This window comes from Defluviimonas salinarum (genome assembly GCF_026013545.1).
GTDB lineage: Bacteria > Pseudomonadota > Alphaproteobacteria > Rhodobacterales > Rhodobacteraceae > Albidovulum > Albidovulum salinarum.
Genome location: NZ_JAPDOG010000027.1, coordinates 1 through 52668, shown reverse-complemented (window position 1 = coordinate 52668; position 52668 = coordinate 1). Strand labels below are relative to the sequence as shown.

Genomic DNA, 52668 nt, shown 5'->3' with positions numbered 1-52668 from the left:
TATTCGCATAGTGTCAACGCGACGGATACGGCATCGCCGCGGGGCGGCGATCGGTATGTTTCCTGGCCCTATCCCTCCCCGACCTGAAGGACGGGGTCTCCCGGGCGTTTTGATGATCAGGAGCAGTAGGGCGTGTAACCGTAGACCTCCAGCTGCATCCGGCCCATGTCGCAGCGATAGACCTTGAAGCTCGAGCGGGAGATCTCGTGCTTGTTGACGTGCAAGGTCAATGTGTAGGTGCCGTCAGGATATTCCGTGGCTTGATAGCCGGGCTGACCGGGGAAGATCCCCTTCGTGTCATAAGTTACCTTGTTCAGGATGCAGCCTTCGAGCGGGCATTCGAGGCGCTGACAATTCTGCGCAGAGCAATGCGGGAAGGTAACGGCGAACCGGAGGCGATCGGATGGTTTAAGAGTCCCGCCAAAGGAGGCCTGGATCACGATCCGATCGCCGCGGTGAAAAAAGGCATTGCGTGGAGTCTGGTCGGACTCGGTAAATGCCCATGTCGAACCCTGCATTTCCGCGAGGCGGTTCGCCTCGCTCGAGCGGGCAATCCACCAAGTGGCGATCTGGACGACGACGAACAGGGCGGCCAGCAATAAGCCGATGCCGATGATGCGATCCCCAACGGAGGCATTCCTGTAAGGCGTGTAGCCGCCGGCGCTGGAAGGGCCTTTGGCGGCGGGTTTCCGGGCGCGTTTCTCGCGGGTTGTGCCGCTGCGTTTCTGCGGTGGCGGATGGGTGTCCGTCCTGCCATACTTCAGGCGATCCTCGCGGCCCGCCTTGGCCCCCTTCCAGTAAGTCTCGTCGCCGCCGATCCTGAAAAACTCTCCAAACGCGTTCTTGATGTGATCCGGATTGCGATAATCCTCATATCCCGCAACGTACCGCTTATCCTTTTTTTCGTCGCTCATGCCATTTCTCCAACCGGGTATGCCCGGCAAGGCGGGCGAGGTTGTCCGCAAGTGTGACATGTCGACGGAGATTTGCACGAGGAGAATGGGTGTCGGGTCCGCCGCGCGCCTTCGGCCTCGCCCGGTCAGGGTGATGGCGCTGAGGCCTCCTCGGCGGGCCGCACCTCGGCAATCCGGTGGACGCGCTCACGCTCGCGCTCGGCGATCCAGGCGCGCGCCTCCTCGAGCTCGTCGCGGATCTCCCTCTCGATGTCGCGGTCGCGGATCTTGCCAAAGAGAGACGTCAGCGTGTTGGCATAGTCCTCGTCGTGCCAGTCATGGACGCAATGGACGGCCTCGTGGACCGCGACGGCGATCATCTCCTTCATGCTGCCCGGATCGGAGAGCCGGAAGCGCATGCGCCCGCCCTCGTCGACCGGGTTCAGGAGCAGCCCGTGACGGACCTCGCCGAAGGACTTGTGCATGCCACCCCTGCATTTCTGATCGAAGAGGAAGCCCGTCGCCCAACGCTCGCCCTCAAGGGCGGGATAGCTCTCGACGAGGATCTCGAGCGCGTGGCGGCAGGCGGCGGTCCAGGCCGCATGCAGAAGCTCGGCATTGCGCCCCTCGGCGCCCGCCGCGGCCCAGGTTTCGCCCATGTAGCGCGACGAGGCCGCGCGCTGCGCGGCGTTCGGGTTGTCGACGAAGGTGAGTACCGAGAGGCGCAACGCGTCCGTCGTGATCCAGCCATCCGCCGTCGTCCGGGTCTGGAGGATCCGCTCACGGCGCTCGCCTGCACGCTCGCGGATCTCCGAGAGATCGCGGGGTTCCGCCACCTCGGCGCGCGCCTCATCACGGGCGCGCGCGACGGGCACCGGCGCTTGGCCGGACAGGGGCGTGTCGGCCTGGCGCCGGTGCCGATGCCGGATCACCGAGCCCTCCGTGCCGCCGCCACCCCTGGCGAACTTCAGGACGGGCTCGGCGCCGCGCTCGCGGAAGGTCGAGGTCCGGTCGGCCGCGATCCGGTTGAAGACCTTCTGCAGCTCCTGGCGAAACTCGCCGCGGATGCTGTCGCGCGAAGCGGTCAGCACCTCGCGGGCCCGGGCCGGATCGAGATCCACGGTCACCTGGACGGATGCGGAGATATGTTCGTCATACATCGCCATCCCGTTGACGCGGACGACGGCCTTTCTCTTCTGCGCCGTCACTCCCTCGGAGACATGAAGGACACCCCAGAGGCCGGTCTCATCCGCGAGTTCGCCGAAGCGCCGTCCCTTGCGCGACCAGCCGCGGAACCGCCGCCGCCCGGTTTGCGGGTCACGCGGCGCAAGATCGTCGTCGAAGTGGCTCAGCGGCTCCCCCTCCGGCGTCGCCTCCGCGAGGTCGAGCGAGATCGCGGCGCGAAGCGAGGATTGCTTCAGGACGCGCCGCAATCCGCGGTAGAGATTGCCGGGGTGGGGGTCGCTGACCCCGATCGTGATCGCGGTACCGCGCACATGTGCTCCAGCTTCCCGGATCTCGTAGCTCGCACCCTCGCCGATAACGGTGATATCGGCGGTGCGGATCCGGTAATGATCCTGGGAAAAGCAGGTGAGGATCCGCGCGCGGCCAAATCCGCCCACTGTCGCCTCGCCGCCGCCCTTGGTCGAGGCGCCGAGCCGCATGTAGACCTCCTCGACGGTCTCGCGTGTCATCCCGCAGCCGTTGTCGACGATATCGACGATGAGGCGGCCCCCCTCGTTGAAACGGGTACGTATGAGGATGGAGTTCGCGCCGGCATCCAAGGAATTGGAGATCAGTTCTCGCCAGAAGGCGGAGCGCCAGTCCCCATAGATGCTGTTTCGCTCGGAAACGAAGAAGCTCGACGGCACGGCGACGGTTTTCATGTGTGTCTCCTGTGGGCCAGGGCACGGTAGATCGGCCAGGCGAAAATCCGAAATAATCATCGCTCAATGCGCTGAATCAATGCGCTTGACGCTACGGAATGTTGGAGAGCGGGAGATAATCTGTAATCTTCTCTTTTTTGAGTTCAATTTTTCGCATATGTTCTGCATATCTTACTCAGCCCCCGGACGGGGCTGGGCTCCATGCCTTGCGGGCAAAAGCCCGCTTGACCAGTAACAACCGCAACCGGCGTCGCCTGTTGCCTCGGCAAGTCGCGAGTTCGCGAAGGAGTGAAAATGAAATACGGAAAGATCATTGCCGCAGGCATGGCGGTCCTGCTCGGCAGTATCGCCATGGCCGCCGCGAACACGCCGGCCGGCACGCTGATTACCAACACCGTCGACATCAGCTACACCTCCGGCGGCAACACGATCAGCATTCCCACCGCCGCCAGTTCGACCATCGTGGTCGACCGCGAGATCGATCTCTCGATCGCCGGTCTCGATGCTGGCGCGATCGTCTATGCCGAGAAATCGGCCGATGACGCGGTTCTCGTCTACCAGCTGACCAACGAGGGTAACGCCGCCTCCGGCTACGATCTCAACGTGGCTGTGTCGGGTTCTCTCGCCCTCACGCTCGATCCGGCTGGCGGTGGCGCGGAAGGGACCTGGCATGTCGTTCTCTCGGACAACCCGGTTCCCGGCGCTGGCACCGAGGTGGTCTACGATCCGACCGGGACCGTGAACATCGGCGATCTCGCGATCGACGGTATCCGTTACGTTCATATCCATGCGAATATCGGATCATCGGCCGCCAGCGCCGAGTTCAAGGATTTCGATATTACCGCCGTCGCCCTCGATGCGGGGACGAACACCCCGACGGTCGAGCTGACCGGCCAGGGCCTGTCGGGCATGGATATCGTCTTCAACGATCCGGGGTTTGATGGCACCGAGACCGCCACCGAGACGCTGAGCATCCTCGCGCCGGGACTGACCTCCTCGAAGACGGCGGTCGTGATCTCCGAGAACCGCAACGGCAGCTTCAACTGCGCCTCCGGCTCGGCGGAAGCGGGGGCGGAATACGTCATCCCGGGCTCTTGTGTCGAATACACCATCACGGTGACCAACTCCGCTTCGGCGACGCTCGCCGCCGCGAACCTGGCCATCGCCGACACGATGCCGACCGACATGCTCTACAGGTCGCTGGATAAGGGCGGCTTCGACTCGGCGAGCTACTCGGCGGGGACCGACACGGTCCAGGGACAGATCCTTTCGCTGGCGCCGGGTTCGAGCGTCTCGATGACGATCCGCGCCGAGGTGCGCAACCCCTGATGACAAACGGGATCCCGGGCACACGTCCGGGATCCCGCGCCCGCTCTCCAGCGCGGTTCGCGCGCAGCGACAAGGTCGCGCGCCGGACCACCCCAGACCTACGGATAGACCTGCAGATTCCTGCCTGATCTCCAGGATGCGATGGAGCGTCCTTCCGAGACGCGCGAACGTATTGGCATGAGTACCGATTTTCGCATTTTCCGGATTTCTATCTTCGCGAAAGGAGAGTATCGTGATGCGATCGGACGTCCCCGGGATTGGGTGGCCTAACGTGCGTGAAAAAAGGACAGCAAGAATGAAGAAACTGACAACTCTCGTCATCACGGCCATGCTAGTGACCGTCGGCGGCGTGGCGCTTGCGCAGGAGGGGTCCCAGGATCCGGCTCCCGAAGCCGGGGGCGGCGAAGCGATCCCGGCGGACGTTGTGGCCATCGAGGCGGTCGAGCCGGTCGAGATCGCGGAAGTCGACGCGGAAGCCGGGCCGTTGACGGCGGCGATGCGGAGCTTCGTCGAGCGGCCGGCCGTTGATGAGAGCGGCCTGCCCGTCCTCGATGACGAGGGTCTGCCGGTGCTCGTGCTCGTCCCGACCGAGGAGGCCGCCGTGGTTCCGGGAGATCGGGCCGTCTACCGCCTCAGCATCGCCAATGGCGGCGATGAGGCGGTGACCGACATGGTGTTCGATCTGGCAATCCCGGCCGATGTCCTCCTCGATCCCCTGAGCTTCTCTTCGGGGCTTGAGACCGCCCTGCAGGTAATGGATCCCGAGGCTCCCGGCACCTGGATCGATCTCCTGGAAGAGACCGAGGACGGGCTCGCACCCGCGGTTGATCCGGCCACCATCACCGCGGTCAAGGCGCGGATCGCGGAGATCCCGGCCGGTTCAGAGACCACCATCGAATATGCGGTGACCATCCGCTGACATCGTTCCCGGCGGCTGCGCCGGGTGCCCTGGACCGGATGGCGGACACCGCCTTCCGGTCCTGATCCGGGGAAAGGTATTGCGATGAGTCATATCGGGAAGACACTGGCGGCTTCGGCTTTCCTGCTGTGCGCGCCAGCTTGGGCGGATCCGGCATCCGGCGGCCCGGCGCCCGGCACCGTCGTGACCAATACGATCAACCTCGACTATATCTCTGGCGACCGCCATGTATCGGTACCGGATGCCGCAAGCACCTCCTTCACGGTCGACCGCAAGATCGATCTCTCGGTCGAGGGCCGCGATGCGGGCGGGTCCGTCTTCGCGCAAGCGGGGCAGGGCGACGCGGTCCTGGTCTTCTCCGTCACCAATTCTGGCAATGATGTTTCCGGCTACGACCTCGACCTCGCCGCCGCGGGCGGCCTGGCGCTGACCTACGATGCGTCCGGGCAGGGCGGGGAGGGCACCTACCACGTCACGATCGCGCCCGTGGCCGGAGCCGCGGTCCGGACGGATATTTCCACGACCTCGGCCGAACTGACGCTCGCTCCTGGCGAGACCGGGCTGGTCTTCGTCCATGTCAGCATTCCGGTCTCGGCCCCGGACGGAAGCGAGAGCCACTTCACCCTGACGGCCCGGGCCTGGGACATCCCGGCCGGCGCGGCAGAGACCGAGACCCGAGGAAACGGCCTCGACGGGACCGACACGATCTTCGCCGATCCCGGCCTCGACGGGATCGAGACAGCCTCCGAGAGCCTCGTCATCCAGGCTACCCGTATGACGGCGTCGAAGACCATGTCGGTGATCTCCGAGAACCTCACCCACACCTTCGACTGCCTGAACGGCGCGGCGCAGCCGGGCGATCTGTCCCCTGTCCCGCGGTCCTGCGTGGAATACCGGATCACGGTCGCGAATGGCGCCTCGGCGTCCGTGCCGGCCACCGCCATCGTGGTCGAGGACATCCTTCCCGACACGATGCATTACGTCACCCACGCCAAGGGCGGTTTTGACGAGGTGACCTATGTTGGCGGCATCGTGACAGGCACCCTCTCCCGGCTGGATCCCGGCCGGACGGCGAGCTTCACCATCCGCGCATTCGTCGGCGGCAACTGATCGAGAATGCCGCCCGAAATCGGGCGGCAATAATGCGAAAAAGCGACGAGTCATTGAAAATGATTGGACTTGGTGAACGCAGCCGGAAAACAGCGGGGGCCTTCATGCGCGGGCTCGCCGGCGCCTTGGGTCTCGCGGTTTCCCTTGCCGCGGGTGCGGCCTCCGGAGGGACCTCCGGCGTCCTTCCCGGACAGATCATCACCAACTCGATCTCCGTGACGTCCGACGGCAGCGGGAGTGTCACTGCGGCCACGCACAGCTTCACTGTCGCGCACAGTTTCACGGTCGCGCAGCCCCGTGCTGGCGACGGCATCCTGCGCGCCTTCGAGGTCGCGACCGAATTCACCGCCGGCGAAGTTGTCACCCAGGTCTTCACCCGCTCGGACTATTCCTCGACCAGCAAGCCCGGTGGGCGGATGATCGCCATGAGACCGCCGAAAGACACATCGACCCTGACCGGATATCTCGGCCAGATCGATCTGTCGCGCCCTGTCCCGCTCGTCGAAACCGCCCAGATCCGTCAGGGTGTCCCTATCTTCTTCTCGCTCGACGATCCGGCGCAGAATATCCGCTCCGGCGAGATCGACACGGTCGACATCACCGTCTCCGACGGCACCACCGGCGATGTCGAGGTGTTGCGCCTTTACGAGACCGGGCCGGATACGGGCGTCTTCACCGGCTGGGTCGAGACCGTGGCGGAGGGTGCGGTCGCCGGGAATGGCGCGATCGCGACCACCGCGTTCTCGTCGATCGTCGCCTTCCACGGCGATGCGGGCGGCCCGGTGGCCGGTCTTCGGACCGAGATCGCCGTCGGCCCCTTCGACCCGTCCGGAATGGTCTTCAACTCGCTCACCGGCGCGCCGGTGGACGGTGTCGCCGTGACCCTCGTCGACATTGCGACCGGCCTTCCCGCCAAGGTCTTCGGTGACGACACCCATTCGCCTTTCCCGGCCACTATCCTGACCGGCCGCGAGGTCGCCGACAGTTCGGGCCGCAGCTACCGGATGCAGCCTGGCGAATACCGCTTCCCGTTCGTCAACCCCGGCTCCTACCGTCTCGAGGTCGATCTTCCGGAAGGTTTCAGCGCCCCGACACGGCGCAGCGACACCGAGATCGCTGCTTTGCCCGGCGGCCCCTTCGTCATCGGCGCCGGATCCCGCCTCGAGCCCTTCGCGGTCAAGTCAGGGCCGCGGCTGCGGATCGACATTCCGGTCGACCGCAGGGCGTCCGGCTCGGTGGTTCGCGCGGCCTCTGTCGACCGGGTCGAGGCTGGCGATCTCTTCCTTTACATGGTCACCATCACCGCCCCAGAGACATCCCTCATCGATATTTCCGATCTCCTGCCGCCGGGCATCCGTTACGTTCCGGGAACCCTTACGGTCGATGGCGTGCCGGCGGAGCCGGCGGTTTCGGCCGATGGCCGGACCTTCGATCTCACCGCGTTCCGGGTATCGCCCGGCCAGGTGATCGAGATCTCCTACACCGCGCGTGTCGGCCTCGATGCCGGGACAAGCGGGGTACTCATGAGCAGCACCACGGTCTCGGAAACCGGCACCGGCCAGCTGCGCATGGAGGCGCGGCACGCGCTCCGCGCCAGCCAGCCCCTTGGCACGGACGAGATCGCGCTTATCGGAGAGGTCGTTGCCGGTGACTGCGGCAGCGAGCCGCAGCGCCGCGACCTGTCCGGGATCAGGATCCTTCTGGAGAGCGGCGATTACGCGATCACCGACGCGGACGGCCGATTCTCGTTCCGTGGCATCGCGAGCCGCCCGCATGTCGCCCAGATGGATGTGAACACGCTGCCGCGCAACGCGCGCCCGGTCCTGTGCGCCCCCAACACCCGCAGCGCCGGGTCCGCGATCTCGCGTTTCGTCGATGTCGCGCCGGGCATGCTGGCGCGTGTCGAGTTCAACATCGCCTTCGACGACGCGCTGACCGAAAGCCAGGACGCCGCGGAAGCCCTCGAGGAGGGCTTCACGCCGCGTGATCCGGCCCTGGAGTTCGACCAGCAATGGCTGGACCGGACGGGTGCCGGCAAGGGTGCGCGGATCCTGACGCCCGCGCCCGCCATGCTGCCCGCCAGCAAGTCGATCGACATCTTTTACCTGCGGCCGCGCTCGGCGAAGGCTGAGGTTTTCCTGAACGGCGAAGCGGTACCCGCCTTCCGCTCCGAGCCCCCGCTCGAAGCCGCTGACGGTTCGATGATGATGGACCGTCTGCGCGCGGTGCGCATCGAAGACGGCCGCAACGAGGTCCGCGTCGTGATTACCGCCAAGGACGGAGAGGTCCTGCTCGACGAGACGCGCGAGGTGCTCTACGCGACGACACCGGCTGCGGCGGAGCTGGTCGCTCAAGGATCCGTCCTGGAGAGCGACGGCCGCACCAGCCCGGTGATCAGGATGCGCCTGACCGACCGGGAGGGGATTCCGCTGCGTCCCGGCACCGTGGTGCAGATCCAGACCGACGCGCCCTTCGCCTTCATGCCGTCGACCACCTTGCGCCGTTCGGCCCCCGATCGCGAGCGCCGCCCTTCGCAGAGCGCGAGCGTGACGGTCCGCGAAAGCGGCGAGATCCGCATTGTCATGGCGCCGGTCTACGAGACCTGGCATGCGCCGATCCGCATTCTCGCCGAGGACGGCACGATCGAGAAGAGGGTCCGGATCTCGGCGGCCAGCCGCCCCTGGGTGCTCGTCGGGCTCGCCGAAGGAACCCTGGCAGAGAAGACCATCCGTCAGCACCTGCGCCCCTCCGGCGACATCGACAACGATCTCGCCGGCCGTGTCGCGCTCTTTGCGGAAGGGGTGGTGAAAGGCGAGTGGCTCCTGACGCTCCGGGTCGACACAGCCAGGGATGGCACCGGCAGCTTCTCCGGCATCGACCCCGACGAGGATTACATCGTATACGGCGACCGTTCGGTCCAGGACGACGCCTCGCCGAGCCGTTTCCCGCTCTACCTGCGCCTGCGCAAGGAGGGGGCCGAGTTCCTCGTCGGCGATTTCGAGGCTGATCTCGGAAGTCGCAACATCCCGCTCAGCCGCGAGCTCACCGGCGCGCGGGCCACGTTCGAGAACGACACCTGGCGCGTCATGGCCTTCGTCGCCGATGCCGGTCAGCGGTTCGTCGAGGACCGGATTGCGCTCGACGGAACCATGGGGCCTTATGTGCTTTCGCGCTCTGACATCGTCTTCGGCTCCGAGACGGTGCGCATCGTCGACCTGTCGCGGATCGATCTCTCCGAGGAGATCCGGTCCGAAACCCTCACGCGCGGCCGCGACTACACGATCAGCACGACAACGGGCCGCATCTTCCTGCGTAAACCGCTGGCGGCCCTCACCCCGGACAGGGACCGGCGCATCCTCGTCGTAGAATACGAGACCGACGAGAAGGTCGCCGGCGGCGTCCTGGCCGGGATCCGTGCCGAGAGCCAGGTCTCCGAACGCGCACGGTTTGGCGTCACCGGCCTTCATGCCACCCGGGTGGACGGCAACGCCATGCGCGTGAGCGTCATCGGTGCCGATCTCACTTACCAGGCAACCGAGAATCTCGAACTGCGCGCCGAGACCATTCGCGTCGAGAAGCGCGGTGGCGGGGCGACGACCCGCGGCGCCCGGAGCGAGATCCGGGCCGACTACGACGACGGCGAGAGCGTGGCCGCCGCCTACCTGCGCAGCCAGCGCGGCAATACTGCCCTGGACGCGTCGCGTGACGATGCAAGTTTCGAGACCGTCGGCGCCGAGGCCAGCGTTGCACTGATCGCGGATCCCCGTCCGGCCGGGGAGACTACGGGCGAAGACCGGACCGGGCTCTTCCTCGATGGCGCCTATACGGGCGAGCGCGACCGTTCGGACGGACGAACCGTCCATGACGGCGAACTCGCCCTGGTGCGCAAGCGGGAGCGCCGCGAGGCCGGTGGCGGCTTCTCCTTCCGGCTGGATGATCGGCCCGACGAGCGCCTCGAGGCGGTCTATGGGTTGGTCCAGGGCTCCAGGACCACCGCGGACGAGCGGCTGACCTACGGGATCAAGCTCGAGTCCTCGGTCTTCACGCGCGGCGTCTCGCCCCATGACCGGGTGACGCTCTCCGCCGACTACGCCCTCAGCGAGACGCTTGACCTGCAGACGGGCTGGGAGGGCACGCGTCCGCGCGAGGGCGGGGACGCCTCGGGGACGCTCTCGGCGGGCCTGACCTGGGCTCTCGGCGAGACCACGACCTACCGGGCCGGGCTCGCCCATGCGGCGCATGGAAATCGTTCTGGCAACGCGCTTTTCGCAGGCGCCGATACCGGCATCGACCTGTCTGAAAAGACGCGCCTCAGCCTTGGCGCCGACATCCAGAAGGATCTCGGTGCCGCGGATGTTCCCCTTGGTCTTAATTCCGGAAACCCGTTCATCGCCGAGAGCTTCGCGGCCGTGCGGGCGGGTCTTCGCCATACCGAGAAGACCTGGTCCGCCGGGATCGAGGCCGACCGCAGGTTCGAGGAGGGGAGCCGCTCGCGTACGCTTCGGCTCAGCGCCGATGGCGAGATCGGCGAGGCCTGGTCGGTGGGTGGTGAGGGGATCTACAGCGAGGAGACTGGCCGTCCGGGCGAGGAGCGCGAGCTTTCCTTGCACTTCGCGGCGGCACATCGGCGCCGCGAGGACGATCCGGTCACCCTGATCCGGCTCGAAGCGGACCGCCGGCGGCTGCCCTTCGGCGAAAACCTCAAGATCTACGGCCTGGTTCATCGCTGGACCCGCCTTTCCGACAGCGACACGCTGACCCTGCGCCTGGCACTCAAGCGGGTCGCGCTCGATGCCGGCGGCACGCGCAGCTCCGACACGCTTGGGCTTGCCGGAATCGAATGGCGTCACGACATCACCGACAAGCTCGATTTCGGGCTGCATGGCGCCCTTATGGGGTCGGTCACGAGCGGCGAGCAGCTTTCGAGCCTTGGCGTCTCGGTCGGGTTCACCCCGTTCAAGAACGGCTGGGTGAGCGTCGGCTACAACGTCCGCGGCTTCCGGGAAGAGGACTTCTCGGAGACCGGGTACACCGATGCGGGCGCGTTCATCCAGTTCCGGATGAAGTTCGACCAGAACACGGTCCGCAATCTCTTCCGCTGATCCGGTGCCGCGATTGCGGCCGGAGGTCTCAGACGATCTCCAGCCTGCGCGCAAGGACGATCTCGCAGGCGCCATCGCCGATGTCGTCGCGCCGCCTGGAGCTCGACCACGACCAGGCGGCGCCGCGCACGTCGACGAGATGTCCGGAGATTTCGATGACGTCGCCGCGCTGGACCTGGCCGAGTGCGACGGCGACGCCGCCGTCGGCCGGAATGATGTGCATGTTCGAAGAATTGCGGATGATATCGGTGGTCGTCACGGCGGCGCGAGGCGGCTGCCAGCGATACCAGCGGCCGCTCTGGGTGATCGTCACCTTGTCGATCAGGACCGGATTGGACATCATCCCCCAGCCGAGCGCCAGGTCGGTTGGGCTGAGATCGGACTCCCTGCCTCCGCTGTAGTCCTTGCGGGACAATACGACAGCCTTGATATCGAAGCTTGCGATCTGCCGGAGTTCGTAGCCGTTAATCAGGATCGGTTCCTGTTCTCGCAAAGCCAGTCCCTGGACCGGATCGTCGGGCGCAAGGAAGACATCCCTGCCGGCCATGGCCTCGAGCGAAGTCGGCCGGCGCCCCCGGATGATGCCGCTTGCCGCGCCCATTGCCGCAATCCCGAGCGCTGTCAGACCCAGCGCCAGCGCAATCCCTCGTCTTGTTGCCGGCATCCGGTCGCCTCTGTTTACCTCGCGTCCGATCCTATCCCGGCAGGGGTGCGCCATCCACATAACTATGCTTCAACACTTCATTTTTCGCAGGCCCCGGCGTGGGGATGCGCGTAAAATTACGTCCAGTCGACGAGGATTGCGCATATGGGGAAGACCCGCCTGGACATCTATCTTGCCGTCGTATCGATAGGCGAGATCTTTCGGCACAACACGATCCGTGAAATCCGGAAAACCCACAACCATGTCCTGGTCGGGGTTCTCCTCAACGTGGTCCAGACGGTCCTCTTGGTGGGAGGGTTCTTCGCAATGAACCACGTGATGGGCTCGCCCGCGGCGATCCGCGGCGACCTTCTCATCTATCTCATCACCGGCGTCTTCCTTTTCTCGATCCATGTAAGGGCGATGAGCGCGGTGCTGGCCGCGGACGGCCCGACGGCGCCGCTGATGAGCCATGGTCCGATGTCCACCACGCTGGCGATCGCCTCGGCCGCATTCGGCGCGCTCTACACCCAGGTCTATTCGATGCTGATCGTGCTCGGTCTCTACCATGTCCTGTGGGAGCCGATCGAGATCTACCGCCCGGCCGGGTTCGCCGGCACAGTCCTGCTCGCCTGGCTCTCCGGCGTCGCGATCGGCATCGCGCTCGCGGCGGTCAAGCCGCGGTTCCCGAGCCTGGCCTCTCTCGCCGCCCAGGTTTACAGCCGCGCCAGCATGATCGGCTCCGGGCAGATGTTCGTGGCCAACATGATGCCGGCGTATCTCCTGGTCTGGTTCGAGTGGAACCCGCTCTTTCACGTGATCGACCAGGCGAGGGGGTACGCCTTTCTCAACTACAATCCGCGGCTCACCAGCCTGGGGTTCCCCGTTCTCGCCACCCTGGCCTGCCTCATTCTCGGCCTGCTCGCCGAGGGTCACATGCGCCGGCATGTCTCGTTGAGCTGGTTTGCGCGGCGCTGATCGTCCGGCTGCGGCGGGCAAGGCCGGAAGGCGGCGCTGTTCGGCTCAGGCGGTCCGGCAATCGCCGCCCTGGAGGCGGGCCCATTCCCGTTCGAGGCGCGCCGCGGAGAGATCGAACCAGCGCTCGTCGATCTCGATGCCGATCGCCCTGCGGCCGGTACGCATCGCCGCGACGAGTGTCGTCGCCGAGCCGGAGAAGGGATCGAGGACGAGATCGCCGGGATGTGAGGAGTTCCGGATGTAGTGCTCGAAGAGCTCGACCGGTTTCTGGGTGCGGTGAAAGCGGTCGGCCGGCCTGGGGCAGGAGAAAAGCTGCTTGCTGCCGGGTTCGTTGATGGTCTGTGCGCGCCCTTTCCAGAGATAGAGCGTGAACTCCAGGTCCTTCATGTACCACCGATTGCGGGTCGGGGCGCCTTTCTTCCAGCTGAGCAGGTTGTGCAACTTCCAGCCCGCGCCGGTGAACGCGGCATGGGCGGCAAAGACGTTCTTGTCGTTCGCCATGATGTAGGCGTCCGCATCGGGCTTGCAGGCGGCGAAGAGCGGCCCGCCCATTTCGCGCCAGGGCACCGATCGCATGAGCTTGCCGGAATTGTCGTAATTCGCCTGAGAGAAGATCCCCGACATGACCTGCGTGGCGCGGCCGCCGGAGGTGAGGTCGTAGGGCGGATCGGTCGCCAGGAGATCGGCCATGCCGCAGAGATCCGGGAGTATCCCGAGCGCATCGCCAAGGATGAGGCGGCAGGGGCCGATCGTCACTTCAGTCGGCATGCGCCATTCTCCAAGAGTGTTCCGGTATCCACAGGATAGAGGTGGCCGGGGCTCGCAGAAATGCGAAAACAGATTGTGCCTGTCGGTTTTCCACATAGATTCGCCATAACTCCGACGGGGCTCAATCATGGATTTCGCAAAGGACCAATCAGATGTTTTACAAGGATGAACGGCTGGCACTCTTCATCGACGGATCCGGTCTCCACTCGGCGGCGCGCTCGCTCGGCTTCGAGATCGATTACAAGAACCTGAGGGCGGAATTCGGCCGCCGCGGGCGTCTGGTCAGGTCGGCGTACTATGCCTGCGTCAACGAGGCCGAGGAGTTCGTGCCGATCAAGCCCTTGATGGACTGGCTTGGCTACAACGGATATGCGGTGACCTGCAAGCCGGTGCGCGAGTTCATCGAGCCTGGCGGACGCAAGAAGATCAAGGGCAGCATCGGTATCGAGCTGACGGTCGACGCCATGACCATGGCGCCGCATATCGACCACGCGGTGATCTTCAGCGGCGATGGCGACTACCGGCCGCTGGTCGAGGCGCTGCAGCGCCAGGGTGTGCGGGTGAGCATCGTCTGCACGATGAAGTCAAATCCGCCGATGATTTCCGACGAGTTGCGGCGCCAGGCTGACAACTTCATCGATGTCGACGATCTGCGCGAGGCCATCTGCCGTTCGCCGCGGGTACAGGAGTAAGGGTGGGGCCGATGTCGAAGCCTGTATTCAAGGACCTCCTGAGGCTCTCCGGCCGGCGCAACCGCAAGAGCTTCCTCCTCGCCCACCTGGCGATTTCCCTTGGCGGCGGCATCGCCGCCACCGTGGCCATGCATCTCGCGGTCTCGATCGAGACCGCGGGCGGGAAGCCGATCAGCGGGGATGTCGTCGGACCTGCGATGATCGCCATCTTCCTGGTCGCGGCTCCGCTGGTTGCCGTCAATACCGTGATCCTGGCGCAGAGGATCCGCGACATCGGCTATTCCGGCTGGTTCGCTCTTGCCGGCCTGGCGCCCTGGGTGAGCATTCCGGTCTACCTCCTGGCCCTGGTCCTGCCCGGCACCAGGGGCGCGAACCGCTATGGGCCAGACCCACTCGGCCGTCCCGCCGCGGGCGCCGCGCCGCAGCCGGCCTGATACCGTCCCTGCCTGGAAGGTCGGGCGAAATCCGGAATACTCAGTCTTGCTGAATGTCGTGATTTCGCAGATTCTTTGCTGAGGTCACCTGCCGTGCTTGATGGTTGGTATTCCGCCATTCTCTTCACGAAAGGAGAGTATCATGGATGCGAAAAAGAAACGCAAAATTTTGAAGGTCAGAAAGCGCGGCTTCGGGATCATGGAGACGATCCTCGCGCTGTCGATCGCAATTGGCATGGTGACCGGCGGCATCGTCTATTACCAGTCGGCCGACCGGGCCCAGGTCACGCATGACATCTACTCGTCCTTCCACTTCGTCCGCTCGATTGTCGAGAGCGAGATCTCGCAAGGCCGCGTGATCGAGATCGGGGACTTCAACAAGGTCTTCGACATCCCGGCCCTGCCCGGCTTCGACAAGAACGCCAATGGATCCTTCTCGCACCGCTGGGGCGACGCGGTCATCCTTCGGCATCTCGGCAACAACGTGGTGCAGTTCTCGATCTCGAGCGTGGAGTCGCGGAACTGCCGCTCCATCGTCACCCAGGCCCGCAACGATTATCGCACCCTGGGCTACCGCAGTTATTCATTTGTGGATGGCCAGGTCTTCATAAGCGGCGAGAGCCAGGAAGATTTCGATGCCATGCTGGCGGCCTGCCGTGATAATACCTGGGTCGATGTCGGCTGGATCTATGGTCAGGCTCCGGAAACGGTGGTGTCGACCTCCGGCTTCACGCCTGTCGGCTATACCCCTGAAAGTACGCCAGAGGACCCACCGACGGTTCCCTATATCCCCACAACGCCGGTCACCGATCCCGGAACGACCGCCCCCTACAATCCGGGCACGACAACTCCTTCCGATCCCGCAACAACAACGGGGAATGGCAGGTCTCCGTGCAACGGCCCGGGCAACGGCAACGGCAATGGTCCCGCCTGGGGGTACTGGGAGAACGGTCCCGGATCGACTTGCATCAAGAACGAAACGACCGGCGGCACGACGACCGACCCCACGGTGCCCGTCACCGCGCCCGGAAACGGCAACGGCAACGGTACGACAACCGGCGGCACGACGACCGACCCCACCGCGCCCGGAAACGGCAATGGCAACGGCAACGGTACGACGACCGGCGGCACGACGACCGACCCCACCGCGCCCGGCAACGGTACGACGACCGGCGGCACCGGCACGACCGGCGGCAACGATATCGTCTTCCCGCCTGAGCTGCTGCCGCCGACGCTCGCCATGTCTCCATACTGGCCGAACCCGGTTGTCACCGGCCAGTTCGCCGTCACGCAGAACTCCACGTTCTCGACGAGCGGGACGGGTTCTCCCGTGGCGTTGAACAAGAGCAACAAGCTCGCGGCTTCGGGGACCTTCGGCAAGACCTCTTACCTCAGGTTCACGCCACCGACCTGTGGCGCGAAGGCGAAGGTCTATCTCGAACTCGAGAACGGCATGCGGTACGTGATCGACATCACGCGGCCGGCCTGGGACGCCTCGATGGGCGCCAAACCCTCTGACTGCTGACGCAGCAGGCAAAAGGCAAAGGCCCGCCGCGAGCTTCGCGGCGGGCCTTTTCTTTCTCTAATCAAGGGTGAACGGCGCGATATCCCCTTGCGGTCAAACGCGGAATCGGAAACCTTGCCGCCATGGGGCTTTCGAAATTCGTGAAGGGAGCGATCAGGATGAAGCGTCTCTACCTCGTGGCCGTGATCGCCTGCCTCGCCGCGGGTCAGGCTCTCGCCCTGCCGGTTCCGCCCGCCGGCGAGGCGACCGCTGCCGAACATAGCGGCGGCTGCCGCAAGGACTCGCCTCCGGGCCAATGCTGCCATGCCGGGTCGCAGCCCTACCATTGCCATTGAGCCGGGTGCGGAGGTGGTGGACGCATGAAGCCTGACCGGAAATCCCTGGCCGCGGCGATCCTCGCTGCCGGCATCGCGCTGGCCGCAGGCGGTCTGACCCCGGATGCCGCGCCGGCCGCCCGCGCCGAGACGGTCTCCGGGACCGCGAGCGTGATCGACGGCGACACGATCGAGATCCACGGGGCCCGGATCCGGCTCCACGCGATCGACGCGATCGAGAAGGACCAGCGATGCCGACGGCCGGACGGCAGCGCGTGGCGCTGCGGCCGTGACGCCGCCTTCGCGCTCGCGGACCGGATCGGGCGCGCGCCGGTCACCTGCGATATCCGCGACATCGACCGCTACGGCCGGCTCGTCGGCATCTGCTTTGGGAACGGCGAGGACCTCAATGCCTGGATGGTCCGGAACGGCTGGGCGCTCGCCTATCGCCGCTACGGGACGGACTATGTCGGCGAGGAGGCGGAGGCCAGCGCGGCGCGGCGCGGGATCTGGGCGGCGGAGTTCATGGCGCCCTGGGACTGGCGAAGGCGATAGGGAGGGCCCGGACGGGCGACGTCCGGCTTTTCCGGCGGCTCCGCATCCTGGCTGGAGCAGCGGGCGGATCTGGCTCGATGATCAAAATAGTAGACTGGATAACAATTTTCGCATTGACGGGAAATCCGGCATATCCTAATCTGATCCTGCATCCAGAGAGGCATCGTCCTCGCCAACCTGCCCGGACCCGGCAAGGTGGCCAGCCCTGAAAAGGGAGATGCGGGCGAGATGGCCGGACCCGGAAGGGCAGGTCGCCAATCAAGGGGTCGCATTGATGGGGTCCATCCCCCAAACGGGTTGCGTGTCGGTCCACTCTGGGCGCCCTAACGTCTAAGGGGAGGGGTTCGATCCCCCTGCAGCTCACCACACATTCCGGCCTCCGGGCCAACGACGAGGACGACATGAAACGCATCCAGTAGATCCCTGACGTGACACCCGCCACCGACCCGGAGGACTTGCGCCTCTACGCGGTCCTGCGTGGCGATCTGCTCATGTCGGAAGGCAAGGCCAACGCCCAGGCGGGGCATGCCTATATCGATGCGCTTCTCCTCTCCCTTCACTCCGATGATCCGGCCTGGCGCGACCGGGCAGCGGCCTATGCCGCACTGAAGCCCGGCACCAAGGTCTGCCTCGACGGCGGGTCCGAAGAAGACCTGCTGCGCCTTGCCGCCGATCTCGGGGCGAGAGGCATCCCCCATTCCCTCATCGTCGACCGCGACCATGTCGAGCTGCCGGATTTCGACGGCGGCCCGGTTCTGACCGCGATCGGCATCGCCCCCCTGGCCCGCGGCCAGGCCCCGCGGCTCCTGCGCCGGCTTGCGCTCTGGAGGGGCGGCAAGCGCGCCCGCGCGCCGACGGCCTCCGAGGCGGCCTGAACGACACTCCCGAACCAACCAGACCTGTCCAGCTTATGAAAGGAACGGACATCATGACCCCCAAAGCAGCCCTCTCCACCCTCCCGGAAACCGTCGACTTCGGCGTGCTTCAGCAGGTCCACAAGGATCTCAACTCCTGGGACAAGGAGGACCCCGGCCTCCTGATCCTCTGGCACCGCAAGGGCGAGACCCCGGAGGAGGTCTTCGCGGACGGCCTCCATCTCGACTCGCGCGAGGACTACATCGCCTTCCGCGACCGCCTGAAGGCCCATATCCGCGCCTATGCCGCCGAGCAGAAGCGCTACGCGGCCGCGATGCGCCAGCGAGGCGGCGATTCCGGCGCCCAGTGGCGCCACGGCATGGGCGCGGTCACCATCACCCGGCTGATCGAGATCCGCCGCGCCGGCAAGACCTGGTCGCGGGCGCGGGCGGAAGCGGCGCGCCAGGCCGCGGCGGCCTGATGCGCTCAGCCGGGAGCGGCGAAGGCCGCTCCCGGTGCCGTTCGGGCACCGCGGCGGGACGGATAGATATTCCTCCGGACAGTTTCTCGGATCCCGGATATCCTGATCCCGACCTAGAAAAACGGAGATCCAAATGTCGGATATCACCACCGACGAGGCGTCCTGCATCATCGAGGTCGCCGCGCTCTGCGATTTCGACGAGATGGATGCGGACGACCTTGATGCTGCCGGCAATTGTGCGGTCGACGGCGCCTACCGGCTTCGCCTAACCGATGCCGGGGAGGCCGCAGATCCGAAGGATCTCGCGCTCGACATCTTCCACCACATCGTGCCAATCGCCTGCCTCGAGGATTTCGACATCCTCATCCGGCTGGAGAAGCCCTCGGATTCCGGCACCGGTTGGCTCCGGCGCGATCTCGGCCGCCAGTCGGCCGCCGTGCTCGAGGCGCCATACGGCGCGGAGTCGCTGATGGCCGAGCCGTCCGACGACGGCCCCACGGCCTGAATGATGTTCTGATTTTCGCGCAACATTCATAGGATAAGGTCCTCAGCCAGGGGAGCGCGAAATGGCCAGCATCAAGAAGACGACCGACGAGGCCATCCGGGATGCCTCCGCCGGCCGCGTCAACGACCTCCTGGACCAGATCGAGCGGGAGACCGGGGTCGAGGTGCTCTACGCCGTCGAATCCGGCTCCCGCGCCTGGGGGTTCGAGAGCCCGAACTCGGACTACGATGTCCGGTTCATCTACCGAGAACCGCCCGCGCAGGCTTTCCGCCTCTTTCCCGGGCGTGACGTGATCGAGAAGACCGTGGCTTTCGGCGTGGATGGGTCAGGCGTTCCGGTCGACATGGTCGGCTGGTCGCTCGCCAAGGCCCTGGCTCTCGGGCTCTCCTCCAACCCGCAGCTCGCGGAATGGTCCGGAACGGCCGCGCTCTACCGGGCCGATCCGCGGTTCCACGAGGAGCTCCGGACGATCGCCGGCCAGTCCGCGCCGCGGGTCCTCGCCCATCATTACCGCGGGCTCGCCAAGCGGGTCATGAAGGAATATCTCCAGCAGCCCGGAAGTCCGCTTGGAAAGAAGTATCTCTACGCGGTGCGCTCGACACTCGCCGCCGAGTGGATGGTCCGGAATCCGCAGGTCGGCGTCTCGCCGCCGGTGCGCCTTGAGGACCTCCGGCGAGATGTCCCGACCGAGCAGCGTATCACGATCGCGATCGACGAGCTGCTTGCATGGAAACTTGCAGACCGCTGGCGCCGGCGCTTCCCGGTTCTCGATGATTGGCTCGAGCGCGTGAATGACGACCTCGCCACCGCGATCGCGAAGATCCCCGAGCACCAGGTCGATCCGCAACTCGTCGAGGGCATCTGGCAGCGGTGCTATCCGGAGATGTTCGGCGCGCCGGACAAGGATCCGGATGTCGCTGGCGAACGCCTTGCGGCAATGTCACCCTGATCCGGGGAGGAGGATGGCCAATGGACCAGGCGGCAAGACCAGATGACCGGCGCTACGCGGTGATGACCGACAGCCACAGGGTCTTCGACGGGAGCGTCCTGGCGCGCAAGGCGCCGGACTGCTCGAAAGCGGATGGCTTCTGGACCGAAGATGCCCCCGACGAGGTCTGGATCATGGACCGCGCCACGGCGGAGGACATCCGCTCCCGGCTCCACCTGAACAATCCGCGCATCGTACGCGCCGAGAAGGCGATCGGCCTGATCACGGCGCAGCGCGATGCGCTCAGGGCCGCCGCGGCGCCTGTCGCCGCCCAGGATGCGCCGGACGGCGACCCGCGCGACGATCCCGCACCCTGAGGGATCGGGACCTTCGGCTCGCCACGCCTCGCGTCAGGTGGTCATTTGACCTGTGCCGGAGTGGTCAAGAAACCCGGAAATGGTCATTTATTCTCGGGTTCTACAGCCGCCACCCAATGGGTCCGGGACGCGCCCTGCCGGCCGAAGTCTCCACAACCGGAGTCTCCCGGCTACGTTTCTGTAGACTTGATCCTGCTTATGGCTACCAGATGTTGGTCTGGGAAAAACTTTTACCGCATATGTAGTTCAGGCTTCCGGGGCCGCGATCAGAATCCCATCAAATTCAGGACACCAAAGCCAGCCAGCAGCGTGACGAGCAAGAACGCACCCAGATAGAGTGTGTCCATTCTCTCACGCATGCGTCTGACATCGCCGGCAATCCGATCGGTCACGGATAAGGCGCCGGCCCGCTCTCCCCGCAGATCTGCGTCAAGAGTATCGCCCGCGCCGACCTCCACCTGATCCGATCCGCGGCGGTCTGGAGCCAACGCCGACCAATCCAGCCGCATTTCGTCGAGCCGCGCCTTGGCAAAGCCCGTCCGGCCACTGCGTTCATCCGTACAGAGCATCCCGTAGTTCCTGGTCTCATCGAAATCTGCAAAAGCAGCTTCATACGCAAACTGGTAAAGATCCGCGAAGATCACGAGATGTGACGAGGCGAGCCTTCCGCAGGCCCGCACCCTCAACGCCAAAGCGTCGAAGCTGCTCCTGTCGAGGAAGAGGCGCGCCATCACCGACGATTTTTCCATGTATTCATTTGCAGAATAGTATTCGATCCGACCCATTTCGTCCTGAAGCCAGCCCTCCGTGGGGCGTTGTTCTTTCGACAGAATAAACGACCACCGATCGAAGTGGCTCGCCTTTATCAGGGACTCCTTGTCGGCTGGATAGATCCTGATCTCGATGGCGTCGAAGGTCTCGTTCTTCTTTTCCCCCACCGCAAATGCATGAAGACAGGAACCCTGAAGAAGCCCATACCCCCTGAAGTGCTCCGTCAAGACGTAGCCGGTTTTACTGTCCGGCTCGTTGTCGTCCTTGAACACCCATGAGGTTGTTTCAACGAGCGACAGGCTTTCAAGCGAAACGTGTAACGTATGCGGCTCTTTTTCGATCTCGCCTTCGCGGTGCTTGCCCTCGAAGTCATAGGCATAGATCAAAGTCGTTGCGTTTTTCTCTTTCCAGTTAGACGTGTCTGAAAAACATACCACGGTGTCGCCCAATCATTTTTTCGACGCCACATTGAGTCACTGCCTGCGCTTCGTCAAACACCTTTTCGAGGTCAGGCGCCTGGAAGTCATTGTGGTCCAGGTTCCCGGGGCCACGTCCGGCACCGGCGCTTCGCGTTTTCGGCGCCTAAGGCGAGACTGGTGGAAATGGCGAAACGGGATCCCATCATGCTTGACTTCCAGCCCTTACAGAATGTCATCAACTCCGATGCAAGTCTGATCGTGAACACGGTCAACACGGTGGGGGTCATGGGCAAGGGCGTGGCGCTCGACATGAGGAACGCCTTCCCCGCGATCATGGAACCCTACCAGGAGGCCTGCCGCTCCGGCCGCCTGGCGCCAGGCACGTTCCAGCTCGTGCCGCTCGAGGATGGCCGCGCCGTCCTCAACCTCGCGACCAAGGAGCACTGGCGAGATCCCTCGCGCTACGAGTGGGTCGGGGCGGGGCTCGTCTATCTCAACCGCTACCTTGTCGAGAGGCCTGGCCGGTTTGGCTCGGTCTGCATGCCGATGCCGGGCTGCGGCAATGGCGGGCTCGAGGCGAGCCGCGTCCTGCAGATGATCCGGACCTACCTGCGCCCCGCGCTCGAGGCCGGTCTCGATCTGAGGATCTGCGGCTCAGACCACAGGCCGATCGCGGATCCGGTCTACTACGCGGGGGTCGGCGCCCGCGACACGCCGGGGTCGGCGAAGAACCCGGGGCGGGTTCTCGACCTGATGAGCGAGATCGGTTTCCTGATGGCGGAGGCGGGGTTCCGGCTGCGTTCGGGCGGTGCCAGGGGGGCCGACACCGCGTTCTGGGAAGGCGCGCGCCTGTCCGACGCCCCGATGGAGATCTTCACGCCGAGAAAGCGCGACGACATTCCCGGGGCTATCCTGCACCTGAGCGAGGTCCACAAGCGCATGGCCAGGAACTTCCACCCCACGCCCGAGGCGCTCTCTCCAAATCCGGACAATCGCGACGACCGGCGTCACGTGACGCTGGCTTTGATGGCCCGCAACGGCAACCAGGTCTTCGGAACCGATTTCACGAACCCCTCGAACCTCGTGATCTGCTGGACGGAGGGCGGCAAGGGCGGCGGCGGGACCGGCCAGGCGATCCGCCTCGCAACGAGCGCCGGAATCCCTGTCATCGATCTGGGAAAACCAGAACTCTCCGGGATCGGCGCCTCGGAGGTGGTCGACCTTGCCATCGAGCGGATCACCCGCTTTCGCCAGGCTCGCGGGCTTCCAGAGATCACGCCGCGCCGCGAGTGCGCGCCCGAACCCTGCTGAACCCATGTCACAGTCTGGTGCCCTCAATTTCGTTTCTGGCTTCCTTGCCGGGATCTGGGCGTGCCGGAGGCGAGCTCGATAAACCCCGCGATCATGGTTCGCCCCATATTATCGGGCAGGATAAACCGGCCGGGCCGGACATCCCGCGGTCGCGCCGCCAGCCGTCCGAGACCGACCCCCTTTCCTCAGGCCGGTGGCATGCCGGCCTGGCCACACCGACGGCTGGAAAATGTTTATCGAGCCCGGGCGGGATGAAGGGAGGCGTCGAATCAAGTTGACGTTCTTTTGCTTTTCCGGCATCCGCCCGCATGAATTCACCTTAGGGGCGAGTGGTCTTCCGAAGCCTGAAAGGCGCGCATGGATCAGGATATATGGAATGCTTTCCTGTCGCTTTGCCATGGGCGGCTTGTGGTTTTCGAGCTGTTGCCGAGGGTCCGGCCGCAGCCGGCGCTCAGGCGTTTTGAGGAGATTCTCGACGACGTGCGGAACGGCCGGCCAGGACTGCCGGTGCCTATTTCGCTGGATGAGATCCAGGATGTGAGCGGCGCCCATATCTCCGGGAAGAGCCACATATGCGACGTGATCACGCCCAAGGGCGCCCGGCTGGTCAGGCGTCTGGTGGAGGCCGGGGATTTCCCGAGGCTCGGCCGGGTGCGACCCGTAGACCTGACCGCGCTAGACGCCTACATCGCCTCCGAGGCGACGATGCTGAAACAAGCCAGGATCAAGGCGCGGGAAGTCCAGAATGCACGCGCGGATGCGGCTCTTGCCCAGCTGACACTCGAGGAGCGCGCCACCCACCTCGCCCAATGCCCGGAGGATGCGACCCGGGAGGACCTGTTCGCCGCGCTCCTGGACCAGGTCTTCATCAGGCGCTTCGGTCATGGCAAGGGCGGCTCCATCGATCTTGCCGGTCACGAATGCCACAAGCGTGTCGACCACTACGCGGCCGGTGGCGGCGGAACCCAAACGGTCACGATCCGGCTCAGCTGGTCCAAGCGGAAGGCCGTTGCGCCGCAAGAGCCGCCGCCGGAGATCGTCAGGGACGATTGTCTGGCCGGCGATCAGAGCGTCGGCCGGGCATGATCCGCCGGGGGGGCGGTCGGACGGCACGATCCCCATGTCGCACATGATCTCGGCCCGCATCTGGGCGATGAGGGCGGCGTTCATCGAGGGGTGTGCGCCCTCGCCGCGGCCGAGCCGCTCCGGACAGGCCGCGAACCGGTCGCCGATCGTCTTCATGCGGTCGAAGACATCGAAGGCGGCCGCGATCTGCGCCGGGCTCATGTCGTGTTTTTTCAATGCTGCTCTCCTTTTCCGGACACGTAGGTCTCAAAAAAGGATTTCGCAAATCAATCCGTCACGATGGCGGGCTCCTCCCTCATCCGGACGCGCGAGCCCGGACGCGGAAGCGGGATCTCGGAGGCGTCGCGCAGGCCGAGCGCGGTGAGGACATCCCAGAGCGGCAGGTTGACGCCCGAGAGGCAGGACATCTGCATTCCGCCCGACATGCGCGGATTGATCTCGAGGATGATCTCCTCGCCATCGGCCTCCCGGGTCTGCAGGTTGCACTGGCCGCTCAGGCCGAAATGGTGCGCCAGGATCCGGGCGATCTCGATCGAGGCGCCTTCGGTCTCGAGGCGCTGGGTTGCGCCCTCCTTCACTCGCGCCACGGCCGCGACAAGCGTGCCGTTGCAAGCAAGGAAGTCCACGCTGCGCTCCGGCCCGGGCAGGTAGCGCATCAGCATCATGTCGCGATCCTGGCGGGAAGCGGCGAGCACCGCGCGGTAGAGGCCGAACGAGATCTCGAGATTGTCGAGCACCATCATGCGGTCCATGTCGCAGACCTCGTCCTTCAGGATCCTGAAGCCCGATCCGAAGATGCCGACGGCCGGCTTGACGCAAAGCCCGTCCGGCGCACGCCCCTCGGAGCGCATCCTCTCGACCGCCTCGTCGAACTCGACGAGCGTCCGGAAGGTCTCGAAGTCGGGGGACGGCACGCCGATCTTCTCCATCTCGATGCCGAAGAGGTCCTTGCGGTCGAGAATCCGCAGCACCTCCGGCGCAGCGGCGGCATGGAGCGCAATCCCGGCCTCGAAGAAACGATCACGGATTGCCCAGAGTGCTCCGGGCCGCCTTTGCGGGATGACAAGGTCGATCTCGCGCTCGATGGCGGTCTGCAGGCACCATTCGGCATAGGCGGCGTCCGACACGGAGACCGGCTCGAGGATGAACTCGTCGGCGGCGGCGCTGACGGCGTTCGCAGGGTCGACATGGGAACCGAGGAGGCGGATGGCGCCGCCGAGCGGGTCCTGGCGGATGAGGCGCATCGCATGAGCCGTGTTGGACAGCCCCTTCGTGTACCAGACTTTCATTATTCTTTTCCGTGTGCCGATTGTTCTTCCGGATTTCTAGCACCCCACGAACACCCTCACAATATGCGAAAAAACAATATTTACCCTGCGTCGCATCGGATAACATCCGGGCAGGCAGGAACACCAACAAGGATGCAGAAATGCAGGAAATCTCGGCTCAAGAGCAACTTTTCATCGAATTGACGAACCGGGCCAGGCTCGATCCTCTCGGCGAGGCGGCGCGTTTCGGGATCGGCCTCAACGACGGCCTGGCGGCGGGAACCATTTCCGGCGAGGCGCTTCAGGTCCTGGCGGTCAACGACATCCTGAACAAGTCGGCCCTCGGCCATTCGACCTGGATGCTCGATAACGACGTGTTCAGCCACACCGGTGCGGGCGGCACCGGCTCGCACCAGCGGATCGTCAATGCCGGATACGCGCTTTCGGGCGCCTGGGCGACCGGCGAGAATCTCGCCTTTACCGGCACCACGGGCTCTCTCGATCTCGAGACGGCGATCGTGGCGCATCATGAGGGGCTATTCCGCAGCGCCAGCCATCGCGTCAACACGATGAACGGCTTCTTCCGCGAGTTCGGCGTCGCCCAGGTCGAGGGGGTGTTCACCCAGAACGCGGTCGACTTCAACACCTCGATGACGACGGTGAATTTCGGCCGTTCCGGCACTTCGGTGTTCCTGACCGGCGTGACCTATGATGACGCGAACGGGGACGGGTTCTACAGCATCGGCGAGGGGCGGTCGGGCATATCCTTCTCGGTCGGCGGCTCTTCCGCGGCGAGCCAGGCGGCCGGCGGCTATGGGCTTGCGCTGGCCGGCGGCGCGGCGGTTCCGGTCCGGGTCACAGCGGGGGCCCGGATGATGGACGTGTCGCTCGACATGTCGGCCGGCAACGTGAAGCTCGACGTGGTCGGCGGCACCCTTCTCAGGTCCTCCGCAAGCATGACCCTCGGCGCGGGCGCGGTCGATGCCGAGCTGCTCGGATCGGCGGATCTCGACCTTTCCGGAAATGACGCGCGCAACACGCTGACCGGCAACAAGGGCGCCAACCTGCTTTCTGGCGGCGGCGGCAGCGACTGGCTCTACGGCCTTGGCGGCGACGACACGATCCAGGGTGGCGGCGGCAACGACCTCATCACCGGAGATGCGGGCCATGACCGCCTTTTCGGCGATTCCGGCAATGACCGGGTCTTCGGGGGGTCCGGCGACGACCTTCTCATGGGTGGGGATGGCGACGACCTCCTCAATGGCGGCGCCGGCACCGACAGCGCGGTCTATTACGGTAGCGCCGATCTCACCGTCTCGCTCTCCGTCACCGGGGTCCAGAATACCGGCCAGGGCCTCGACGAGCTGGTCTCGATCGAGAACCTTGGTGGCGCTGCGGGCAACGACCGCCTCACGGGATCGGAGGAGATCAACGTGATCTGGGGCAATGCCGGCAACGACATCATCGACGGCCTCGGCGGCAGCGACAGGCTCCATGGCGGCACCGGCCATGACCGCATCAACGGTGGCGCCGGCAACGACTTCATCTTCGGCGAGGATGGTGACGACGTCATCATGGGCGGTATCGGCAATGACTTCATCGACGGCGGTGCCGGCGAGGACACCGCGACCTATAGCGGCTCCTCCGGCGTCACCGTCTCCCTGGCGATCTCTGGATACCAGAACACCGGGCAGGGCAACGACCGCCTCACCTCGATCGAGAACCTCGGCGGCACCTCGGGCAACGACGTTCTGACCGGCAATGCCGGGGCCAACAAGATCTGGGCCAACAGCGGCAACGACACGATCGACGGCGGCGGCGGCAACGACCTCCTGGTCGGCGGCGCTGGCGCTGACACGTTCATCTTCCGGACCGCCTGCGATTCCGACCAGGTCCGGGACTTCGCGCTGGCCCAGGGCGATCGCCTCAGCCTTGACGACGCACTCTGGGGCGGCGGCAAGACCGCGGCCGAGGTGGTCTCGACCTATGCGAGCGTCACCGCGGAGGGCGTGCTCTTCGACTTCGGCGGCGGCGACACGATCCTGCTCTCCGGCCTCGGCATGACCGCCGGGCTCGATGCCGGTATCGGCATCTTCTGAGGCGCGAAAGGGCGCCTTCGGGCGCCCCTTCAGCCCGGCTCGCAAGCCGTCTGCGGCAGGCGGCCTGGCCGAAACCCGAGAAGATCGGCCTCGTCGAGCCGGGACTTCAGGGCCGCGGCGATCTCGGTGGATTGACTCTCCAGCGCCGCGCGCCCCTCGTCCGTCGCGCACCAAAGATCGAAGTTCCGAAGCACCTGCATGAAGTGGTCGAAGGCGAATTCGGCCGGGGGGCTGATGCGTTCCGCGCGCAGGCGGGCGGTCGCGATGCGGCTTGCGCGCTCAGGCCGTTCCGGCTGGGCCGCGACAACCATCTCGACAGCGGGACGGATATCGAGATCGTCCGCCGTAACGAGCATTCCGCGCTCGGAGGGGCTGTCGCGCCCGATCATGGTCTCCCATGCCAGGCGCCGGCGTTCCCACTCCGATGCGGTAACGCTGCGGGGGCGATCGGTGTTGTTCCAGTAGTCGAAAGGTCTGCCGCCGAAATGTTCGCGCCAGGCATCGATCCAGGCGGGTTGCTCGCCATAAGCCTTGGCGTACCACTCCGCTTCGTGCCGGAAGAGGACGAAGCTGAAATCGAAGTCGACCTCAGGATCGCGGATCCGGTCAACCCGAACCCGCTCCCGGCGCTCTTCAACCTCGTTATGGACGCGGGCGAGGACATGGCCCGCGTCCTCGCCGCGCAGCCAGGCATCGTCGAAGATGCCGGTTGCCTTGCGGGCGAGAAGCGCGGCGCAATCCGCGATGGCCCGCTCCCGGACGACCCGCTGCCAAGAGCGGACCTGACCCATAAGGACGTCGACGTCGCGGGCGCCGAGGGCGAGCGTATTGATGATCGCGGTGCTCATCCGGGGTTTCCTGAAAAAAATCCATTATGCGATTGCGCATGGCAGCGGTGCCATCAGAACGGATGACCGAAGAGCAGCGCGGCGGCGCGCAGAAGACCGAAGATGACGCCACCGACGACCGCCAGGGAGAGAAGACCCGCGGCAACGCCGGCCGTGGCCCAGGCGATGTCGCGCTCGAGGATTCCGATCGCGATCAGGCAAATCGCGAAGGAGGGAAGCATCGCGCTGAAGGGAAGCGGCACGAGGACCGTGATCGCCAGGGCGGCAAGCAGGAGCCTGAAGACCCTGAACGGGGCGCCGGAGAAGAGATGCGCGCCGCGCGGCCGCACCATGCGTTCGGCGCGCCTCAGATGGGGCAGGGCGCGGGCCAGGAGACGGGCATAGGTCGCGTGCGAGACCGACCAGCGCAGGATCGGCGCGGGCAGCCACGGGCCGTGGCCGAAGGCGAGCCGGAAGGTGAGGATCACGAGCGGGACGGCGAGAAGCGCCGAACTTCCCGGTGGCATCGGGATCAGGTTCACCGCGGCGAAGATCAGGAGCAGCGCGCCATGGGCCTGGGTCCCGAGCGAGAGCACAAGATCGCCGATCGATACCCTGGCCCGGTCAGGCTCGGCGGCTATCGCCTCGAGCATACCGGACAACCGGCGCTGGTCATCTGCCGAATACCGCATCGCTATTCCTCCTGAACGAGGAGAAATATAAGCGCGAAAATTCGAAAGCATATGTGCTATCTGCGGCGACAGAGGACCGGAACATGTTAATGGAGCGGCTCTCCCGCGCCGCCCTACATCGGACTGTGGTCCGTTTCCGGTTCGGGGCCGGTCTCCGGGTCGCCTGGTGCGGGCAGGGGCCTCCAGTCCATGAACTCGAACCCTATAGCGTCGGGCGAGGGGTTGGCATTGGAGGCGGCGAGGATCTCGTAGAGCGCCTCTTCGGCCGAGCCCGGGTGCCAGTCCCGGTCGCCCCAGTTGTTCTCATAGGCATCCCTGGCCGCGCGCGTGAGCCGCGCCTCGTCGGTGACCTCGACGCCGACGCGGGCGACGATCCTGTCGCCGTTCCGGCCAAGCGCCACGAAGGCGACGTGATTGCCCTGCTCGAAGGCGAAAGGGTCTTCCGGCACGAGGAAGCGCTCCTGGAACGTCTCCGCGTCGATCTCCTCGATCGCGACGACGTCGAAATGTTTCTTGAAGGCCGTTTCGTCCGTGACCCGGATGTCGAACTCGAAGAGGACGCGGCGCGGCGCGCCGGTGAGATCGGCGAGGTGGCCGCGCCGGAACGGCGTGGTGTCGCCCTGGTCGCAAAGATGGGCGCGGAATCCTCCCGCGGCATCGCTCACGAGATGCAGGAAATCGACATCGTCGCCCGCCTCGCGGAACCGGTGAACGACACTGTCACCGAGCGGCAGGTCAGCATGGTGGGTGAGGTCGGCGCGGCCGGTGAGGATCGCCGCGGCGCGGGCAAGGTCGATTGCGGGCATGGCGGTCTCCTTCAGAGGCTCGGGCTGTCGGCGTCGAGCGCGCGCTTCTCTTCCTCGATCGAGGCGGCGAGGTCGGAGCGCAGCACGTCGATCCGGCCATGGCTCTCAGCCATCTCGTATCCGAGAGGCAGGATCTCGGCGAAGATAGTCTCGTCATTGATCCCGATCCGGACCGAGGCCTCGCCGACCGAGAGCCAGCAGCCCTCCGGCGCCTCGTAGTCGGCGTCCTCGAGCGGTTTCGGCGTCTCGCGGATCACGAGCTGCTCGTCGGAGAGCGCGCCGGGCCTTACCGCCTCGATCGTGACCTTTCCGGTGGGGAGGACGTAGTCGAAATGGTCCGCGACATTCACCGACATGGAGCCGATCCAGTCGTGGTCCGGGTCGAACGCGAGGGCGCCGTGCGGGCCTTCGAGATAGAGCGGCAGCCCCGGCTGGGGATCGGCGTTCCGGTCGAAGAGCAGGTAGTCCATGCCGTTCGCGCGCGCGAAGCGCAGGCAGTGGAGAAGGTCGGGCGGCAACAGCCCCTCGTCCTCGGCAACGTCGGCGTGGGCGGCGCCGATGAAGAATCCCTCCTCGCGCGCCATGATGCCGAGCCGGTTGCCGTTCCCGGCCGCGGCGCACATGAAGATGCGCGACGGTTCGGAAAGATGACCGGTCGAGAGGTCGAGGACGTTGATCTTGTTGAGGGGCATCTGGAAGTCCTTGGGATTGGTTTTCGCCATCATTCCCGATGGCGACGAAAATCCGAAGGCCGATGCCATGATCGGTCCCGCGCTCCGCCCTCCGCAAGGTCAGGGGGCCGGAGCCGCGTCTTCCGGCTGCGCCCAGTCGAAGAGCCGGGCCTCGAGATCCTCGAGCGTGAGATCGTCCGGGTCGCCGGTGATCCAGCCCTGGTTCTCGATCGTGAGCAGGAAGCGCCCGTCGTCGAGCTTCTCGATATAGAAGGCGTCATCATAGACGAGGAAGACCGTTTCGGGGTCGCCCTCCCAGGCGAGGTCCTTGACAAGCCCGCCGAAGTTCTGCGCGGACATCTCGCGCCGCGTCGCGCGGAACTCATCGATCGTCTGACTGACTTCCTGCATTCGTCCTCTCCTTGCCGCTTTCCGGCATATTGGCCTGCGGCGCCGAAAATGCCAGGCGGCATTTTCGGCCGGCAGCGTCTCAGGCGAGAAGCGCGATGAGGCCGATGAAGACGACCGCGGCGATGATGTAGCCGAGGGCGGAGGCGCCGCTCGAGGGCGCGTCACCGACGGGCGCCCGGCCGTTCGTCCGACCCCCGGATTGCCCGGATGGCCGGTCGAGCCGGGTCCGGTAGGAAAGACCGGTCCCGGGAATGCCGACATTGCCGTGGATGCCCTTCTTGCCGACGGTCACGCTCGCGCCGCGCGGGCCGAGGGAGGTGCTGACGCCGTTCTTGGAGAAGTTGAGCCGGACGCCCGGAAGGATCTTCACGCGCTTGGAGAACCGAAAACCCATAACATCCTCGCAAAAGTTATTCGCGGCAATCATGCCCCGGCTGACCCTCGCAAGTAAAGCGCGAGTTGCATGCCCGGCTGCGAAACCGGAGCGATACGGCCCGCTATACCGCAGGAGGCCTTCTTGTCGAAGCCGGCCCGCGCCAGCCTCTCCTCCGATTCCTCGCCGCAGCCTGCCGGCCAGGGCTGGTATCCTGCGGATCGAGGAGGTCGACGTGGCGACAAGGGGCCGCCCCGGAGGGCGGCCCCCATGCCTCATTCCTCGCGGCCCGCCTCAAGCGCCCGGCGCTCGGAAGGACGGATCTCGCCCCAGTGCCGGCGCGGGTTGCCGCACACCAGGCACGAGCAGGTGCAAAGATGGTCGGCATTTTTCGCCTGGGCGTCGTGCGGATAGACGCGGCGCGCCTTCTTCTTCATGCGCGCGAGATCGGCCCGCCGGCGGGCGCGGGACATGCTCTTCTCCATGACCCACCTCACCAGTAGCGCGCGGATTGGCGGCACTCGACCGGCCAGACGATCGCGTCGGGATCGTCATGAAGGACGGCGAGATGGCAAAGATGCTCCACCTCCCGGCGGAGCCGGCGCTTGAAATTGACGAGGTTGTACCAGGCCGGCGGGTTGCCGAGGCCGTAGCGGCTCGACCGCCGCTTTTCGAAACGCGCCCTCTTCTCGCGGCTGACACGGGTGTCGCCGGAATTGACGCGGGACTTCTTGCGCTTGTGATGCGCCATGACGGATCTCCTTCTTGAGGCTAGATTGTCGTCATGGCGTCCTCCATCGGCTGGTTTTCGTTGTCAGAAAATCGCATGAGAAACGGAATTTAGCAAGTGCGAATGTGACCGGCTCCGCGCGATCAGGACGGCGAAGGACCCTCCTCGGGCTCGGCGATCTCGCGCCCCATGTGGTTGGGCCGCATCACCAGGCCCTCCTGTCTCGCGATGGCCTCGATTTCGGCGCCGTATTCCGGCCAGGCGTTCCTGTTCTGATGGCCGGTGACATGGCAGTCGGTGCCGAGCCCTGTCGCCTCGATCTGCATTCCGGATCCTTCCGGCATCGCCGCGAAGAGCGCGGGGGCGGTGAGCCGGCCCTTCAGGTTGCGGCCCGCGAGGATCATCCAGCGATGCGGCATGTCTTCCGGGAACCTGCGTCTCTGGTTCTCCCAGAACATGGCGACGGCCGTCCGGGAGAGCGTCTCCGCGATCTCCGCCTGCGCGCTGTCGCGGATCTCGTGCCAGGAACCGCTCGCCGTGACGAGAAGTGGCGCCCCGAGCACATCGAGCATGTGCTCCTCGATGTTGCGCCGATGGTCGGAGCCGAGGATCCGGCGGAGGTCAGCCTCATCGAGGCCGCCGATCACCTCGGGCAGATCGCGATCGGCGGGATGATACATCCGGGTTCCGGCGCCGTCGCTGCCGGCCAGGATCACGCGGCCGTCGCCGGCCTGCCAGGCGATCGGGTCCCGCGCGGCCATCCGGCCGCCCGGAATTTCCATCGCGGCGCGGATCTTCTCCCGGTCGGTCGTGGCTCTCATGTCGCGAGGCGCGACAAGCCGGGCCGGATCCTCGCCGGACTGCTCGGCCAGGGCGTGCTCGTCGCGGATCCGCGTGACGATGCCGCGCTCGAGGTCGAAATCGGCGAGGATACGGATCTCGGCCGCCGGCACGCTTCGGACCGCGACGGTCGGGTAGTCCTGCACCATCCGGCCCGCGGCGCAGCGGGTGCGGTCGATGAAGTCGCGCAGGTTGACGGCATCGTAGGCATTGCCCTCGAACCAGGCCGTGACGCGGCCATGCGTGTCGACGACCGGGTTGCGGTCCGCGTCGGCAGCGCAGACGATGGCGCTGCCGGGCAGGATGTCCTGGCCGGCGCGGCCGGGGATGGCGAGAATGAGGGCGCGGGACGGATCTGCGGTCATGAAGGTCTCCTTTTCCCAGCCATCCTGGAGGATGCCTGCGAAAATCGCGGCATCAATTCGCCAGAGCCACAACGATGCGGCAGCTCGTTCCGGTCATCCGGCGGCGAAAATCCGCGAGCCGCGGAACCTCACCGCAGGAACCGGGCAGCCATGGCTATCGCGGCAGTTGTTGAATGCACGCCGGGATGCCGTCGTCGACGCATAGCCGTGCGACCCGAAGCGCCGTGTCGGTCTGGCTCTTCGTGAGCTCTGCCGCGATTTCATCACGCTGCCTCGCCGCAAAGTCGCCATCGTCGAGCGTCGAGGCGTAGTTGTATAGAATATGCGCGATCGTTTTGGGGCCGGGGCCGGACCCGAATTTTTCTTCGCCATAGAGCCCGGCGACCATCGTGGCGGCATCGTAGTCTTGCGCGGCGCTCAGGTACGAAAGCGCCCAATATTCCGCGCGGGCGCGTTCCTGATCGTTCTCCGGAGGTCTGATGCCGGAATATCGAATGGCAAGGAACCTCTTGGTCTTTATGCTTCCGGACTCGGCTCGGGCCTCGTAAATACGGTATGCCATGTCCTCATAGAATTTCATCTGTTCCATCGATTCCGGCATTCCGATCCCACGAATGGCGTATCTGGACAAATCCTCGGCCGCTTCCGCATCGCCGGCATTGGCGGCGCCAAGGGCGAGCTCCACCCCCTTCAGTTCCAGTTCCTGCGCGTATACCGGGTCCTTGAGCGCCCCACCTGTTCCATTGCGGTAATCAGCTGCGAGTTTGATCATAGCGGGGTAATACCCGGCATCCGAAGCGGCCTTCAGCAAGTTGTGGGCGTCCCGAAGACTGTAGCGAGAGCCCAGGGCCTCATTGATCGCCTTGTTGGGCTTTGACCCGTATGTCGTGGTGATCAGATAGCTCAGGTGGTTTTGCGCGGCGGGATGGCCGGACTTTGCCGCATATTCGAGATGCTGAATGGCAACCTTATGTCCGAGCCGCATGATCAGGGATAATTCGTAAAGGCGGTAATTTGCCTCAACCACATCATTTTCCGTGGCGCCGACCTTGTCGGGGGTATAGGCCACCAACAGAAAGCACGTCGTCGCCTCGGCGTTCTGCCAGCGGTCCAGCGTCGCAAAACACTTCTGCATCTCTGGCGAGAAGTCCTCGCCATTTGCCAGAGACGGAATCGACAAGCCGATAATCAATACAAGGATTCGAAACATGGCTCCTCCTGCCAGTACACTCGTTACAGGGCATTCGTCTCAATCGGCCTGATTGGATCTGTCGAAGTGACATCTCGGAATGACCGGCCGCGGACGTGGTTGCTCTCCGGTATTTCTTTGGTTTTCATCTCTGATGGACAGCCTGACTTGGGGTTTGGGTGCTGGCAACGATTCTTGACACCCGCGTGACCCCTGTTAGAAGGCTGCGGAGGACGGCCCGCACCAAGGCCAACCAGCGCCCAACTCTCCGACAGCCTCTTTTGGCCGTCATTCAGACGAACAGGGATACCGGATCATGCGTGCAGCGGATGTTGATCTCGGGAAATTCTCGCTCGCAGAACTCGTTGAGCTCGAGAAATCCGTGCAGTGGCGGATCACCATGATGCGAACGGCGGGCCGCGACGATGCGCTGCGCGCGCTCGACAGGGTCGCCAGGGAACACGGCTTTTCGGGTCTGAAAGCGCTCTTCCCGGATGTCCGCATGCCGCACCGGCCTCGCAAGCGGGGTCGGTGATCCGACCGGCCGGCCCGGTCCAAACCGGGAGCGCGATTTTTTTATGCGCCGCACGACGGGGCTTGCCAATTCGGCCGTTTTCCTTTCTTTGGCGCGAAATCCGATATTATCAGGAGCCGAGCGTCATGCGTGCTGTCGATGTGAACCTGGAGAAATTCTCGCTCTCCGAGCTTCTCGATCTCGAGAAGTCTGTTCGGGGGCGGATTTCGGTTATGCGGACCAGCGGGCGCGACGACGCGCTGCGCACGCTCGACGCGCTCGCGAAGGAGCACGGGTTTTCCGGGCTGAAGGATCTCATCCCCGAGGCTGTCGTCCCGCGCAGGCCGTACAAGCGGCGGAAATAACCGGCCCTCCTGGCCGCCCGGTCCAGGCCGAAGCCGCGGGCCCATCCTCATGTTCCGCTTGACAGAATCCGAATCCCGTCATTGACTGCCCTTGACGGCTTCAAGTTGTGTTTTTGATAAAGACTATACCCTGACGCTTTTGCGTGGAGGTGCTGCGTGCCAGTGCGTACCGGCTTTGCCTTGATCCTTTTTGCGGCCTCATTCGCCCTTGCCGGGCCTTCCGCCGCCCAAAATGCACCGTTGCGCTGCTCCGACGTCGAGAACTGCGAGCTTCGTGTCGACCATGTATCCAGCCAAGCCAGTGATCCATTCCGGCACGGTCTGGGCCCGATCGGCGAAGACCATCCCCGCTGGGATATATGGGGCGGACCGATCGCGAAATACCGATCGGTTCGAGACTGCCTCCCGCCTGAAGCCGGCGCCGCAGATCCGCCCCGCGTCCTGGCGTTCGACTGGAGCGCGCCGGATAGCTTACATGCCATGAATGTGTGCCTGTTCCGAATTGTCGCGAGTCTGAAGGATTACGACGAGGTCAGGAACTGGTTCGCAGCATACGGGTTCCGGGTCAGTAAGGTGGGTCACGTATGGGCTGACACGGATGACCCTTATTTCAAGGACCGGCCGCTTTGGATCATGTCCGCCTCGATGCCGGCCGGGAAGTTCTACGCGCTTCGCCCGAACTGGCTCCACGCGACCTTTGGCGTCAGTACGGCGTACAGCGCCTCAATTTCAGTGCAATGGGACGGCTCGGGTCGGCTCGTGGTCACCGATTTCGTGATGAATGTCGTGTGAAGCGTTACCGTTTGGAGTGATAGATCATGACGCACATGCGTGCTTGGCCGTCCCGCTTCCTTATCTACGTCTCCTGTCTTCTTGCTGCCGGCGACGCCTCGGCACAGATCTCGAAAGACACGAAACTGGCAACGTGCGATCGAAAAGAGTCGTGCGAAATCCATTATGATCACCTGTCCAGCCAGGACACGGAACCATTCAGGTTCGGGGGCAAGGTAATCAACAAGGATAGCCCGAGGTGGCGGGAATTCCGCCGGTCCATCCAAAAATACCAAAGCGTCGAAGACTGCCCCGGCTTGCAGGCGCAGGAAGGAAACGACCCGGCATGGCTGTCTTTCGACTGGCGCGCGGTCGGGTCGACGGCAGACTTGCAAGTCTGCCTGTTCCGAATTGCCGCAAGCCTCGATGGGCCCAGCGAGATTTCCAAATGGCTCTCGGTGTTCGGCTTCGAAAACCTGGAACTCCTGCCGCTTTTTGCTGATGGCCATAAACCTCTCGATGACAGAAGACCGGTCATCATTCTTTCATCAAGCATTAAGGCTGCGCGCTATCTTGAGCTACGGCCAAACCTTATACACACGCTCTTCGGCATAAGCCTCCTACAGGGCGCAGGGGTAATCATGTCTTGGGATGAAGCCGGCAGTCTGGCTGGCGCCAATATTTCTATTACCGTGGAGTAGATCATGGGAACGCTTTACCTTGCCGCCAATTATATCGACGTCATGGGCTCGATTGGCCTCCACTACGGCCATCTTCAGATCGTTTACGATCCTGGCAATGGCGGTGCTCCTTTGGAAATCGAGGTGCAAGCGCCGTATTCTGCTGACACATGGCAGGAATTTCCCACGTTTTCCTTTGCACCCATACGAAACCACACCCTTTCGGAAAATACTCCGAATTATCTGGATTCGGCAAAAACCGAGTCGGTTATCCTTGCCACCGGTGAGCAGGCAGATACTCTCTGGAGCGAACTCCAGGAAATCCACAACCTATTCATGGATGCGAATACTGACTATCTCTACGGCCTCGGTCAGAACAGCAATTCATATGCAGCATCGCTACTCTGGATGGTCGGCATAGATATCAACAGTTATCTGGCAGATGTAACGCCACCGGCAGTTTCTGGACCTGATCCGGCGCTTCTGGCGATAATAGATAGATACCCGGACTGGACGCCAGATGAACTGACACTGTGGGGGGCGGCGGCGCAATATCTCGTCACGGGCAATCCTGCTTTTTATCAGGCTTTCCCCGGCGCTGATCGCAATATCCTTGAAAGCGGCTATGGAATTCTTGGCGATATCGCAATGAACATCCACCTGTCTCTGACAGGAGCTGACGATTTCCTTCGTACTGGCGACGGTGAGGACAGTATCGACGGGGGGAGTGGCGACGATATTCTGATCTCCGGCGATGCCAACGACACGCTGATCGGCGGAGGTGGGAACGACATCCTCTTTGGCCAGTCCGGCAATGACACCGCCGACTATTCGGGCGATCGCGGCGCCGGGGCTGCCGGGCTCACGGCTATCGTTGGCGGCTTTTCCGGGGCCGCGGCGGAGCAGCTCTACGGAACGGACAATATCATCGGTGTCGTTGACGGCTACGGTGGCGTGGATCTGGTCATAGAGGTCGAGAACCTTATCGCAACCGATTACGATGACATCGTCAGCTTCTCGGCCGGTTTTGCGACCAGCAACGGCCCGTCCCTGGCGCTCGAAGGCGGAGACAACACGGAGAAGGGCGACAGCCTGGTCTTCTCGGACTCGGACGTCGCCGTCGAGATCGATCTCTCCGCGAGCTTCGGCACCGACACTCTCGGCCGGATCAATCTTTCGCTCACCGGCTTTGAAAATATCGAGGGTTCCGACTTCGATGACCTGCTGACCGGAGACGACGGCGCCAATGTCATTCGCGGTGGCCTCGGCGCCGATGTCATCGATGCCGGTGGCGGGGAGGACCGTATCTATTTCGACGAGTTCGACCTTGCCGCCTATGGCGGCACGGGCTTCGACTGGGGCATCTACGAGGGATCGGGGCAGGTCTCGATCAACGGCGATACGATGAGCCTCGAGCTCCTGGTGGGCGGGACGGGGAATGACACCCTGGCGGGTGCCTCGTCGATAGAGGTGTCCTCCACGCCGCTGACGCTGACCATCAATTGGGACCGGGAGATCAGCGAGGGCTATTTTTGGGAAGATCGCGAACACATCGCGTGGAGCGATGCCTCGACCCGGATCATCGACTATTCCGGATTCGTTATCGTGTCTGGCGGGGATGGCGATGACACGCTCTTTTCGCGCGGATTGGGGCTGCTCGACGATGACGACTTTTCTGATCCTCCATCACATTCCACGCTACGCGAACTGGACGGAGCCAGGACATTGCTTCTGGGAGGAGACGGCTTCGACACTTATATGATAAGTCCAGGAACCGGAGGCTTCTACGCCAGCTTCATCAACGAAATCTACGACCGCGATGGTTGCGGCCGTATCATGGTTGGCGATATCGACCTGGGACAACTGTTCTATAACAAGGGCGATCTCTGGGGCGGCTCACCGGTCAACCAGGCCTTCTATGTCGCAAATAGCAGGCTGCAGAGCGGTTACTATGATCTTCGGGTTCCGACAAACCTGGCGACCAGCGCCCACATCAAATGTGGCTATATCGGATCGGATCTTCTCCTCCAGGTCGAGTTTTCCTACCCGACCTTCGTACCAGAGGCGGGGGTGGGTCTGGCTTACACTGGTCTGGTCATTCGCGACTTCACACCGGGCGACTTCGGGATAAACCTCTATGGCTATTATTCGACGGAACTGCTCGGCGCTCCCGGCGGCTTGAGCATCCCGACCGTTACCGACCTCGAGATCGGAGGCACCGACGGCGACGACGACCTGGCCGGAGACAGCGCCAACAACACGCTGATGGGGCGCGACGGCGACGACCTGATCGACGGCGGCGAAGGCCGGGACATCATCATTTCCGGGCAGGGCTCGGACCGGCTCACCGGGGGTGCCGGCGGCGACCGTTTCATTTTCCTGACCGGCGACGGCGACGACATGATCCTCGACCTCGACCCGACCGAAGACGCGCTCGAAATCGACGGCGTGGCGATCGCCGATCTCAACCAGCTTCCGGCCGGCGTCATTGGTCAAACGTCGGGCCTTAACTATGTTCTGAGCTACGGCAACGGCGACAGCATAACCCTTGTCTTTACGCCGGCTCTCGCCGCCGCCTATCCGGCGCTCTTCGGCGCGGTCGACGATGATCTGATCGGGACCGCGCAGGACGATATCCTCGATCCGGGCGCCGGGAACGATACGGTCACCGGCGGTGACGGGAACGACACGATCATCTACACGTCCGGAAACGACCTCATCCGCGGTGGCACGCTCAATCACGGGTCGGACACGCTCGATCTGACCAGGTATTCGGCGAACGAGGTCATTTTCGGTGTCGTCAACGAGGGCGATGTCACCATTGAAACGCCCGATGGCCTGATCACGCTCGAGAGGCAGGCCTACTACAGCATCGGCAACCAGAACGCGAACATCGAGCAGATCGTCTTCGCCGATGCGGCCCTGGGCGAGCAGGACATCCTGAACCGCGTCATCACCGATCACGTGACCGGGGGCGACGATGTCATCTACGGCACGCGGCGGAACGACACGATCGACGGAGGCACCGGGAACGACACGATGATCGGCGGCGCCGGACAGGACAATTACTACGTCGACAGCCCGGGCGACGTCGTCATCGAACTCGCGAACGGAGGCACGGCCGATCGAGTTTCCAGCCCGTTCGACTGGATCCTCGGCGACAACATCGAACGGCTCATCCTGAGCGGATCCGCGGCCGTCAACGGGACCGGAAACGCGCTTGGAAACATTCTCGACGGAAACGGTGCGGCGAACCTGCTGTCCGGCCTCAATGGTGATGACGACCTCCGCGGGCATGGCGGCAACGACACCCTCGATGGCGGTAACGGCAACGATCTTCTCGACGGGCATCTCGGTCACGATGTCCTCATCGGCGGCACGGGGGCCGATGTGTTCCGGTTCAGGTCGATCCACTGGGGCACCGACACGATCGCGGATTTCAACGCGCTCGACGGCGGCGCCCATGAGGGCGACGTGATGCGCTTCGAGGGCCTTCTGACCGGAACCTTCGCCTATCTCGGCGACGGCGCCTTCACGGGCGGCTCGGACAACTCCGAGGCGCGGGTCGATGGCGACAGGGTGCTGGTCGACACCGATGGGAACGGCGTGTCCGACATCACGGTCCTCCTCACCGGCCTGACGAGCGCGAGCCAGATCACCGCGGACGACTTCCAGTTCCTTTAAGACATCCTATGCACTGACGGGCCGGACCTTCTGGCCGAAACTCGAAAACGGCGTCTGCCGTCTTTCAGGCCCGGCCAAACCTCATCGCCTGCATGCGCGGCTCGGCGACGAGAAGCTCGATATTGATGCCCTCCTCCGATGCCCGCAGCGTAAGGTCGAGCGGCCGGTCGCCAGCATTGGAAATAGCGCGGACCGGACGGCGCAGGAAGAGATCGACGAAGGCCGACATCATGGGGCCGGCATGCTCATGAACGTGGCTCCAGGCCTCTTCGCCGTAGAGGACGGATCCTCCGTAATTGGCATAAGCCTCGACCAGCTCCTCGGAACGTCCCGGCCCCGGATCCTCGAGCACCAGGAGCACCGGCACGAAGCCGGAGAAGCTGCAGTCGCGGGCAAAGGCCATCTCGTCGCCCATCCGGGCCCGGCGGCTCGGCGCATCCGTGAGCCGCGCCTTGAGGTCATAGGCCCGGTTGTCCTTGATGCAGTCCACCCTGCGCCGGGCGAAATCGCCGCCGGAACGCCGGATCGGGGAGGTTCGTGCCTCGCAGACCCGGCCACCGAGGGCGAGGGCCATGACCGAGGCGACGAGGTAGCCGGTCTCCTGGCCGATCCGGTTGTCGATGTCGTAGAGCCATTTGCGCCAGATCATCCAGGAGGCCATGGCCTCGTCATCCATCGCCAGGTATTCGAGCGGAGACCGCATCGCGATGTCCGAGATCACGGGCATCGGCTGGCTGGACATGATCGAACGCAGCTTCTGGCGCCTCTTGGTGATCTCGCACAGAGCGGAAAAAGCCCGGTCGAAATCCGGGATCCGGTCATGCGCTTCGAGATAGGCGTCCACGAACGCGCCTGGAGAGACGGTGCCACCATCCCCGGGCGCTGCGGCCCGGTCCGGCTCGCGGTAGAACCGCTCCGCCGCCGCAGGGCCGTGATCCCGCAGCCGCGCCGGATCTGCGGCGGAGCGGGCGACATCGTCCAGCACGCCGATCAGCCTGGCCATGTCGGGGATCTCGAGGATGATACGTTCGGCGCCCTTTCCCAGGACGCGGTTCCTGCGCAGGGCGGCGGCCTGGTCGGGCGACAGGCGCGGATCGGTCGGGAAACGCATGGGAGGCTCCGGGAAATCGAAAATTCACGAAGACATCCTATGTGATGCGAGTTATGCGAAAAATAGACCTGTGACGGTTATCCACATGTTCGCCGGGGCCGGCCCGGTTCAGAGCCCGGCCTCGTCGGCCTCGGTCCGGCCGGCGCGCAGCTCGCGGATGATGCGGGCCGCCTCTTCGAGCCTGGCGGCCGCCGCATCCATCCGCGCCGGATCGGCGCCTGGACGATCCGCCTCGTGGCTGAGGAGGATCGAGACCACCTCGTCGAAGCCCTGTCCGGCCAGCTGTTTCGCCTCGCGCAGATGTCCAAGCATCTCCGGGTGGCTCATAACCGCCTCGGAGACATCGCGGGCCGCGAAGGGCATCACGGTGCCGAAATCGAAGTCGACGAGGCGGAAGTCGCGCTCGGCACCCTTGTCGAGGTCGAGCGCCTTCAGCATGAGGCCAGGCGTCGGGTGCCAGTCCGTCGACCCGTGCCAGACGGCGATCGCGCGCAGCCGGCGCGTGGAGACCTCGCCGCGCCAGTTGCGGTACCGGCAGGCGAACTCGATCGGCCCCTTCTGGACGATGAGCAGATTGGCGAGGTTGACTTCCTCCCCGGTGCCGAGGGGATATGCTGCGGTCGCGACATGCTCCTCCGCTGCCCGCTTTGCCGTGTCGGCGTCAGGCCAGGAGCCTTCGATGAGCGTGTCGCTATAGCCCGGAACGGACCAGGTCACGGACCATTCCGCTCCTTGCGAGCTTCGCTCCACGCGGATCGACCCGAACAGCGGGGCGGGGGCGCGGTACGCGAACTCCTCATGCAGGCATTCCCATTGCAGGATCATGGCTTCTCCGGGTTGGCAGGGCTGATCGAATATGGCGCCGAAGTGCCTAGAGCCGGCTGGCGGTCTTCAGGAGCCGCGCCTTCTGCCGGTTCCAGTCGCGCGCCGCGGACGCCTCGCGCTTGTCGGCCTTCTTCTTGCCGCGGGCAACCGCGAGGCTGAGCTTCATCACGCCGCGCTCATTGGCATAGAGCCGGAGCGGCACGAGCGTCAGGCCCTCGCGCGCCGTGGCGGACCAGAGCCTCGCGATCTCGCGCCGCGAGGCGAGGAGCTTGCGCTTGCGGCGCGGCTCGTGGCCGAAAATGCCACCGTGCTCGAGCGGCGCGATATAGCCGTTCATCAGCCAGAGTTCGCCGTTCTCGATCGTGGCGTAGCTGTCGGCGATGTTCGAGCCGCCGCGGCGGAGGCTCTTCACCTCGGAGCCAAGAAGGATGAGGCCGACCTCGAGATCGCTCTCGATCGCGTAGTCGTGGCGGGCGCGCCGGTTCTCGGACAAGGTCTTGGCTGCCATGATGGGTCTCGCGCAAGGCATGATACGATTTGCGAAAAACTATTCTATCCCGCCGCGGTCTTCAATATGGAATCGACGGCTTCCGGTTTTCTGCCTCGGCTGCGAGACTGCGAAAAAGAGACAAGAGAAAATGATTGGACACCGGCGATGCGTAACCTTCTCCCGAAGCTCTCCCCGGCCGCGCGCCGCCCCCTGGCCGCCCTGACGCTTGGCGCGGGCTTCAGCCTCGCCGCCGCGGTGGCCATTTCCGGCGTCTTCGCCGGGCGCAACGCGGAAGATCTCGCCTTGGGCGAGATCATCGACAGCCCCGGGAAGGTGGTTCTGGCCGAACGTGTCGTCGGCATGCGCGACGGCATGGCCGAGGCCGGTTTCCGGAATGGCGCGATCGACGCCCGCGTCACGCGGATCGAGGCCGAGCGCGACCCGGAGATCTCCGCCGCCCTTCGCCCGGTCTACGACGCCGCCTACGAGGGCGGTGTCGAGGGCAGGTGGAGCCCGGAGGCGCTTTTGGGTTATCTCGATGCGATCGAGGCTGACCGGCGCGATCTCGGCGAGGGGGTGCGGGGGGCGGCGGCCCTGTTTCATGACCTCGACCGTAACGATGCGGCGATCTTCCAGGCCTTGAATGAGGCCGTTGCGGCCACCCGCAATGTCGAGGGTCCGGCCGGCAGCGCGGCCTTGCGCACCCTCTTCATGACCGAGGTCGCACATGACGAGATCCGTTGGGCGGTGAGCCAAGTGATTGGGGCGCCCGCCTTCGGCCCCGCGGCCGACAGGAGCCTCGAAGGGTTTCTGCATGCGACCGGTGTGACTCCCTCGATCCGCGAGGGAGCGGATGCCGGCGTCTTCCCTGCCGACCCCTTCGAGACCGCGGAGAACGCCGAGACCGACTCCGGCCTCCGCTTCTAGAAATTCAGTCGCAGCCGCAATCCGAGGTACCGCAACCGGAAGGGCCGATGTCGGCCCCCCCATCGGGCGGCACGTCCCGGGGAGCCGCCCGGCCGCAGAGGCCGCGGCCAGTGGTGACCGGCGGTTCGCGCCGCGATGCGGTCTCGATGGGAAGCGTGCCATGGCGGACGCTGCCGGTGGCTGGCACTTCCACATCCGGCGAGGTTTTCCCGGTGGCGGCCATGCGACCGCTGAAAATGATCCAGGCGCCGGCGGCGGCGGTTGGAGACAAGATCACGGCGGCTGAAAGGATGGCGTCGAGCATGGCGGTTTCCGGTTAGAAATTTCGCATAATGTAGCGCCGGGCCGCCGCCGCGGCGACGGCACAGGCGCCGCTATCCACAAAAAAGCCGGAGGACCCCGTTTTCGTGATTTTCGGAATTGCGAAAAAGTGAAAAACATTCCAAATTCACCACGGCAAATCATTCTTCTATTGGAGACATCAATGGCACTTTCGGCGGCGGACCCCGTGCGGGTGAAGATCGAGATCCTGGACGGCAACAGCCGCAAGGTCACGACGATCGAGACCCATGATCCCGAATGGAGCTTCAAGCAGTTCTGCCGGAACCGCCATACGCCGCAGTGGTGCTGGCGCGAGATCCCCGCGACCGCCGCCCGGCCTCACTGAGCGCCTTGATCGGGGCAAGTTCATGGATTTCTCGGCCGTTGGCATCATCATCCTGGTCCTTGCCGTATTCGCGGCCGGAAGGGCCCTTTTCCGCCGCGGCCGCGCGCCGGAGGGGCCGGCCTTTCGCAAGGTGCCGGTCCTGAACCGCTCCGAAACCAGGCTCCATTCGATCCTGGCGCGGAACCTCGAGCCGCTCTTCGGGGGCGGCAGCCAGCTCCTGGCGCAGGTGAGCCTTGGCGAGTTCCTGCGCTCCGACGATCGCGGGGCCTTCCTGTCGATCAATTCCAAGCGGGCGGATTTCGTGGTGGTCGACCGCGATTTCAACCCGGTGGCCACGATCGAATACCAGGGCAAGGGCCATTACGGATGGACCCGGGAGGCGGCCGCCGATGCCCGCAGGCGTGACGGGATCAAGCGCATGGCGCTCACCTCGGCCGGCATCCCGATGATCGAGATCCCGGCGGACTACAACGAGCGGAGCGTACTCGCCTCCGTGCGGGCGGCGCTGCCCTACGGCCCGGCCTGAGAGCGGCGCGGCGCCGTCACATCGGCTCCGGCCCTTCGAACCGCCCCTCGACCCTCGCGCAGGCAGTGAAGAGTTCCGACTGGACCTCGTATTCCGTCCAGGTATCGCAGCGGCGCATCTGCATCCGGCCCGCCTGGTGCGGGTCAAAGCTGAACAGCCTGTCCACGGGGGCCGCGGAGAGCCCCGGCCGCATTGTCGCCGCGAATTTCAGCGCCGCCTCGGCCGGGGAGGCGGCCCAGATCGTGGCGATCCGATCGCCCGGGTTCATCCTGCCGGCCCGGCCGAAGGCGTAGCTGTCGTCACAGGTTCCGGGATGATCCTCGAAGAGGTCCCGGATGAAGGCAAGATCACGGATCGTGGTGCCGACAGCCTCATCCCCGAGACCGTCGATCGGGATGCCGGACAGCGTCGTCCGGCCGGTACCGTCCTTCTCGACGGCGAACATCACGGGCATGGCGCCGGCGGGAAGCCAGGTCCGGATATGATCGATGGCCTTCAGCGTGTCGTCGCAGAGAGCCTTTTCGGAAAACGTGTTCAGGACGTCGCACGTGTCGATGCGCAGCACGCCGCCCAGCCCGGCCGCGCGCAGCCTGGCGGCCAGGGAATTCAGGATCATGCCGGTATAGTCGGCCTTCTCGACCTGGTCTCGGGTGTCGGCGCGCATGATGTGATTATCCCAGATATCTTCGGTTCCCATCCTGGTTAGGCCATGATAATGAAAACGCGAAAACATATTGGACCGTTCGAGCGGACCGAATCTCCGCCAACAGGCCGCGCCGCCCGGAGGCGATCGCTCGAGATGTCGATGAACGACTACAGTTTGGTAGGCCGGGCGGCCGGTTTCTGGAAGCGGCTCCTCGACCGGCTCGGAAGGATGGACCCCTTTGCCGGCTCGATGCCGGCTGTCGGCCCCACGGACCCTGAAGGCTTTTCGATTTCGCTTCTCGCGCTCTCGGCGAAGATCGCCAAGGCCGACGGTCTCATCACGCGTGACGAGGTTGCCGTCGTGCGGTCTATCCTGCAGGTCCCTCCCGGGGAGGAGAAGAACGCGGCGCGGGTCTTCAACCTTTGCGGCCAGGATCCAAGCGGCTACGAGGCCTATGCCCGGAAGATTTCGCGCGCGATCGGGCATGGCGCCCATGCGGACGGGCTGCGCGAGGACGTGCTCGATGCGCTCTTCCATGTCGCGATGGCCGACGGCGAGTATCACCCGAACGAGGCGTCCTGCCTCTGGACCGTCGCCGGGATCTTCGCGATCCCCGAGGCGCGCTTCAGGATGATCGAGGCCCGGCATGTTCCGGACGCCTGGAGCCCGCACGAGGTCCTTGGCGTTCCTTCGGACGCCGGCGAGGAGGAGATCCGCGCGGCCTGGAAGGCCAGGGTCCGCGAGGAGCATCCGGACCGGCTCGCCGCGCGTGGCCTGCCGCGCGAGATGCTCGAGATCGCGCACCGGCGGATGCTGGATCTCAACCGGGCCTACGAGGAGCTGACGGTGAGGCCGGGGTGTTCGCCGGCCTGACTGCGCTTCTTCCGCGTTTCGGACTCCGTCCGTCAGAAGAACTCGAAGCTCGAGGCACCGAGGCTTGACTGGCTGATGCCCGCCAGCGTCAGCATATCGCCCTCGCCGTAGTCGATTACCACGTCCTTGCCGACCTGGGTGATGGTGATCTCGTCCTGGGAAATCCCGGCAAAGCGGATCACGTCCGACCCTCTTGCGAAGTCCGTGATCCGGTCCTTGCCATCGCCAGCCGCGAAGACGAACGTGTCCCTGCCGAGATCGCCGAAGAGGACATCATTGCCCGCGCCGCCGTCGATGAGGTCGTTGCCGCGGCCGCCATCGATCACGTCGTCGCCGGCGCCGCCCATCAGGGTGTCGTCGCCATTGCCGCCGATGAGGATGTCCGCGCCGTCGCCACCAAGGATCGCGTCCGCGCCGTTGCCGCCGTCGAGCCTGTCATCCCCGGCTCCTCCGAAGAGCCGGTCATCCCCGTTTCCGCTCGAGATCACGTCATCGCCGCCGAAGCCGTGGAGGACATCCTGGCCCTTGCTGCCGGTGATGATGTTGTCCGCCTCGGCCAGGCCGGCATCGAGGCCAGAGAAGGTCACGTCCAGATCGCCGCTCCCGTCGTCCCATGCCTTGACGGTGACATAGCCCGCATCGACGTACTCCCGCAGATCCTCGAAACTGGTGATCGCACGTTCGCGGTCGAAGCCCGCGAGGATGATCGTGTCGCCCTCCGCGAAGTTCAGGTCGACGATGCGGAAGCTGTCATCAGCGACCGTCAGCGCGCCGTCGATGGTGACCCGATCCGCGCCCTCGGCGCCGTAGACCTCGTCGGAGCCGCCTCCGAGGGTCAAGGTGTCGTCGCCGCGCGAGCCGATCAGGAGGTCGTCGTGGCTGCTGGCCTGGAATTCGACCGGGCTGGAGCCGGCCCGGACCCAGTTTTCCCAGAAACCGCGCGGGCCGGCGCTCGTGATGACATGGGTCACATAGGCCGCGTGGCTCTCGAAGAGAGAGATGTCCGCGATGGTTTTGCCGGGGATCACGATGGTCTGTGTGCCGTCCGCCAGATCGACCGAGATCTCGACGCCGCCCTCCACCTCGGTCAGGCTTTCGGCATCGACGCCGATGAGGGCGATGGTCTCGGCTTGGGCCAGGCGGCCCACCGCCTCTTCGTCGAGGCCGGGCAGGCTCGAGACGTCGATTGCCGCGGCATTCTGCACCAGGCCGCCCGCCGTGCGCATCGTCTCTGTCCGCTCGACGGCGGCAATGGCCGCATCGGCGGCGAGGTCATTGAACCAGGACAGGTCCGTGCCGGCCAGGAAGCCGGCGGGATCCTCGTGATGCATGGCCTCGTAGGCCTTGTTCATGAGGTCTTCGATGGCGTTGGTCTCGTCAAGCATGGTCAGGAGCGTGTCCAGCGCGAGCTCGATTGCGGCCATCTGGGGCAAGGGCATCCAGGTTGCGATCTCGACAAGGGCGGAGCAGATCTTTCCGACGACGAAAGCCCCCATCTTGTTCTGGAACTCGCGATCCGTGACGTAGGGCTTGCTGTCGAGGATGCCGAGGATCTCGGCGGCATCAGTATAGGTATCGGCCGCAAAGCCGAGCCCATTGAGCGCCTGGCCGCCGAAATCGACGAACCTGCCGACGTTCTTGCGCAGGGCTTCGGCCATTTCGCTGGTGTCGCCGGCCGTGGCACCGACGATCATCTCCAGTGCGCCGAAAAGCGCATTGGTGGACCAGGTCAGGACATCAATGGCCGTTCCGGTCCCGCCGGGGTCGAGCGCCCAGTCACGCGGGGCCGGCTCGCCGATCCGGTATTCGTCGGTGTAGACCATGGCTTCCGCCCATTCCGAGGCGTTGCCGGTTTCGTCCAGGGCCCGCAGGGAGATCCCGATACTGCCATCGAACGGCTGCTCATCGTAAACCAGGTCCCAGCTTCCCGGAACGCGTTTTCCGGGGTCGCGCCACATGCCGAGGTTCACGAATTCGAAGGCCTGGAATTCCTCGAAAGTGAGGGTGAACGAGACGGTGTCGCCGGAGATCTCGCCGAAACCAAGCCTGTCGAGATCGACGCTGGACAGGAAGTCCTCGTAGGCGATCCCCCATCCGAGGTCCTGGAAATTCGCCTCCAGATCCGTCATGTCGATGCCCGCGAAGGACACCATGACCTCGATCGCGGCGATGTCCCCGTCCTGGTCACCGACATCGAACAGCCTGTCGAGCGTCAGCCTGGCTCCCCCGACGACGCAGATGTCGCCCCCGACGACCGTCGGCGGAACCGACGCGAACTCGATCAGGGTTCCGCCATCACCAAGATCCTCGACGCGGTAACCAAGGCAGGACCAGTCCCGGAGCTGCATCGCGATCTCGTTGACCATGTCCCCATCGGTGTCGACGGTGAGCCAGCCGGTATTCGAGATCGAGACCGCCTCGCGCCCGAAGGAAAGATCGAGGACGCGGATCGCGTCCCCTGCACCGATATCGGCCACGGCGTCCCCGTCGAGCTCCTGGGCGTAGCCGCTGAAGACGTCATTGCCGCCCATGCCGATGAGAAGATCGTGATGGGCCGAGGCCCGGATCTCCTCGCTGGCCAGGGTGCCCTCGAAAGTGAGGTCCCCGGTAAGGTCGAGCGGGTCCGCCTCGTGAAAGACGATGCCGCGGACGGCCGGGATCGCGGAGCCATCGGACCCGAACTGTTCAGCGATCCTGAGCGAGATGCCGGTTTCACGGAGATAGACGATGAGATCGTCGGGGGTCTCGGCGTCGCGCATGAGGCGCAGGTCGCCCGCGTCGAAATCGAGGATCTCGACCACCGGCTCGCGGGTGATGGTCCGGATCGTGATCTCGCGCGGCGCCCCCGGATCGCTCGTGGTGGGCGCCGTCACGGTGTCGATCACGAGGCGGCCGCCGCCGAAGGTGAAGCCCTTTAAGCCGTCCAGGTTCCAGTCCCGGACGGCTGCCGAGGTGTCCTGGTTGAAATTCTCGATGATCAGCCGGTCGCCTGTATGGTTCCCGTTCTCGTCGAGGATGTCGATGTGAAGCTCGCGCTTCCCGTTGACCTCGTAGAGGATCATGCTGATCATGTCGTCGGGAATGTCGGCAAGAAGTTCGATCGCGCCGCCGTCGTCGATGATCCGGTCCTCCCCGGACCCGGGTGCGAGAACGTAGGTGTCGAGGCCCGCGCCGCCGGCCAGGACATCGTTGCCCGTACCGCCGAAGAGGCGGTCCGCGCCGTCTCCGCCTTCGAGAATATCATCGCCGGAGCCACCATCCAGGATGTCGTCACCTGCGCCGCCGTCGAGCGCATCGGATCCGGCGCCGCCCTCCATGACGTCGTTGCCGCCGCCACCGTTCATCGTGTCGGAGGTGTCGGCGCCGAGGATGGCCTCGCTGTCGTCCGACCCGTTGGCGATGCCGTCCTCTCCGACATGGATCTCGCGAGGCCCGCCGGTGATCGTGTAGATCGCGGTGCGGTCATCCCACCGCAGGGAATCTCGAACCTGGTAGTCGAAGGTGATCGTGCGGCTCTCACCCGGCGCGAGATCGGCGAACTGGCCCGGATCGATCACGATCCGGCCGGTCTCGTAGTCCTGGCTCCAGACGAGCGACGGGTCGTCGCAGCCGTAGACATGGAAATAGAGCCCGTCGATCCCGCCGTAGGATTCCGCGATCGACGGCAGGCTCCCGAGATCCCGGGCGCCGATCGTCGTGGCGATCCCGGGATCCGTGATGGCGTCGAGACCGTCGAAGAGGAGAGTGTAGATCGCGTGCGCCGTAGAGCCCGCGGTGCCGTCGCTGATCGTGTAGTCGAACTCGAAGGCCCATTTCCCCTGGTAGTCGACGGCGAGATCGAAATACGAATAGAGAGAGGCTTTGATAGGCGTAGAGCGTTCCCGACTGCCCGTAGCTCCAGCTGTCGTAGGAGAAACTGAAGTCGGCATAGTCTTCATGCCGGTAGCCGGTGCCGCCCGGCAACAGGAAGGCGAAAACCGAGGAGCCGTAGGCGATGTCGTAATACGGTGTCGTGTGGGCCCAATCGGTGTCGTAGGCATAATGGGCCTCGATCCCGTTCAGCGTCACGTTCGTGAAGGAGATCGAGGTGATATCGAAAGTGCCGGTGTCGTTCGAGAGGAAGTGAAGCGGATCCTCCCCCCAGCCGGCGTCCGGGGACCAGGAAAAACCGAACCCGGTTTGCGCGAGGTCGACCTCGAAGACATCGTTGTTTGCCTGAAGTTGTCCGGTCATGCCGCATGAGCCCCATGTAGATCCGCGACTCGAAGGGGCCACCATCGCAGACCCTTCGAGTCTGTTGAGTCAGGATATGGACGGGCCGCTGGAAATTGGCCAGAAATATAATTGGCTTCGGCGTTTTTCGCGGACGTGCTCGGGCGCCCGGGGCCGGTGCTGCACGGAGGATGGAGATGCGCAGGACCTTGGCCGTCATCGATCGGAACGGAGTTGCCACGAGCATGCCGGACATCAGCGGCAAGGCCGTCGACGAGGCCTTTGCCGCGTCCGGCCTCGCGGATGCCATTGCGAGCGGCAATCCATTCGCCGCCATGGAGGCGTTCATGCGCCTGGAGGGCGGTCTCGGCGTCGAGCGCCGTCACCTCGCGGGCGAGGACCTGGCTGAAATCTTCGGACCTGATCCCGTCGACGTCAGTTTCCCGGGCCTCGAAGGGAAGCGGGCCGCAGCAAACGCATCGCCGACCCCGGCGTTGGCCTCCAGATCCATGGAGTATCTCTGGCCCGAAGACGGGCCGGAGCCGGATTTCAACTGAAAAGGTGATCCTTCAGGGCTCCAGATCTTCGCGCGGGTAGTCCTCGTCGAGAACCCGTTCGATCTCGTAGGTGATGGCGTCCTCGGAGGCATAACCCTCGGCATAGTCGGTGGAAGCATTGAAAAGCGCGGCCTGCTTATCGGCCGCCGTCATCTCCGGACGCCCGTCGAAATAGGAGAGCCCCTCCAGGCGCGCCACATCACGCGTGGCGAAGGAGACATAGGCGCCTGGAAGCTCCTCGATGTCGGCCTGCAGCGACTGGAGAAAGGCACCGGGATCGACCTGTGCCGCAGCTACGGCGCGGATCTGTTCGAGAAGAGTCTTGCGGGCTTCCGAGGACATGGCGTCTCCTTCCGATCAGGGTTCGAGCGTGCCGGCGGCGAAGCGGTCATCCACCTCGGCGAGCTCTTCGCGGGTGAAGCGCAGATCCTCGGGGCTGCGCTTCGTCATCTCGAGGGTGGCCGTGTCGAGTTCGTGGACCGACAGCCCCTTCCAGCCGCCCTCATAGGCCTCCATCACCGCTTCCCAGAACTCCTCGTCCGCGCCGTTCTCCAGTGCATCGGAGCATCCCGTTTGGCTCGCGATGTCGATGACGGCGCTCCGCGGATCGGCGAAGGCGGCGGCGGTCTCGTTGTATTCGTGGTTGTAGGCCACGACCCAGATCCGGGTTCCGATCGTCATTCCACCTCTCCCGTTTCGAGTGCCTCACCCCGCGATCCTTGCCGCGGTGCGCGAAAATCAAAAGAAGATTCGGTGCGCCATTGAGCAGATTTAGCCGCAACCCCCTTCCTTCAGGGAGGGGTCGAGGCGTCTGTTTTCTTCCCGCCGTCTTTTCTCTTCCCGCGCGGCGGCGCGGCGCACCGCGCCGGTCCTGATACGGCCGGGGGCGTTCTGGCTCTCGACATAGGCCTTGACGACATCGAGCGGCGCGCCGCCGCAGGAGACGACGCAGTAGCTCGGCGACCAGAAGGCCTCGCCCCAGAGGCAGCGCCGGACCTCGGGCCAGCCCTGCTGCCGGAGCCGGCGCGAGCTGACGCCCTTCAGGACGTTGACGAGGCGCGACAGCGCGAGCTGCGGCGGATAGGCGACGAGGAGATGGACATGATCGCCGTCGGCCTCGCAGGCCAGGAGCTCCGCCCCCATGTCGCCGCAGGCGGCGGCCATGGTCTCGCCGAGGAGCGCGCGGACGCGCCCGGTCTCGATGGCGCGGCGGCGATACTTCGTCGTCAAGACCAAGTGGGCATGAAGCAGGTGGACGACGTGCCGTCCGGCTCTGAAATCGGTCATTTTTCGTTTCCGAAAAAATATCAGACCAACTATATTCGCATTCATGACGCAGCTCAAGGCGACCCGCATCCGGCTCTACCCGACGCCTGCGCAGGAGGCGGCCTTCCTGCGCATCGCCGGCTGCTGCCGCCTCGTCTACAATCTCGGCCTCGAGCAGCGCCGCGATTTCTGGCGCCAGCACCGGGCGACAACCGGACACAGCATCAGCTGGATCGGCCAGAAGCGCGAGATCACGGACCTCAAGGCCGTGGCCCCGTTCCTGGCCGAGGTGCCGGTCCACTGCCTGCAGATGGCGCTGAAGGATCTCGACGCGGCCTATGGCCGGTTCTTCGACGGGGCCGCCGGCTATCCGCGCCCGCGAAAAAAGGGCGAGAACGACAG

54 protein-coding genes and 1 riboswitch are annotated in these 52668 nt (G+C 64.8%); of the genes, 27 read left to right on the top strand and 27 right to left on the bottom strand.

Features of this window, described 5'->3' with window-relative positions; genetic code table 11:
* Positions 1-116 precede the first annotated feature (116 nt).
* Positions 117-914: a hypothetical protein gene (locus OM960_RS20620; protein ID WP_264773308.1), complete on the bottom strand. Its 798-nt coding sequence runs from the start codon at positions 912-914 to the stop codon at positions 117-119.
* A 125-nt stretch (positions 915-1039) separates the two neighbouring features.
* A complete protein-coding gene (locus OM960_RS20615; protein ID WP_264773307.1) occupies positions 1040-2779 on the bottom strand; it encodes an ATP-binding protein in 1740 nt (579 codons plus the stop codon).
* A 294-nt stretch (positions 2780-3073) separates the two neighbouring features.
* Here OM960_RS20615 and OM960_RS20610 point away from each other — a divergent pair, with 294 nt between their 5' ends.
* The 4 genes from OM960_RS20610 (at position 3074) to OM960_RS20595 (ending at position 11239) form a co-directional block, all read left to right on the top strand.
* On the top strand, positions 3074-4108 hold the full coding sequence (locus tag OM960_RS20610) for a DUF11 domain-containing protein (RefSeq protein ID WP_264773306.1): 1035 nt from the start codon (positions 3074-3076) through the stop codon (positions 4106-4108).
* Between the two features lie 295 nt (positions 4109-4403).
* Positions 4404-5027 (top strand): hypothetical protein, encoded by a 624-nt coding sequence (locus OM960_RS20605; protein ID WP_264773305.1) that lies wholly within the window; start codon positions 4404-4406, stop codon positions 5025-5027.
* Between the two features lie 84 nt (positions 5028-5111).
* Positions 5112-6137 carry a hypothetical protein gene (locus OM960_RS20600; protein WP_264773304.1) on the top strand — a complete coding sequence of 342 codons (1026 nt, stop codon included), beginning with the start codon at positions 5112-5114 and terminating at the stop codon, positions 6135-6137.
* 59 nt (positions 6138-6196) lie between these two features.
* Entirely contained in the window at positions 6197-11239 is a 5043-nt protein-coding gene (locus tag OM960_RS20595; RefSeq protein ID WP_264773303.1) for a carboxypeptidase-like regulatory domain-containing protein, read from the top strand.
* A 28-nt stretch (positions 11240-11267) separates the two neighbouring features.
* Here OM960_RS20595 and OM960_RS20590 read toward each other — a convergent pair whose 3' ends face one another.
* Positions 11268-11957 (bottom strand): hypothetical protein, encoded by a 690-nt coding sequence (locus OM960_RS20590; RefSeq protein ID WP_264773302.1) that lies wholly within the window; start codon positions 11955-11957, stop codon positions 11268-11270.
* 90 nt (positions 11958-12047) lie between these two features.
* Here OM960_RS20590 and OM960_RS20585 point away from each other — a divergent pair, with 90 nt between their 5' ends.
* A complete protein-coding gene (locus OM960_RS20585; protein WP_264773301.1) occupies positions 12048-12860 on the top strand; it encodes an ABC transporter permease in 813 nt (270 codons plus the stop codon).
* 45 nt (positions 12861-12905) lie between these two features.
* Here the strand turns inward: OM960_RS20585 and OM960_RS20580 are convergent, their stop codons facing one another.
* On the bottom strand, positions 12906-13628 hold the full coding sequence (locus OM960_RS20580; RefSeq protein WP_264773300.1) for a DNA-methyltransferase: 723 nt from the start codon (positions 13626-13628) through the stop codon (positions 12906-12908).
* Positions 13629-13780: 152 nt separating this feature from the next.
* Here OM960_RS20580 and OM960_RS20575 point away from each other — a divergent pair, with 152 nt between their 5' ends.
* The 10 genes from OM960_RS20575 to OM960_RS20530 all read left to right on the top strand — a co-directional run bounded on the left by OM960_RS20575 (position 13781) and on the right by OM960_RS20530 (position 20294).
* Positions 13781-14320: a LabA-like NYN domain-containing protein gene (locus OM960_RS20575; RefSeq protein ID WP_264773299.1), complete on the top strand. Its 540-nt coding sequence runs from the start codon at positions 13781-13783 to the stop codon at positions 14318-14320.
* A gap of 11 nt (positions 14321-14331) precedes the next feature.
* Complete coding sequence (locus OM960_RS20570) at positions 14332-14754, top strand: DUF805 domain-containing protein (RefSeq protein WP_264773298.1); 423 nt, start codon at positions 14332-14334, stop codon at positions 14752-14754.
* Between the two features lie 142 nt (positions 14755-14896).
* Complete coding sequence (locus tag OM960_RS20565) at positions 14897-16279, top strand: hypothetical protein (protein WP_264773297.1); 1383 nt, start codon at positions 14897-14899, stop codon at positions 16277-16279.
* Between the two features lie 158 nt (positions 16280-16437).
* Positions 16438-16614: a hypothetical protein gene (locus OM960_RS20560; RefSeq protein WP_264773296.1), complete on the top strand. Its 177-nt coding sequence runs from the start codon at positions 16438-16440 to the stop codon at positions 16612-16614.
* Between the two features lie 24 nt (positions 16615-16638).
* A complete protein-coding gene (locus OM960_RS20555) occupies positions 16639-17148 on the top strand; it encodes a thermonuclease family protein (RefSeq protein WP_264773295.1) in 510 nt (169 codons plus the stop codon).
* Positions 17149-17291: 143 nt separating this feature from the next.
* A riboswitch (SAM-I-IV-variant riboswitch) is annotated at positions 17292-17420 on the top strand.
* 156 nt (positions 17421-17576) lie between these two features.
* The gene (locus tag OM960_RS20550; protein ID WP_264773294.1) at positions 17577-18023 is read left to right on the top strand and encodes a peptidyl-tRNA hydrolase; all 447 of its coding nucleotides are present in this window, start codon (positions 17577-17579) and stop codon (positions 18021-18023) included.
* Positions 18024-18076: 53 nt separating this feature from the next.
* On the top strand, positions 18077-18484 hold the full coding sequence (locus OM960_RS20545) for a hypothetical protein (protein WP_264773293.1): 408 nt from the start codon (positions 18077-18079) through the stop codon (positions 18482-18484).
* 133 nt (positions 18485-18617) lie between these two features.
* Positions 18618-18989, top strand: coding sequence for a hypothetical protein (locus tag OM960_RS20540; protein ID WP_264773292.1), 372 nt, complete (start codon positions 18618-18620; stop codon positions 18987-18989).
* Positions 18990-19050: 61 nt separating this feature from the next.
* A complete protein-coding gene (locus OM960_RS20535) occupies positions 19051-19938 on the top strand; it encodes a nucleotidyltransferase domain-containing protein (protein WP_264773291.1) in 888 nt (295 codons plus the stop codon).
* Between the two features lie 20 nt (positions 19939-19958).
* Positions 19959-20294 (top strand): hypothetical protein, encoded by a 336-nt coding sequence (locus OM960_RS20530; protein WP_264773290.1) that lies wholly within the window; start codon positions 19959-19961, stop codon positions 20292-20294.
* 266 nt (positions 20295-20560) lie between these two features.
* Here OM960_RS20530 and OM960_RS20525 read toward each other — a convergent pair whose 3' ends face one another.
* The gene (locus OM960_RS20525; protein ID WP_264773289.1) at positions 20561-21514 is read right to left on the bottom strand and encodes a hypothetical protein; all 954 of its coding nucleotides are present in this window, start codon (positions 21512-21514) and stop codon (positions 20561-20563) included.
* A gap of 174 nt (positions 21515-21688) precedes the next feature.
* Between OM960_RS20525 and OM960_RS20520 the strand changes: the two genes are divergently transcribed.
* The gene (locus OM960_RS20520; RefSeq protein WP_264773288.1) at positions 21689-22795 is read left to right on the top strand and encodes a macro domain-containing protein; all 1107 of its coding nucleotides are present in this window, start codon (positions 21689-21691) and stop codon (positions 22793-22795) included.
* Positions 22796-23470: 675 nt separating this feature from the next.
* Here OM960_RS20520 and OM960_RS20515 read toward each other — a convergent pair.
* Both OM960_RS20515 and OM960_RS20510 read right to left on the bottom strand, forming a co-directional pair.
* Positions 23471-24097, bottom strand: a complete 627-nt coding sequence (locus tag OM960_RS20515) for a hypothetical protein (protein WP_264773287.1) — start codon at positions 24095-24097, stop codon at positions 23471-23473.
* Positions 24098-24147: 50 nt separating this feature from the next.
* Positions 24148-25170: an ATP-grasp domain-containing protein gene (locus tag OM960_RS20510; protein WP_264773286.1), complete on the bottom strand. Its 1023-nt coding sequence runs from the start codon at positions 25168-25170 to the stop codon at positions 24148-24150.
* Positions 25171-25310: 140 nt separating this feature from the next.
* On the opposite strand from OM960_RS20510, the gene OM960_RS20505 reads away from it, so the two are divergent.
* Positions 25311-27248: a hypothetical protein gene (locus OM960_RS20505; RefSeq protein WP_264773285.1), complete on the top strand. Its 1938-nt coding sequence runs from the start codon at positions 25311-25313 to the stop codon at positions 27246-27248.
* A 29-nt stretch (positions 27249-27277) separates the two neighbouring features.
* Here OM960_RS20505 and OM960_RS20500 read toward each other — a convergent pair whose 3' ends face one another.
* The 11 genes from OM960_RS20500 to OM960_RS20450 all read right to left on the bottom strand — a co-directional run bounded on the left by OM960_RS20500 (position 27278) and on the right by OM960_RS20450 (position 34756).
* Positions 27278-28096 (bottom strand): hypothetical protein, encoded by an 819-nt coding sequence (locus OM960_RS20500; RefSeq protein ID WP_264773284.1) that lies wholly within the window; start codon positions 28094-28096, stop codon positions 27278-27280.
* A 53-nt stretch (positions 28097-28149) separates the two neighbouring features.
* Positions 28150-28767 (bottom strand): exopolysaccharide biosynthesis protein, encoded by a 618-nt coding sequence (locus OM960_RS20495; RefSeq protein WP_264773283.1) that lies wholly within the window; start codon positions 28765-28767, stop codon positions 28150-28152.
* A 113-nt stretch (positions 28768-28880) separates the two neighbouring features.
* Positions 28881-29573, bottom strand: coding sequence for a hypothetical protein (locus OM960_RS20490; RefSeq protein ID WP_264773282.1), 693 nt, complete (start codon positions 29571-29573; stop codon positions 28881-28883).
* An 11-nt stretch (positions 29574-29584) separates the two neighbouring features.
* Positions 29585-30295 carry a DUF5983 family protein gene (locus OM960_RS20485; RefSeq protein WP_264773281.1) on the bottom strand — a complete coding sequence of 237 codons (711 nt, stop codon included), beginning with the start codon at positions 30293-30295 and terminating at the stop codon, positions 29585-29587.
* Between the two features lie 69 nt (positions 30296-30364).
* On the bottom strand, positions 30365-30655 hold the full coding sequence (locus tag OM960_RS20480) for a hypothetical protein (RefSeq protein WP_264773280.1): 291 nt from the start codon (positions 30653-30655) through the stop codon (positions 30365-30367).
* 79 nt (positions 30656-30734) lie between these two features.
* Positions 30735-31049, bottom strand: a complete 315-nt coding sequence (locus tag OM960_RS20475; RefSeq protein WP_264773279.1) for a DUF4236 domain-containing protein — start codon at positions 31047-31049, stop codon at positions 30735-30737.
* Positions 31050-31303: 254 nt separating this feature from the next.
* Positions 31304-31501: a hypothetical protein gene (locus OM960_RS20470; protein ID WP_264773278.1), complete on the bottom strand. Its 198-nt coding sequence runs from the start codon at positions 31499-31501 to the stop codon at positions 31304-31306.
* A gap of 20 nt (positions 31502-31521) precedes the next feature.
* The gene (locus tag OM960_RS20465; protein WP_264773277.1) at positions 31522-31779 is read right to left on the bottom strand and encodes a hypothetical protein; all 258 of its coding nucleotides are present in this window, start codon (positions 31777-31779) and stop codon (positions 31522-31524) included.
* Between the two features lie 122 nt (positions 31780-31901).
* The gene (locus tag OM960_RS20460; protein ID WP_264773276.1) at positions 31902-32963 is read right to left on the bottom strand and encodes a hypothetical protein; all 1062 of its coding nucleotides are present in this window, start codon (positions 32961-32963) and stop codon (positions 31902-31904) included.
* Positions 32964-33117: 154 nt separating this feature from the next.
* Positions 33118-34173: an SEL1-like repeat protein gene (locus tag OM960_RS20455; RefSeq protein WP_264773275.1), complete on the bottom strand. Its 1056-nt coding sequence runs from the start codon at positions 34171-34173 to the stop codon at positions 33118-33120.
* Positions 34174-34444: 271 nt separating this feature from the next.
* Positions 34445-34756, bottom strand: a complete 312-nt coding sequence (locus OM960_RS20450) for a hypothetical protein (protein WP_264773274.1) — start codon at positions 34754-34756, stop codon at positions 34445-34447.
* A gap of 56 nt (positions 34757-34812) precedes the next feature.
* Here OM960_RS20450 and OM960_RS20445 point away from each other — a divergent pair, with 56 nt between their 5' ends.
* From OM960_RS20445 to OM960_RS20430, 4 genes are all read left to right on the top strand, one after another.
* The gene (locus tag OM960_RS20445) at positions 34813-35031 is read left to right on the top strand and encodes a hypothetical protein (protein WP_264773273.1); all 219 of its coding nucleotides are present in this window, start codon (positions 34813-34815) and stop codon (positions 35029-35031) included.
* Between the two features lie 156 nt (positions 35032-35187).
* Positions 35188-35823 carry a hypothetical protein gene (locus OM960_RS20440; protein WP_264773272.1) on the top strand — a complete coding sequence of 212 codons (636 nt, stop codon included), beginning with the start codon at positions 35188-35190 and terminating at the stop codon, positions 35821-35823.
* A gap of 26 nt (positions 35824-35849) precedes the next feature.
* Positions 35850-36503, top strand: coding sequence for a hypothetical protein (locus OM960_RS20435; protein WP_264773271.1), 654 nt, complete (start codon positions 35850-35852; stop codon positions 36501-36503).
* A 3-nt stretch (positions 36504-36506) separates the two neighbouring features.
* Positions 36507-40166 carry a calcium-binding protein gene (locus tag OM960_RS20430; protein WP_264773270.1) on the top strand — a complete coding sequence of 1220 codons (3660 nt, stop codon included), beginning with the start codon at positions 36507-36509 and terminating at the stop codon, positions 40164-40166.
* A 64-nt stretch (positions 40167-40230) separates the two neighbouring features.
* Here the strand turns inward: OM960_RS20430 and OM960_RS20425 are convergent, their stop codons facing one another.
* From OM960_RS20425 to smpB, 3 genes are all read right to left on the bottom strand, one after another.
* Entirely contained in the window at positions 40231-41277 is a 1047-nt protein-coding gene (locus OM960_RS20425; protein ID WP_264773269.1) for an ApaLI family restriction endonuclease, read from the bottom strand.
* 108 nt (positions 41278-41385) lie between these two features.
* Complete coding sequence (locus OM960_RS20420) at positions 41386-42102, bottom strand: hypothetical protein (protein ID WP_264773268.1); 717 nt, start codon at positions 42100-42102, stop codon at positions 41386-41388.
* A gap of 46 nt (positions 42103-42148) precedes the next feature.
* Positions 42149-42610 carry an SsrA-binding protein SmpB gene (gene smpB / locus OM960_RS20415; RefSeq protein ID WP_264773267.1) on the bottom strand — a complete coding sequence of 154 codons (462 nt, stop codon included), beginning with the start codon at positions 42608-42610 and terminating at the stop codon, positions 42149-42151.
* Positions 42611-42757: 147 nt separating this feature from the next.
* Between smpB and OM960_RS20410 the strand changes: the two genes are divergently transcribed.
* Positions 42758-43519: a hypothetical protein gene (locus tag OM960_RS20410; RefSeq protein ID WP_264773266.1), complete on the top strand. Its 762-nt coding sequence runs from the start codon at positions 42758-42760 to the stop codon at positions 43517-43519.
* 4 nt (positions 43520-43523) lie between these two features.
* Here the strand turns inward: OM960_RS20410 and OM960_RS20405 are convergent, their stop codons facing one another.
* Positions 43524-43823, bottom strand: a complete 300-nt coding sequence (locus tag OM960_RS20405; protein ID WP_264773265.1) for a hypothetical protein — start codon at positions 43821-43823, stop codon at positions 43524-43526.
* A gap of 180 nt (positions 43824-44003) precedes the next feature.
* Between OM960_RS20405 and OM960_RS20400 the strand changes: the two genes are divergently transcribed.
* Together OM960_RS20400 and OM960_RS20395 are read left to right on the top strand one after the other, a co-directional pair.
* The gene (locus OM960_RS20400) at positions 44004-44186 is read left to right on the top strand and encodes a hypothetical protein (protein ID WP_264773264.1); all 183 of its coding nucleotides are present in this window, start codon (positions 44004-44006) and stop codon (positions 44184-44186) included.
* A 22-nt stretch (positions 44187-44208) separates the two neighbouring features.
* The gene (locus tag OM960_RS20395; protein ID WP_264773263.1) at positions 44209-44712 is read left to right on the top strand and encodes a DUF2726 domain-containing protein; all 504 of its coding nucleotides are present in this window, start codon (positions 44209-44211) and stop codon (positions 44710-44712) included.
* A gap of 16 nt (positions 44713-44728) precedes the next feature.
* Here the strand turns inward: OM960_RS20395 and OM960_RS20390 are convergent, their stop codons facing one another.
* Positions 44729-45376, bottom strand: coding sequence for a hypothetical protein (locus tag OM960_RS20390; RefSeq protein WP_264773262.1), 648 nt, complete (start codon positions 45374-45376; stop codon positions 44729-44731).
* A 141-nt stretch (positions 45377-45517) separates the two neighbouring features.
* Between OM960_RS20390 and OM960_RS20385 the strand changes: the two genes are divergently transcribed.
* Positions 45518-46231, top strand: a complete 714-nt coding sequence (locus tag OM960_RS20385) for a molecular chaperone DjiA (RefSeq protein ID WP_264773261.1) — start codon at positions 45518-45520, stop codon at positions 46229-46231.
* A gap of 32 nt (positions 46232-46263) precedes the next feature.
* Here OM960_RS20385 and OM960_RS25475 read toward each other — a convergent pair whose 3' ends face one another.
* Positions 46264-50160 carry a calcium-binding protein gene (locus OM960_RS25475; RefSeq protein WP_290428724.1) on the bottom strand — a complete coding sequence of 1299 codons (3897 nt, stop codon included), beginning with the start codon at positions 50158-50160 and terminating at the stop codon, positions 46264-46266.
* A gap of 528 nt (positions 50161-50688) precedes the next feature.
* Between OM960_RS25475 and OM960_RS20370 the strand changes: the two genes are divergently transcribed.
* The gene (locus OM960_RS20370) at positions 50689-51000 is read left to right on the top strand and encodes a hypothetical protein (RefSeq protein WP_264773260.1); all 312 of its coding nucleotides are present in this window, start codon (positions 50689-50691) and stop codon (positions 50998-51000) included.
* 12 nt (positions 51001-51012) lie between these two features.
* On the opposite strand, the gene OM960_RS20365 is transcribed toward OM960_RS20370, so the two are convergent.
* The 3 genes from OM960_RS20365 to tnpA all read right to left on the bottom strand — a co-directional run bounded on the left by OM960_RS20365 (position 51013) and on the right by tnpA (position 52287).
* Positions 51013-51342 carry a hypothetical protein gene (locus OM960_RS20365; protein ID WP_264773259.1) on the bottom strand — a complete coding sequence of 110 codons (330 nt, stop codon included), beginning with the start codon at positions 51340-51342 and terminating at the stop codon, positions 51013-51015.
* A gap of 15 nt (positions 51343-51357) precedes the next feature.
* Complete coding sequence (locus OM960_RS20360) at positions 51358-51681, bottom strand: hypothetical protein (protein ID WP_264773258.1); 324 nt, start codon at positions 51679-51681, stop codon at positions 51358-51360.
* Positions 51682-51771: 90 nt separating this feature from the next.
* Positions 51772-52287 (bottom strand): IS200/IS605 family transposase, encoded by a 516-nt coding sequence (tnpA, locus tag OM960_RS20355; protein WP_264773257.1) that lies wholly within the window; start codon positions 52285-52287, stop codon positions 51772-51774.
* A 43-nt stretch (positions 52288-52330) separates the two neighbouring features.
* Between tnpA and OM960_RS20350 the strand changes: the two genes are divergently transcribed.
* Positions 52331-52668, top strand: a 338-nt coding sequence (locus OM960_RS20350) for a helix-turn-helix domain-containing protein (RefSeq protein ID WP_264773256.1), incomplete at its 3' end; no start/stop codon positions are given.

Bases quoted from the DNA above. Each gene is read 5' to 3' on its own strand.
- OM960_RS20500 (WP_264773284.1), bottom strand. From the start codon at position 28,096: ATGAGCACCGCGATCATCAATACGCTCGCCCTCGGCGCCCGCGACGTC.
- OM960_RS20425 (WP_264773269.1), bottom strand. From the start codon at position 41,277: ATGCGTTTCCCGACCGATCCGCGCCTGTCGCCCGACCAGGCCGCCGCC.
- OM960_RS20490 (WP_264773282.1), bottom strand. From the start codon at position 29,573: ATGCCCGCAATCGACCTTGCCCGCGCCGCGGCGATCCTCACCGGCCGC.
- OM960_RS20495 (WP_264773283.1), bottom strand. From the start codon at position 28,767: ATGCGGTATTCGGCAGATGACCAGCGCCGGTTGTCCGGTATGCTCGAG.
- OM960_RS20445 (WP_264773273.1), top strand. From the start codon at position 34,813: ATGCGTGCTGTCGATGTGAACCTGGAGAAATTCTCGCTCTCCGAGCTT.
- OM960_RS20575 (WP_264773299.1), top strand. From the start codon at position 13,781: ATGTTTTACAAGGATGAACGGCTGGCACTCTTCATCGACGGATCCGGT.
- OM960_RS20430 (WP_264773270.1), top strand. From the start codon at position 36,507: ATGGGAACGCTTTACCTTGCCGCCAATTATATCGACGTCATGGGCTCG.
- OM960_RS20460 (WP_264773276.1), bottom strand. From the start codon at position 32,963: ATGACCGCAGATCCGTCCCGCGCCCTCATTCTCGCCATCCCCGGCCGC.
- OM960_RS20395 (WP_264773263.1), top strand. From the start codon at position 44,209: ATGGATTTCTCGGCCGTTGGCATCATCATCCTGGTCCTTGCCGTATTC.
- OM960_RS20610 (WP_264773306.1), top strand. From the start codon at position 3,074: ATGAAATACGGAAAGATCATTGCCGCAGGCATGGCGGTCCTGCTCGGC.
- OM960_RS20365 (WP_264773259.1), bottom strand. From the start codon at position 51,342: ATGTCCTCGGAAGCCCGCAAGACTCTTCTCGAACAGATCCGCGCCGTA.
- OM960_RS20535 (WP_264773291.1), top strand. From the start codon at position 19,051: ATGGCCAGCATCAAGAAGACGACCGACGAGGCCATCCGGGATGCCTCC.
- OM960_RS20370 (WP_264773260.1), top strand. From the start codon at position 50,689: ATGCCGGACATCAGCGGCAAGGCCGTCGACGAGGCCTTTGCCGCGTCC.
- OM960_RS20405 (WP_264773265.1), bottom strand. From the start codon at position 43,823: ATGCTCGACGCCATCCTTTCAGCCGCCGTGATCTTGTCTCCAACCGCC.
- OM960_RS20600 (WP_264773304.1), top strand. From the start codon at position 5,112: ATGAGTCATATCGGGAAGACACTGGCGGCTTCGGCTTTCCTGCTGTGC.
- OM960_RS20585 (WP_264773301.1), top strand. From the start codon at position 12,048: ATGGGGAAGACCCGCCTGGACATCTATCTTGCCGTCGTATCGATAGGC.
- OM960_RS20530 (WP_264773290.1), top strand. From the start codon at position 19,959: ATGGACCAGGCGGCAAGACCAGATGACCGGCGCTACGCGGTGATGACC.
- OM960_RS20540 (WP_264773292.1), top strand. From the start codon at position 18,618: ATGTCGGATATCACCACCGACGAGGCGTCCTGCATCATCGAGGTCGCC.
- OM960_RS20590 (WP_264773302.1), bottom strand. From the start codon at position 11,957: ATGGCGCACCCCTGCCGGGATAGGATCGGACGCGAGGTAAACAGAGGC.
- OM960_RS20420 (WP_264773268.1), bottom strand. From the start codon at position 42,102: ATGATCCTGCAATGGGAATGCCTGCATGAGGAGTTCGCGTACCGCGCC.
- OM960_RS20400 (WP_264773264.1), top strand. From the start codon at position 44,004: ATGGCACTTTCGGCGGCGGACCCCGTGCGGGTGAAGATCGAGATCCTG.
- OM960_RS20545 (WP_264773293.1), top strand. From the start codon at position 18,077: ATGACCCCCAAAGCAGCCCTCTCCACCCTCCCGGAAACCGTCGACTTC.
- OM960_RS20455 (WP_264773275.1), bottom strand. From the start codon at position 34,173: ATGTTTCGAATCCTTGTATTGATTATCGGCTTGTCGATTCCGTCTCTG.
- smpB (WP_264773267.1), bottom strand. From the start codon at position 42,610: ATGGCAGCCAAGACCTTGTCCGAGAACCGGCGCGCCCGCCACGACTAC.
- OM960_RS20570 (WP_264773298.1), top strand. From the start codon at position 14,332: ATGTCGAAGCCTGTATTCAAGGACCTCCTGAGGCTCTCCGGCCGGCGC.
- OM960_RS20580 (WP_264773300.1), bottom strand. From the start codon at position 13,628: ATGCCGACTGAAGTGACGATCGGCCCCTGCCGCCTCATCCTTGGCGAT.
- OM960_RS20505 (WP_264773285.1), top strand. From the start codon at position 25,311: ATGCAGGAAATCTCGGCTCAAGAGCAACTTTTCATCGAATTGACGAAC.
- OM960_RS20565 (WP_264773297.1), top strand. From the start codon at position 14,897: ATGGATGCGAAAAAGAAACGCAAAATTTTGAAGGTCAGAAAGCGCGGC.
- OM960_RS20620 (WP_264773308.1), bottom strand. From the start codon at position 914: ATGAGCGACGAAAAAAAGGATAAGCGGTACGTTGCGGGATATGAGGAT.
- OM960_RS25475 (WP_290428724.1), bottom strand. From the start codon at position 50,160: ATGCCGACTTCAGTTTCTCCTACGACAGCTGGAGCTACGGGCAGTCGG.
- OM960_RS20605 (WP_264773305.1), top strand. From the start codon at position 4,404: ATGAAGAAACTGACAACTCTCGTCATCACGGCCATGCTAGTGACCGTC.
- OM960_RS20360 (WP_264773258.1), bottom strand. From the start codon at position 51,681: ATGACGATCGGAACCCGGATCTGGGTCGTGGCCTACAACCACGAATAC.
- OM960_RS20465 (WP_264773277.1), bottom strand. From the start codon at position 31,779: ATGGCGCATCACAAGCGCAAGAAGTCCCGCGTCAATTCCGGCGACACC.
- OM960_RS20470 (WP_264773278.1), bottom strand. From the start codon at position 31,501: ATGTCCCGCGCCCGCCGGCGGGCCGATCTCGCGCGCATGAAGAAGAAG.
- OM960_RS20555 (WP_264773295.1), top strand. From the start codon at position 16,639: ATGAAGCCTGACCGGAAATCCCTGGCCGCGGCGATCCTCGCTGCCGGC.
- OM960_RS20520 (WP_264773288.1), top strand. From the start codon at position 21,689: ATGCTTGACTTCCAGCCCTTACAGAATGTCATCAACTCCGATGCAAGT.
- OM960_RS20390 (WP_264773262.1), bottom strand. From the start codon at position 45,376: ATGCGCGCCGACACCCGAGACCAGGTCGAGAAGGCCGACTATACCGGC.
- OM960_RS20615 (WP_264773307.1), bottom strand. From the start codon at position 2,779: ATGAAAACCGTCGCCGTGCCGTCGAGCTTCTTCGTTTCCGAGCGAAAC.
- OM960_RS20560 (WP_264773296.1), top strand. From the start codon at position 16,438: ATGAAGCGTCTCTACCTCGTGGCCGTGATCGCCTGCCTCGCCGCGGGT.
- OM960_RS20595 (WP_264773303.1), top strand. From the start codon at position 6,197: ATGATTGGACTTGGTGAACGCAGCCGGAAAACAGCGGGGGCCTTCATG.
- OM960_RS20385 (WP_264773261.1), top strand. From the start codon at position 45,518: ATGAACGACTACAGTTTGGTAGGCCGGGCGGCCGGTTTCTGGAAGCGG.
- tnpA (WP_264773257.1), bottom strand. From the start codon at position 52,287: ATGACCGATTTCAGAGCCGGACGGCACGTCGTCCACCTGCTTCATGCC.
- OM960_RS20480 (WP_264773280.1), bottom strand. From the start codon at position 30,655: ATGCAGGAAGTCAGTCAGACGATCGATGAGTTCCGCGCGACGCGGCGC.
- OM960_RS20435 (WP_264773271.1), top strand. From the start codon at position 35,850: ATGACGCACATGCGTGCTTGGCCGTCCCGCTTCCTTATCTACGTCTCC.
- OM960_RS20510 (WP_264773286.1), bottom strand. From the start codon at position 25,170: ATGAAAGTCTGGTACACGAAGGGGCTGTCCAACACGGCTCATGCGATG.
- OM960_RS20485 (WP_264773281.1), bottom strand. From the start codon at position 30,295: ATGGCGAAAACCAATCCCAAGGACTTCCAGATGCCCCTCAACAAGATC.
- OM960_RS20410 (WP_264773266.1), top strand. From the start codon at position 42,758: ATGCGTAACCTTCTCCCGAAGCTCTCCCCGGCCGCGCGCCGCCCCCTG.
- OM960_RS20475 (WP_264773279.1), bottom strand. From the start codon at position 31,049: ATGGGTTTTCGGTTCTCCAAGCGCGTGAAGATCCTTCCGGGCGTCCGG.